Origin of the sequence: Polaromonas sp. CG_23.6 (genome assembly GCF_029892315.1) — a bacterium.
Lineage (GTDB): Bacteria > Pseudomonadota > Gammaproteobacteria > Burkholderiales > Burkholderiaceae_C > Polaromonas.
In genome coordinates, this window is record NZ_JARXUY010000003.1 from 1 (window position 1) to 56943 (window position 56943).

Sequence of the window (56943 nt, forward strand, 5' to 3'; positions counted from 1 at the left end):
TGACTTGCGCAACTTCACTTTCAACCCAGGCCAGAGCCGCGTTCACGATGACTGGAATCACTGTTCACGCCAGCGGAATCAGCGTTCACGCGCCCGGAATCGGTCCCCGCGAGCTACTCATTCCAGCGTTCACGTTCACTGGAATGGCTGTTCACGTTCGCCCGGAATACCCACCGCTGTAGTCGCCCCCTCCTGCTGTTCCCTGCCCCCACGCTGGCGGGCATGTGTTTTTAAAAGCCAGCACCTTGTCGAAACGAATGGGTTTGCCCCCGGGGGTGGACCTGCGCGTGCCCGTGTCAACCTTTCCAAAGAGGAGTTCAGTATGGGAATCATCGGTTTTTCAAATGCAGCGCCAGCACCCGCCCTGCCCTTCTGGATCACCCCTGTGCAGGCCTTGGTGCCGTGGCTCAGCCGAATCAAGGACTCGCTCGGGCACTTGGCGCATGAAGTAATGCAGGTAAGCGTCCGACGAATACCATTCTTGCGCGAGGTTGATGGGCCGGGCAGTATCCGGGGAGTTGCACGCCATCATGGTGTGCACTCAACCCGGACAAGTGCACACCGTCATGGAACCTCCCAAAGATCCCCTCAAGGCCACCAAGCGCAGACACAGCGCAGCCTTCAAACGCAAGCTCGTCAAGCTGACCGAGCAGGCCGGCGCCTCGGTCGCGGCCATCGCGCTGGCGCACGGCATCAATGCCAATTTGCTGTTCAAGTGGCGGCGCGCACAATCTGGCCGCCCGGCGCGGCTCAAGCCCGTCACGCAGGCCGTACTGCTGCCGGTCACGATGGATCCCTTGCCACCGGCAAGCGCGGTCATCGATTTGCCAGCGCCAACGGTGCGGGCACCGGCGGCCGGCGTCATCGAGATTGAAGTGGGCGGCGCGCGCGTGCGACTGCGCGGCAGCGTCGATCCGGCCAGTGTGCGCTGCGTGCTCCAGGCCCTGCGGGACGCGCCGTGATCGGCCTGCCGGCGGGCACGCGCGTGTGGCTGGCCGCTGGCCTGACGGACATGCGCCGAGGCTTTGACGGCCTGGCCGCCTTGGCGCAAGGCGCGCTGGCGCAAGATCCCTTCTCGGGCCATGTGTTTGTCTTTCGGGGCCGGCGCGGTGACATCGTCAAACTGCTGTGGTGGGACGGCCAGGGCATGTGCCTGTTTGCCAAGCGCCTGGAGAGGGGCCGCTTCGTCTGGCCGCAGGCCGACGCCGGGGCGGTCTCGCTGAGCCCGGCGCAGTTGTCCATGCTGCTCGAAGGCATCGACTGGCGCATGCCGGTGCGCACCTGGCAGCCCACGCTCGCTGCCTGAGTTCATGAACGGATGACCTGCTCTGCCGAAGGGGCGCGCACGGGGAGCCGGGTGGAGGTAACACCACATGCGGGGGCTACCCGCAACCGTGAAACCCCTTCTTTTGGCGTGCCGGTTTTGCTGGCAAAGTGGCGCCCATGAGTTCACACGCGCTGCTGCAACAAATCGATGCCTTGAAGCAAGGCGTCGCGCAGCGTGACGAGCAGATCGGCGCGCTGCGCCTGGCCATCGACAAACTCACGCTGGAGCTGTTCCATCTCAGGCGCATGCGCTACGGGCGCTCGAGCGAGAAGGTGGACAGCGCCCAGTCACAAGTGCAGGCGCCTGGCGTGGCACTCGTGCCAGCGGGTGACGCGGGGGAGGCCTTGCAAGGCGCCCCCGTCGCCGACCTTGAGGACGCCCGCAAAAAGCGCCAGGCCGCTTCCCGCCGCACCGCCCCCCGCCAACTGCCCGGGCATCTGCCGCGCCAGGAGATGATTCACCTCGCATCAAGCGACTGCACTTGCCCGGGGTGCGGCACCGAACTGCGCCAAATTGGCCAGGACACCTCCGAAGTGCTGGAGTACCAGCCTGGCAGCTTCCGGGTCGTGCGCCACGTGCGCCCCAGACTCGCCTGTGTCCGCTGTCACACGATCGTGCAGGCTTCCGCGCCGAGCCGTCCCATTGATCGTGGCCTGGCAGGCGCCGGACTCATCACGCAGGTGTTGGTGGGCAAGTTCTGCGACCACCTGCCGCTGTACCGCCAGAGCCAGATCTACGCCCGCCAGGGCGTGGTGCTTGAGCGCTCCACGCTGGCGGACTGGGTGGCCGGCGCGGCGCGGCTGCTCCAGCCTTTGGCCGATGCCGTGCGCCGCTACGTCCTGCGGGCGGGCAAGATCCACACCGATGACACGCCCGTGCCGGTGCTCAGCCCGGGCCGTGGCACGACCCGCACGGCCCGGCTGTGGGTGTACGCGCGCGATGACAGGCCAAGCGGCGATGCGTCGCCGCCAGCGGTGTGGTTTCAGTATTCCCCGGACCGCAAAGGCGAGCATCCCAGGGGCCACCTCGCGGGCTTTGCCGGCACCTTGCAGGCCGACGCGTTCGCGGGCTACGACGCCCTGTTTGCCGATGGCCAGGTCGTCGAAGCGGCTTGCTGGGCTCATGCCCGGAGAAAGTACTATGAAATCCACAAGGGACAGGACGAGATGCCCGGCACGCTGGCCCATCAGGCGCTGCTGCGCATCGGGGTGCTGTACGCCATCGAGAAAGACATTCGGGGCAAGCCCGCAGAGGAACGCCGGCGCCAGCGGCAAAGCCGCGCCAAACCCCTGGTCGAGGCGATGCACGGCTGGCTCCATGACGCCCTTGGCCAGCTCTCGGCCAAGTCGTCCATGGCGCAGGCCATTGGTTACTCGCTGAACCATTGGCAGGCGCTCACGCGTTTCGTGGACGACGGGCACATCGAGATGGACAACAACGCGGCCGAGCGGGCGCTGCGCGCAGTCGTCCTCGGGCGTAAGAATTACCTGCACTTTGGCTCAGACGCCGGCGGCGAGCGCGCCGCCGTGATTTACACCCTGATCGGCTCGTGCAAGCTCAATGGCATTGATCCCCAGGCCTACCTGCACCATGTGCTGGAGCGCATTGCCGACCATCCGATCAACCGGATTGACGAGTTGCTGCCCTGGCGGGTGGCCGAGCGGCTCCGGCCTGCGTGGCCAGCAGCCCAGCAAACGCAGGACATGGCGCGCGCAGCCTGATGCGGGCCACGGCCTGTCCACCGATTTCGCTACAGTAGCCAAACATGACTGCCAAGCTGCACCGACTGCCAGGAGGCGCGAAGAAACCCGGGGCCAAAACCGCAGCCAATGCAAATGGCGAACTGCGGGCGTACCAACTCCATGTCGAGCTTGAATGGGTGTACCCCAAGGTCTGGCGCCGCCTCTTGGTGCCCACCACGATCGACCTCTCGCGCCTGCATGTCGCGCTCCTGTGGGGCACGGGCTGGCAAGGCGGGCATCTGCATGAGTTCGTCTTTGCCGATGCTAATTACGGCCCGTTGGAGCCGGATTGGGACTTGCCTGAAGGCGTGATCGATGAGGCCAGCGTCACGCTTGAAGAGGCGCTGTGCGCGCGCAGGACGTTCCTCTACGTCTACGACTTCGGGGACAACTGGCGCCACAAGGTCAAGGTGGAAAAAACCGTCACGCTTGACGCGCCGCTGTCGCTGGCGTTGTGCCTGGCCGGAGAAAACGCCTGTCCGCCTGAGGATGTAGGCGGCGCGCCGGGCTACGAGGACTTCGTGCAGGCATTGGCCGATCCAGCCCACCCGGAGCACGACGAACTTAAAAAATGGATCGGCCGCCCGTTTGACCCTGCCGCATTCGACGTGGCCCAAATCAACCAGTGGCTCAACCACACAGAGTCTTGAGTTTCAATACGGGTACTGGGCGGACGCTTACGAATAACGCAGCTGTGCGAGGCGCTGTCGCTGCCTTGCGTGGCGCAGGGATACGGCGCAGCCGCACAGCATGCAGCCAAGACCGAGCTGGGCTACAGCGACTTTCTCGAAGGGCTGCTCAAGGAGGAAGCGGCCGGGCGAAGGGTCCGAAAGCAAACCATGATGACGCGCCTGGCGGGCTTTCCCGTCATCAAGACGCTGGACGACTTCAGCTATGACTTTGCCAAGGGGGTCAAGAAAAGCCAGATCGAGGAACTCGCTGGCCTGGGCTTTGTCGAGCGCCGGGAAAACGTCGTACTCGTCGGCCCCAGCGGGGTGGGCAAGACGCACCTGGCCATCGCGCTGGGCTACCGGGCCGCGCAGGCGGGCATCAAGACGCGGTTCATGACGGCGGCGGATCTATTGCTGGTGCTGACGACGGCGTACCTGCAGAACAATTTGAAAAGCGTCATGAACCGCACGATCAAGGCGTACCGGCTGCTCATCATCGATGAGATTGGCTATTTGCCGATGAACCGTGAGCAGGCCAATTTGTTCTTCCAGGTCATCGCTGCACTTTACGAAAAGGGCAGCCTGATCGTGACGAGCAATCTCCCCTTTGGGCAGTGGGACACGACGTTTGCGCAGGATGCGACATTGACGGCGGCGTTGCTCGACCGCCTGCTGCATCACGCGCACATCGTGCCCATTGCCGGCGAGAGCTACCGGCTCAAGCACCAACGCCAGGCAGGCAGGCATGGTGCATGCCGTAGAAAGGAGTGAGATCGGATGAAACGGCGCCCGGCGGGCCTCGCTGCGGTCGGGCTACGCCCTTCCTGCACGAGGCCCGCCGGACAGAAATGAAATACGTTGGGTGTATCCGTATTGAGTCGCTGCTTCTTCAAACCTGTATTCGTATTCAATTGCTGTTGATAACCTTGTCCCAAACTCCAAACCGGGTCCAACTGGCAAAGCGCTTGAAGACGCTATTCCAATGTCCGAATCTATCCGGTAGAAGTCGCCACTGTGCCCCTGCGCGCAAGATCCACAGCACCGCCTGGACAAAGCGGCGACAAGTCGCATCGCATCCCATGCGGATACCGGGAATTTTCTTCAGGGCCACTGCCAACTTGGCCCACTCTTCATCGCTGACCTTGCTTTTGTCCATACCGACCACAAAAGCGTCGGAATTCTACTTAGGGCTTACGTCAACAGAGCCTAGGCTTTGCGCGCCCGCTCGGTATTTATATATTTAACTTGCTGGGCAGCTGCTGTACGATGTGTGGCCATCCGTAGCTGCAACGTCTTGGCGGTCGAGGAGCGCTGCGCCGAAACGGCAGGCTTTACCGATCACTTCTTTCATGTGATGCCCCTGCTGGGCTTTCGTTTTTCGTCACGCATCCGAGATCTGGGCGACTTCATCGAAACCTAGAATTTGGTCCGTTGATTAAAGACCCTGAAGAGGCTAACGCCCTATGAGTACATCTGCAAATGTTGAACCTCATAATCCAATCGCTTCAACATTGATTCGATTCATCAAATGTCGGGACTGAACACTTAAAGCATCACATCGCCCCCATTGGGCGACAACGTCTGCCCCACATAGAACGACCCCGCCTTCGACGCCAGCAGCAGCGCGGTTGGTGCAATCTCCTCGACGTGCCCGAACCGTCCAATCGGCAACTGGCTTTGCTTGCGGTCGAGCCACTCACGACTGTGTGCTCGAAGCAGCTCTGTATCCACCGGCCCAGGCGCAATTGCATTGACAAGGACGTTGTACGGCGCGCCTTCGAACGACAAAGCACGGGTGAAGCCAACCACGCCCGCCTTGGCAGCGCAGTAGTGGGCCAAACCGGCCGCTCCCTTGTAGGCTAACTGTGACGCAATGTTGATGACGCGGCCGTACTTCCTCTCGCACATCTCTCCAAAGAAGGCGTGCGTCGCCAAGAAGGTGCCTTGCAAATTGATTCCGATGATCCGATCCCAATCATCCTGGGTGGTTTCAGCGAACGGCTTGTCACTTCCGCCAACACCGGCGCTATTTAACAGGATGTCGACGTGGCCCAGCTCCCTGCGTGCCCAAGCCGCCATGTCGTGTACCTGGCTTTGACTGGAAACATCGCACGAGATGTTACTAACCGAAAGACCCTCCGCAGACAGCCGTTGCACCAGCCGCTCGGCGTTCTCATCGTCGCCGTATTGGCACAAGGCCACTTGGGCGCCATGACGAGCGAAGGTTTCAACAATCGCCGCGCCGATGCCGCGGCTCCCGCCTGTCACCAGCGCCTTGCGCCCGGTGAGGTCAAAACTATTCTTCACAGTTGCTCCTTGTTCTTGAACCCGCTCAGCGGGTCGCAGTCTCTACATGGGGATGGGTGGCGATCCAGTGATTCGCGATATCGATGCGCTTCGCAATCCAGACGTCGGGATGTTTCATCACATGGTCCAGGAATCGTTCCAGTGCAACGGCTCTCGCGGGATGGCCGATCAGCCGCATGTGCAAGCCGACCGACATCATTTTTGGATGGGTTGCTCCCTCGCGATAAAGCATGTCGAACGCATCGCGTACAAAGGCGAACCATTGATCGGAGTTGGCAATGGAGCCGCCGTACTGACCATCGTTGTTGGTCAATGAATACGGTACGACGAGATGGGCGCGCCCCTGGACGATCTTCCAGCAGGGAAGTTCATCGCCGTAATAGTCTGAGTCATAAACGAAGCCGCCCTCCTCCACCAGCAGCCGCCGGGTGTTTTCACTAGGTGCGTACCTGCAGTACCAGCCTTGGGGACGCTGCCCGGTGGTGCGTGTTAACGATTCCACTGCCTTGCGAATATGTTCACGCTCTTCTTCCTCGCTGAGCAGATAGTGCTTGATCCAGCGCCAACCATGGCTGCATACATCGAAGTCCGATTCGCGGATAGCTAAGGCTGCTTCCGGATTGCGCTCCAAGGCGAGCGCACAGGCGAAGACGGTTGCAGGAAGCCTTCTTTCTCGGAACAAACGCATGATTCGCCAGAAGCCGACCCGGCTGCCGTATTCGAACAATCCCTCTGCAGCAAGATCCCTGCCTCGGATGCCGGTGTTCAGCCCGTTGGACTCGGTGAACCATGTTTCCGTGAAGCCTTCGCCGTCGTCCACGGACGGCTCAGAGCCCTCTTCGTAATTGAGAACGAAGTTAATGGCCAAACGCGCGCTTTGGGGCCATTTGGGATCGGGAGGGTTCGCTCCGTAGCCGACGAAGTCGCGTGTCGATGGGTTCATTTTATTGCCTTGGTGGAATTAGGACAGTGAAGTGCGCAACGCCTCGAAGCTCCTCGTCCGATGGGGTTTGATCGCGCCACATAATGATGGCATGCCGCGTCGGCTCGTCGAGCACGGTCAGCGCGTGGTGCCAGACACCCGACCGATAGGTGATACCTTGCCAGGCTTGAGCTACGAACGCCTTCGCGCGCGCGACGTCGGGGCCTCCGTTCAGCGCATCGGGGCAGACGAGGACCGACCAACGCCCACCTTCGAGGTGAAGGAACGATTGAGAAGAGTAACGGTGACGTTCCAACTGGGACACGTACATTCTGTCGCCTGCAAGCGGCGTGTTGCTTGCGAGCGAGATGCTCGGTCGGGCCGCCGGGCGGAGGCTGCTCAGTGCTTCGTCGAAGTACGTGCGGCCGACGCCTTGCGGTGCGGTCAAGACCTCGCCGAATGGCGCAAAGAGTGAGGCGGTGAGCGGGACTGCAACTATCTCCATGGCACTGCTCCGGCGGACGATGGCTGCGTGCCAGAACGCCCTCGCTTCGATTGGTCGTCCAGCCAATTTGCGTAATGGCGCAGGCCATCTTCCAGTTTAAGCATCGGGCTGTAGCCAAGATCCGTCCCAGCCGAGGAGATGTCAAACTCATGCTGGATTTCGTCAACCGGATCGGCGCCGGGTTGAAGCGCAATGTCGGCTGCTGGAAAGATTTTCCGAACGATCTCCGCGACATCTTCAAGCGTGACCCGCGTTCCGCCGGTCACGTTGTAGCTGCGTCTTGCAAGAGACTGCGTTTCATAGGCCAGCAGCAGCCCGGACACGGCGTCGTCGACGTGAATGTACTGGCGCGGGAAATCCTTGCCGAACGCCATGCGCGTGGGTCGGCCGGACTGCGCATCTTCGATCATGGTGCGAATGACGCAATCCGTGCTTCGTCGCGGCCCATAGACCCACGAAAGCCGGATGCTGACGCCATCCAGTCCGTATTGGTGGGCATAGGCATCGACAAGGTATTCGGAAGCCACCTTGCTGGCACCGTACAGGCTGGCCGGACGCAGCAAGGTTTCTTCTATGACCGGGCCCGCCTGCGTCTGGCCGTACACGCTGGTCGACGAGCAGTAGACAAACCGGCGCGCGCGATGAATGCGTGCGAGCTCAAGCATGTTCGCGGTTCCCACCACGTTGACCTGCACCATGGAATAGGGCTGGTCGCGCGCCACCATCGGGCCGGAGAATGCGCCGCAGTGGATGACCCCGTCGAGTTGTTCACCAGCGAGCTGGTGCAGCCTGTGGATGTCGCCTAAATCGCATGCAATGACCTGCACACCCTCAAGGTTCTCGGCGCCTACCCTGTCGACGGCGACGACTTCCGCACCCGCATTCAGCAGCCTGCGGGCCACCGAACTTCCCACCAGCCCGGCAGCACCGGTCACCATAACCCTTCGCTTGTCGGTCCTGTTCATATGGCTCTCGCAAGCAGCCTGGCGTTTCGCAGGCCGGTGGATTCTTCGATCGGCAGTTCGGCCTGCAACAAGGTCTTTGTGTAGTCCTGCACTGGGCGAGCAAAGATCTCTTCCGTTTCACCACGTTCTACGATTTTTCCGTATCTCATGACGGCGACGTAGTGAGCCAGCGATCTGACGGAGTTCAGATCATGCGTTATGAATAGTGCTGACAGCCCCATCTCCTGCTGAAGGTTGCGCACCAGATCAATGATCTGGCCGCGAACACGGATGTCCAGAGCAGTCGTGGGTTCGTCGAAGATGATGAAGTCCGGACGTGCGGCGAGAGCGCGAGCAATGCCAACGCGCTTCTGCTCGCCCGCGGTGAGTTCGTGCGGGTACGCGCTCGCTCGTTTCGCAGTGAGCTGCACCGACGCGAGCAACGCGATGACACGTTGCTCTCGATCGGCGCTCGACAAGCGAGGACCGAGCGACAGAGGCTCTGCAATCAGGTCGCGCACCTGCCATCTCGGATTGAGTGAGACGTAAGGCTCTTGGAAGACCATTTGGATTCTCTGCCGGACAAGCCTGAACTCGCTCTGACTTGTTTCGAGAATGCTCTTGCCGTCGAAGCGGATGGTTCCGGAGTCGGATGGGATCAGACGGACGAGACACTGCCCCAGGGTGGTCTTACCGGACCCGCTTTCGCCGACCAAGGCCAGGGTCTCGCCACGACCGATGGCAAGGGATACATCGTCGACGGCCCGGACGACAGTTTTCGAACCGTCAACGGCGAAGGTCTTGGTTAGGTTGACGATTTCGAGCAAGGGCGACGCTGCGGCGGATGCGGGCGTAGCACTGGACTCTTGCGACCCTCCCCTAGGCGTGGGTCGGATCTTCGCCGCGTCGAGCAGCGCCTTTCCGAGCGCAGTCCGCGGACCATCGCCGAAGAAGGTCTTGACAGGCTGCAGTTCGAGAAGTTTGCCTTCGTGCATGATCCCCACGCGATCACAATAATGGGCGACCATGCCTAAATCGTGCGTGATCAGCACGACGCCCATGCCGAGATCGCGTCCTTTCTGAACCATCAGGTCAAGCACTTGAAGCTGGATTGTCGCGTCGAGGCCCAATGTGGCATCATCGGCGAGCAAAACCTTCGGATGCGAGATCAATGCCATCGCAATCACGACGCGTTGAGCCATTCCCCCAGAAAGCTCGTGCGGATACGCATGTGCGCGCGCTTCGGGATTGACGATGCCTACCTGCTTGAAAACCTCGATCGCTTCCTTCCACGCTTTGGCCTTGCCGATCTTGCGGTGAGCCATGAGCACCCGGCTGATCTGCTTTCCGACGGGCTCGACTGGGTCGAGGAGCAACTTCGCATTAGTACCGATGAGCGCCACCTCCCCGCCGCGTAGTGCCCGCTTCTCGGCATCGGACATCGTGAGAACGGATTTCCCGTTCACGAGGATCTTGCCCCCGACGACTGTGCCGCCACTGGGCAGCATGTCGATCAAGGCCCTTGCCAGCACTGACTTGCCAGCACCTGTTTCACCCACAATGCCCAAGATCTCGTTGGCTTTAAGCGAGAAGCTGACCGAATCCAGTGCAAGCGCATCTGGCGAATCCTGGAATTTGACTGAAAGGTTTGAGACATCCAACAAAGTTTCATTCGCCTGCAGCTTGTTCATTGTCTTCCTCCGGAGTTTGGATCGGTGATCAATTTGGCTGCATCGCCGAGCAAACCAAACGTCAACACCGAGATGACGATCGCTAGCCCTGGAAACAATGCAACCCACCACACACCAAGGATCATCTGTTGAGCCCCGCTGCTCACCATCAGACCCCATTCGGGTGTGGGCATGCGTACCCCGGCTCCGACAAAGGACAAGCCTGCTGTGAGCAAAATCGCCATGCCGATGCTGATCGAAATCTGCACGATGGCGGGTGTTAACGCGTTGGGAAGGATGTGCCTGAACATGATGGTGAGATCGGTCGCGCCGCTGCACCGCGCCGCTGCAATGAAGGGGCGCTCACGCAGTGACAACACTTCCGCGCGGATCAGCCGCGCAAACATGGGAATGAAGAGCACCGCAAGGACGATGGCGACGTTCCATATCTCCTGGCCCATCACGGAGACCAATGCCATCCCCAGCACGAAGATGGGGAAGGATTGGATGAAGTCGAAGATGCGCATGACCAGTGAGCTCAACCATCCTTTGTAGAAGCCGATTCCCAAGCCGATGGGGACACCGATGACAAAGGCCAGCGTCACGGCCAGGACACTGATAAGAAGGTTGATGCGGGTCGCGAAGACGACACGCGAGAAGATGTCCATGCCCGATACATCGGTACCGAAGATATTTCTCCACGACGGCGCTAGCAGGGATCTGCCCGGATCTGCCTCGATCGGCGAATAAGGCGCGATCCATGGCGCGAAGGCAATGGCCACTATCTGCAGCGCGAGCAGTGCTAGGCCAAGATAGAGGCCCCAGCCGGCTCGGCGGCGCGCAACCTCGATGAGTCTGTTCATACTTCAATCCTTGGATCAGCAATTCCGTACAAGACATCGACCGCCGTATATACGATCAAGATGAACGCTGCTGCGACGAGTACGAAGCCTTGGAGCGCGGGATAGTCGCTGTTCGTCACGGCCGAAACTGCGTACTGTCCGAGGCCACCCCAGGCAAAGATCGTTTCGACCAGTACAGCAGCGCCTAACAGGAAACCGAAGAGGAAGCCGACCATGGTTATGATCGGAGGCAGGCTGTTCCTCAAGGTGCTGAGGATTAAAGTCCTTTCGGAGAGACCAGACGCTCTTCCGTGGCGGATGAACTCGCTGCGGTAGATGTCCGCGAAGACTGTTTGCGTCATCTTCATTAAGGCGCCCGCGTTGACGATTGCGAGTGTCAGCACGGGCAGGAATAGTCTTCCGACCGCTGATCGAAACGCGACCAGATCGCCGGCAATTAACGAATCCACAGTCAGGAAGCCTGTGATAGCTGGCGGCGCCGAGATCATCGCGTCTAGCCGCCCGAAAGGTGCCGGAGCGACGCCTGCGATATAAAAGAGAAAGTAGATCAACAGCAGCCCAACCCAGAAGTCGGGGATGGCTCCTGCAGCAAGTCCGTACACCCTTCCAATCCGGCTAGTCAGGCCTTGAGGTCGAACGACCGAGATGATCGCCAGGCCAACGCCGACCACTATCGTGAGGACCATGGCGTAGACGATGAGTTCGAGAGTGGCGGGCACCCGGTCCAAGAGATCCGAAACCACGGAGTTGTTGGTGAACATAGAGATGCCCAAGTCACCCCGGAGCACACTGCCGATGTACTTCACAAACTGTTCCCAGAGGCTTCCGTTAAGGCTCAACCGCTCCCTCAAGCTGGCGATCTGTTCGGGCGTTGCCATGTTACCCAACATCAAGAGCGCTGGATCCCCGGGGAGCATGCGAATGAGCAGGAAGGTCGCGAGCAGGACGCCGAACATCTGCGGCAGAAGGACGCCCAAGCGGGCTAAGATAATACGCGCAGGTCGTGGAAGCGAGCGCAAGGAGGTTCCAAATGACATCAACGTTTCCTAGAAGAAATTTTGAGAGTAAGCAGACGCCCGAGCATCTGCTCTTCGGCCACCCATCTACTTCTTGTAGAAATCGAACCAGGTGTTGCCGTTCGGCGTGTACCAGCTGTAGCCGGCAACGTTGCTGCGCATCGCAAGTTGGTAGCCCGGATTCATCAGGAAAACCCACGGTGCTTCATTCATAACAATTTCCTGAACGCGCGTCATACCGGCCTTGCGCTTCGCTTCGTCTATCGTGGCGAGACTTTCGTTAATCAGCTTGTCGACCTCTGCATTCTTGAACTTCGAATAGTTGATTAGAGACGCGCTGTTCAGCCAGAGGTTGGAGACATACGCCGCATCGGGAACGATGGCCATATCCCTGAAGAAGTACATTGGCAGCGCACCCGATGAGTAGCGCTCCACGAACGTCGAGGCGGGCAGTTTTGTCAACTCGACGTCCACGCCAGCGCGTGCAAATGAGGTTTTCAGGATCACCGCGATTTCTTCTTCGGTCTGATCGCCAGTGCGATAGGCAAGCTGGGTCTTAAAGCCTTTCTCCAGTCCAGCCTCTTTCAGCAGTTCCTTCGCCTTGGCCACGTCATTGGTGTACTTGAAGTATTGGTCCGTATAACCGGGATAGATTTCCGACACAGGACTTTTTGTGAACCTTGCCTTATTAAAGTACACGGCTTTGAGAATTTCGTCGCGAGGGACTAAATAATTCATCGCCTGGCGTACTTTCACGTTGTCGAAAGGTGGCTTCGCATTGTTCATTTCAACACGATGGATATAGTTGCCGAATACCTGCCATACCTTAACCTGCGGATTTTTCTCCAGTGTTGCAAGCTCGCGCGGTGCAAGCCACTCCGCCACGTCGACGGAGCCGGTCTGGATCGCCGCAAGCCGGTTCGCTGCCGTAGGCAGTTCCCGGAAGATCACTTTTTTAATTTTCGCAGCGCCGCGATAGTAGTTCGGATTGGCCTCGTACACGACTTCCTGGCCGGACCGGAACTTCGTGACTTGGTAGGCAGAAAACGAAGCCGAGTGCGTGGCGAGCCACTTCGAGGCCCACGGGTCTTCCTCAGTGACATGCTTCTTCATCTCCGTGGAATCCAAGATCCCAAGGTCATTATTAACCCAAATTCGCTCAATGAGAGGCGACGCCTTCGGTAACGTGACCTGCACGGTCATAACGTCAATTTTTTTAAACGAGGCATCGAAATTCTTCACGCCGAGGATCTGGCTCATGTACCAGCGGAAAGACGCGTCCTTGCTCCAGCCGCGATTGAATGACCACATGACATCGTCAGCGGTCATCTCGTTGCCAACGTAGCTCTTCACGCCCTTTCGCAGATGAAAAGTGATGGATGTCTTGTCCGCAGACAACTCCCAACGCTCAGCCAATGCGCCAATGATCTTGTCGAAGTTTTCGACCTGAACGCCGTCGGTCGTCTTTGGAGCATAGGCCAGCAGACGTTCGTACACATTGCGTCGCGCTTCGTGAGACGCCTCGGTCGGCGGGTATTCTTGGTCCAGCGACTCGGGAGTCCGAGGTCCGGCCACGACGAGCGTCGACTTCGCATCCTGAGCCCAAGTGTTCGACATGCCTGCTGCGCTGAAGATCATGGATGCGATGAGCGCCGCTGCCCGGCCGCCTGAAGGTAGTCTAATGTTCGCCTTGGTAGTCGAGGAAGTGATCGGTGGCAGGGCGTTCTCAGATAGGGGGTGGGTCATGACAATTCCTGTGAAAGTGACTCTGTTGAAAAAGGGCGCAAGAAAACCGGTGTGTTGACGGGGTGCGGCATTAGCGTCGGTGCACCACAAGAAAGCAATTGGCCCCTGCCGCGCGCCGGCAGGAAGGACTTGCCGTTCCAGATGACCTGGCCGCGCGAGATCGTGGTCGCCGGCCACGCGCGCAGCTGCATGCCTTCATAGGGCGTGTAGTCCACGGCGTGGTGCAGCATGGCGTTGTTGAGCACCAGATCCCGCTCGTCCCAGATCACCAGGTCGGCGTCGCTGCCGATGGCAATCGTCCCCTTGCGCGGATGCAATCCATAAGCTTTGGCAGGATTGGTCGCGGTTAGCTCCACAAACCTGTTCAAGCTGATCCGTCCACCTAGCACGCCCTCCGAGTAGAGAAGCGCCATACGTGTTTCCAGGCCGGGAATGCCATTGGGGATATGCCGGAATGGCATTTCCTCCCCGTTAGGTTTTTTCCCCTCGGGGGAATCGAAGTTGAACGGCGCGTGGTCTGAAGAAAACACGGTGAATAGGCCATCGCTCAGGCCATTCCAGATCATTTCCTGGTTTGCTTTGTCGCGCGGTGGCGGACTGCAGACGCAACGCGCGCCGTGATAACTGTCGTCGATGCCGAGGTCTTCCGCAGTGAGAAACAAATACTGCGGACAGGTTTCTGCGTACACCTTCAAGCCATGGCCGTGGGCCCAACGAATCTGCTCCACTGCCTCATGCCCCGATACATGAACGATCAAGATGGGCACGTCGACCAGTTCAGCCAGTGCGATAGCGCGATGGGTTGCTTCGCGCTCAACGAGCATCGGCCGTGAGTGTGCGTGGAAGCGTGGGGCCGTTTTGCCAGCGCGTTCCAATCTGCGCGTCAGCCACTCAATACATTCGGCGTTTTCTGCATGCAACATTGCCATGGCACCGTGCTCGCGTGCGACGTCGAGTAGGTCGAGAATCTGGCCGTCGTTCAACTTCAAGTCGTCGTAAGTCATGTAAGCCTTGAACGACGTGAACCCCTCCGCGATCAGCGCCGGAAGTTCCTCGTTCAATACGGTGGGCGTTGGGTCGCTAACGATCATGTGGAACGCGTAATCCACGTGCGCACGTCCCTCGGCACGCTGGCGATAGTCTTCCACTGCCGCGCGCAACGACTGTCCTTTGGCTTGCGCGGCGAACGGAATGACCGTGGTCGTTCCACCGCAGGCTGCTGAACGCGTGCCGGTGTCGAAGTCGTCAGCCATGCGGACCGGGGCCTGCATGGGCTGGTCGAGATGGCAATGGGCATCCACTCCACCTGGTGTCACGACCCGACCGCACGCGTCGATTTCTTCCCGCCCTTGATTCAAGCCCGCGCCGAGTTGAACGACTTTGCCGTCCTTAACGCCAATGTCGGAGCAGAAGACATCAGTCGCCGTCGCCACGCGTGCATTGCGGATGACGAGGTCAAAAACAGTTGAACTCAAGCTTTACTCCTTGTTGACAAACAAGTCTGCATAAACCATTGATACATCACTCGCTTTTGCGAGGTTTATCGTTTACACATCCATCTGTTGCCGTAGTTTTTTATAAGCAATGGACGCCATAGTACGGATTAGTTGGTACGCTTACATGAGTGTTTACACTTAGTTCAACACTCTTATAAACTCCATCGCCTTGGGTTACCTAAACCTTTAGGAGCAGAAAAGTAGACCTCCTAATTAATACACAGGAGATTTAACAAGCTTGTTAACAACAACAGTCCAACTTTAAATCCATCGCTGCTAGAATAGATTTTTGGAAAGAGCCGAACAATGCCAGTTGATTCCATACACAAGCGGGGCGAGCGCGAGCAGGCTGGGGACGAGATTTATGAAAAGATCTATCTGTCCATCTTGGAGCACCGCTTGCTGCCAGGCACGAAACTTGCCGAAGAGAGAATGGCTCAAATCTTTAAGGTCAGCAGGGCACGTATCCGCGAGGTCCTCGCACGCCTGGCCCATGAGCAGATTGTCGAAATCCTGCCGAAACGAGGTGCCTACGTTGCAAAGCCGACCGTCGAGGATGCACGCGGGATTTTCGAGGCCCGCCGGGTCATCGAGCCGGCTATCATGCTGCGTTTGGCCAAGGGTGCTGACGATCGTCAAATAACGCTATTGAAACGCCACATCGACTTTGAAGGGGACGCGCGCCAGCGTAATGACAAGCGCGCCATTATTCGGTTGTCGGGAGAGTTCCACAACCTTGCCGCCGAGCTTGCCGGGAACGCTGCGTTGACCCGCAGCCTGCGTGAACTTGCGACCCTCACCTGCTTGATTATTCTCTTATACGACGCGCCGCCAACCCTAAGTTGCAGAGTCGACGAACATGCTCGGATCGTAGACGCTATTGTCATGCGGGACGGTGAAACTGCCGCAAGTTTGATGCTCGAGCATCTGCAGCACATTGAAAACAGCGTCAATTTGCAAGGTGCGGTTGACGAAGCAGACTTGGAGTCAATCTTCGGTTGAACGCCAGCATGCACGCGCTCCAAGAAGCATGGAGCGGCAAGTTTAGAGAAGAAGGGCGTTACACCGTCCTGACCTCACTGAGCAAGTCGGGGTGACGAGCAAGCATTTTGAGCAACGTGACCAAAGCCATCGGGGGCTCGGTCTTGCCGTTCTCGTAACGCCACAAGACTGACGCCGCCGCGCAAGATTTCAGGCACCTAACGCTGGTCCAGGTCGAAATTCCTTTGTATCTGGGCGCTGTAGGCCGGATCGCGGTGAAGCGCTTTTACTTGCCGCTGAATCAGTCGCTTGTCTCGCTATCGCGGTCGCCATGTTCCCGATTCAACACCACCTCGCTGCAAGCCGGACAGAAGTCCTCTGTCACTGTTGGAATGCTGGTGGTCTCGCCCTTGTAGGTGTAGGGCATGTTGCATTTTTCCTGGAGTAGTTTAGCCGTTCCCCAACATGGGCATTTCATGGTCACAGCTCCTAGAAGAAAACGATCAAAATAGCATCGATCACGGTGAGTTTTAAATACACCTCGCAGCCGTCGTTCATTTTCATAAAACCGTACCCAGCCTGCGCACGCAAGGCGTTGATTTCCTTGAACTCCGGAAAATATGGGCTCAAAATCATGAAAAGATATTTTTCACGAAAACGTACCCCAAGTGGAATTTTTCATAAAAGCGTACCGGAGCTGAGCGAAATCATGGTGAGATGAAGGTCACCTGACAGGTGACAGCCCTCGTTATTTAGGCAGGCACTGATTTATGAAAAATCTAGGTACGGATTTATGAAAATGAACGGTGCCGCCAGCCGTGCCTGACACATACCCCTAAGATAATGTGAGTAATCTTAGGGCATAGCTCAGAAGTTTGGCTCGATAAGTGTTCATTCATCGTTCATTTGCCTAAAAGACTACTGTCGCGTCATGATGTAGTTGTCGGGTAAAGCCTTTTGAGCTTGGTGCGGGCATCCTTGGTCGTGAACTGCCAGTTGACTTTGGCCTGAAGGTTGTCGCGGCGGCTCTGCCAGGCGGCGACCTCGCTTCGCACCATCTCGATGCTGTCGATGCGCCGATCCAGACACTGCTTGACCATGACGTTGATCTCGATCTCGGCCATGTTCAGCCAGCTGCCATGCTTGGGCGTGTAGACAAACTCGAAGCGGTCCCACAGCGCCTTGGCCTGCTCGGGGGCAAACGCCTCGTACAGCGAGCCCGGGGTGTGCGTGTTCAGGTTGTCCATGACCAGCGTGATGCGTTCGGCATCGGGGTATCTCGCAGCGATGTCCTGCACGAACAAAGCCCAGTCTGCTTTCGTTCGGCGCTCGGTGACCTTGGTCAGGCGCCGCCCGGCCAGCGGCTCACTGGCCATGAAGACGTTGCACACGCCGCAGCGCTCGTATTCATAGTCATGGCGCTCGGGCCTGCCGGGCGCCGCTGCAATGGGCTCACGCGTCTCGCGAATGAGCTGGCGCGGCGTCTCATCCATGCACACCACCGGGTTCTTTGGGTCGTAGGGGCGGCTGTAGATGCCCGGCACTTTTTCCATCGCCGCGACGAATTGGGCGCTGGCCTGCGGGGCAATCACCCAGCCGATCTTCCTCCAGGGCTTGAGCTCGTTTTTTTCAGCGCCCGCCGCACCGTCTCGTGGGACACGCTGTCCACCAATTCGAGCTCGACCAGCCGATCGGCCAGCAGGCGCAGCGACCAGCGGGCTTGGCCTTCAGGGGGCGCCGAGCAACTCAGGGCCAGCAGCTGCGCCTCCAGCCGGCCATCGATCTTCAGCGCGTACTCGCATTTGGCGGGCTGGCGGTTCAACGTCAACTCCAGGCCTTCGAGAACAAACTTCTTTTTGACCCGGTCCACCTTGCGCTCGCTCACGCACAGCATGGCTGCGATGTCGCAGGTGCGGGGGCGTTCAGTGCGCTCCCCCGCTTGGTCGCAGTTGAGCAGTATCAAGGCATTGATGACTTTGGATGCTGCGTGCGTGCCTTTGCCTGCGATGCCCTGCAGCTCGGCTCTTTCCTGCTCTGACAAGGTGACTTTGTAATGTTCCATTCCCCATTGTCCGCGTCAAACTTCTCGTGACGCGACACTAGCATTGGAGGTCATCATCCTGACCAACTGCCGCACCAACGAAGCCCTCAAGTCGACATGGACGGAATTTGACTTCGATGCGGCGCTCTGGACCATCCCCGCAGGGCGCATGAAAGGCGAAAAGGAACACTTTATTCCCCTGAGTGATCCAGCGCTGGCCGCATTTAGACTGGCGCGAGCAAAGGCTGGCGAGAGTGCGTTTGTTTTTCCGGGCGCAAGGTCGAAAATCAAGCCGCTGTCGAATATGGCCTGTCTTGAACTGCTCAAGCAGATGGGGCACGGCGATGTGACGGTTCACGGTTTTCGCAGCAGCTTCAGGGATTGGGCTGGAGAGTTCACCTCACACCCGCGCGAGGTCATCGAACATGCCATGAGTCATCAATTGAAAGACAAAGCCGAGGCCGCCTATGCGCGCGGCACGATGCTGGAGCGGCGGCGAGTATTGATGGTCGACTGGGCAGCATACTGTGCACAGCCTGCCGTAACTGGAGGCGTGGTGTCGATTCGACCAATGGTCGCTTGATACATTTCACTACAGCCAGAATTGTTGATCCGGCCCTCAAACTTTTTTTATTGTCACAACATGCCTCCCTAGGAAACGAGCTGAGAGTGCTCAAACTTCCGAGGGGGTGGATCAATAGATTTACAAGGTCGGATAAGCCCAAGTAGACAGGCACCGGCTTAAGCGTGCGCGACGGGTGGGCATATCTTCCTGGTTGACTCTTCTTCGGCCGGACGCCACCCGGAAGCGCGCAGTTCCTCGATCATCAGTTGGGCGATCCAACTTCGTCGGTCATCGCCCATGCGAGCGCGAATTGCACCGACGCTGATGGCGGCGAAGGTGCCGGGCGTAACCTCGAAACCGACACCAATGCCGCTAACGCCGTCGGCCACCAAGTTGTCCGTCGTGGCATAACCGGCGCGCCGTGTCTGGGCAACGAAGCGGCGCAGCTGCGCGAGGGAAGCACGCTCTTGTGGTAGGTCCGCACGCTGGCGGCTGTGGAAGGCAACGATCTCATCATCGGTTAGCGTCGACAGCAGCGCACTGCCTGCCGATCCTACCCCTAGCAGACGAAGACCACCGACCTTCAACACCAGCGCCTTGATTGGGTACGCTCCTTCCTCATGATGGAGGCAATGAGCGTGGTCGCCGTTGCGCACGACCAAGTACACCGTATCTTCGCTGCGCCGGGCCAGCCGGATCATCATTGGACGACAGCGTTCCAGTATGGGCACACGATTCATGGTGGCCAGGCCAAGTTGCATCGCTTCCAGGCCCAGCCGGTACAACTTGCGGTTGTCGCGTTCAACCAGCCCGGTCTGCACTAAGGAGGACAACAAACGATACACAGTAGTGCGGTCCAGTGCCGTCATTTCCACCAGCCCGGTCAGGGACAAACCTTGCTCATGATTCAGTCCTATACGCTTGAACAGATCGATGGCACGTAGTACCGACTGCGCACCTTGAACACTTTTACCCATGATTACCCTTCCAATATGTGCGCATTGTGCACATCATGTTGGTCTACGGGCGCTGTCAAGGTAGTTGCCGCAAAAAGTTCGATGCTCAAGCGGCTAGTTTTTCTGGTTGATTCTGATCCTTTGGTGTTTGCGGGTTGAGGTGCACTTCGGTGATTGGCGACCAATTGCGAGTCCCCCCTGACCAGCGGTTGGGATTGGCGTTTCGGGCCGCAGCATAGACCTTGGCGCGTTCAGCCAGAATGGCCTCATCGAGTTTTAAGTGCCGCTGCGCTGGGGTTACAAACTGAATGGCGCTGTGCCGATGCTCGTGGTTGTACCAGTGCACCAGCTCTGTCACCCAGCGCCGCGCCTGCAGCAGGCCGTTGAACGGTTTGACGGGCAGTTGAGGGCGGTACTTCAGTGTTCTGAACAGAGCCTCGGAGTAAGGATTGTCGTTACTGACCGCCGGTCGGCTGCGAGAAGCCGCCACGCCCAGGCGCTGCATGGTGGCGAGCATCGTTTCCCCCTTCATCGGCGAGCCGTTGTCCGAGTGAACGGTAAGCTGATGGGGCGCGATGCCGCGCCGCTCGCAAATGGCCCGCAGCAACTGACTGGCCAGCTCGGCGCTCTCGCAATCGAACACCTGCCAGCCCACGATCCGGCGGCTGAACAGATCGACAAACAGGTAAAGGTAGAAGTAGATGCCGCGTACCTCAGTGGGCAAGTAGCTGATGTCCCAACAATAAATCTGATCGGGCCCGGTAGCCACCAGCGCGCGTGGCTTGCTGCGTTTTTGCGCCACCCGCTCCAGTCGGCGGTGCGTGCCTTGACCGACTTCACGCAGCAGCCGGTACAGGGTCGACTCACTGGCCACATACCGGCCCTGGTCAGCCAGGCGCGGCACGATCTGGCTCGGTGGCAGATCCTTGAATTGTTCGCTGTTGAGTAACGCCAGCGCAGCTTGCCTCTCAGCCTCGCTGAGCTTGTTGGGCGGCACGGTGATGCGGCGTTTGTCGCCGACCCTGAGGTCGCCCTCCTGGTTTTTCGGGTGTCTCCAGCGCTGAACAGTACGCGCGTCCAGCCCAATCAGCGCACAGGCCTTTTGCAGACGTGCGCCTCTGTCGCAGGACTGCCGAATCAGCGTCAGCAGGGTCTGACGCTGTTGGCAAGTGGTCATTTCTCCTCGTCCTCCCACAGGGCCTGGAACTTTTTTTGTAGCACCAGCAAGGCTGCGGCTTCGGCCAGCGCCTTCTCTTTTCGACGCAGTTCACGCTGCAGCCCATCGTGCTTGACTTGCAACTCGCGCAGCGCAGTCCTGGCTTCGCGCGATTGCGGCGCTGTGGCGTTGCAAAACGCCTCACCCCAAGCCTTCAACTGGTGCTCAAACAACCCCTTCTCCCGGCACCAAGCATGCAACTGTGTGGGCGACATGGCATGCGTCTGGTTCAGCGCAAGCAAGCGCTGGGCAGGGCCCCACGATTGGGCCGGCAAGTCCTCAGGCAGTTGCGCTGCGGGGCCACCGACTTCATGCTTTCGATTGGACTTGCTGATCCATTTTCTCAAAGTGCCGACCGCCATATTCAGTTCATTGGCAACGTCCTGCACGCTGCGTGTGCCTCGTTGCCTGGCTTTGCTCAGGGCCTGTTCCTGGAATTCAGTTGAATGTCGATTTGTTGTCATAAATAGCGCTCCAATGCGGATCATCCGCAATCTCGGGGGAGCGGCAACTAGTTTGACACGGGGGGTTGAATCGCCCCGGGTTTTGAGGAGGCTCAAATCTCTGAGAGGATTGAGCCATGAAGAAGTCAAACAAGTTTTCACCCGAGGTTCGCGAACGCGCAGTGCGTATGGTGCAGGAGCACCGAAGCGACTACCCTTCGCTGTGGGCGGCCATAGAATCCATCGCCCCCAAAATTGGCTGCGTGCCGCAGACGCTAAATGAATGGGTCAAGCGCGTAGAGGTCGATACCGGCGTACGCGACGGCCTTACTAGCGCAGAGGCGCAGCGTGTCAAGGAACTGGAGCGCGAGAACAAGGAACTGCGCCGGGCCAACGAGATTCTCAAGCTGGCGAGTGCTTTTTTTGCATCGGCGGAGCTCGACCGCCGATGCAAGTCCTGAGACAGTTTATTGACAAGCATCGCTATACCCACGGGGTCGAGCCGATTTGCAAGGTCTTGCAGATTGCCCCGTCAGGCTACCGGCGCCATGCGGCACACCAGCGCAACCCTGATTTGCGCTGTGCACGTGCCAAAACCGAGGCCATCCTCAAGCCAGAGATCGAGCGGGTCTGGCAAGCCAACATGCGGGTCTACGGCGTCGATAAAGTCTACAAGCAAATGCGGCGAGAGCGCATCACGGTGGCGCGCTGCACCGTCGAGCGGCTGATGAAACACTTGGGCTTGCAAGGTGCCAGGCGCGGCAAGGTGGTACGTACGACCATTAGCGATACGACCGCTGCCCGACCACTGGATCGTGTCAACCGGCAATTCAAGGCTGATCGTCCCAATCAGCTGTGGGTGTCGGACTTCACGTACGTGTCAACTTGGTAGGGCTGGCAATACGTAGCCTTTGTGATTGACGTCTACGCTCGCCGGATCGTGGGCTGGCGCCAGAGCAGTTCCATGCGAACAGACTTTGTTCTGGACGCATTGGAGCAGGCCTTGTATGACCGCCAACCGCAATCGGGCGATGCCCTGATCCATCACTCCGACCGTGGGTCGCAATATGTGTCTATCCGGTACAGCGAGCGCCTGGCCGAGGCGGGCATCGAGCCGTCAGTGGGCAGTCGAGGTGACAGCTATGACAACGCTCTGGCCGAGACAATCAACGGTTTATACAAAACAGAGTTGATTCACCGCCGGGCACCCTGGAAAACCAAGGAATCCTTGGAGTTGGCCACGCTCGAATGGGTGTCCTGGTTTAACCATCACCGACTGCTGGAGCCAATCGGATACATTCCCCCTGCCGAAGCTGAAGAGAATTACTATCGGCAATTAGCCAGTCAGGCTGCGGTGTCTGCCTGACTTAACCCAACGGGCCTCCACGAAACCCGGGGCGATTCAGGTCTATTAGACCTTTGAAATTACGGCTAAGTGCAATCTAGGGTTGGAAACCTGAATTTTCAGTCGAATTTTCCGTTATCCGCCAAATCGATCAAGGTTGGAATGTGGGGTCCGTATTCAATCGTCTCAGAGGCTGGCTTGGTTGGAACTTGCGTCTCGGTACCTGGCAGAAGGCGGACGCCGCTTCCAACTTTTCTGGCCTCTTTGGCGTACAGAGTCTTGGCTCGAATGATCTCGTAGCTGTAACCGCGTCCGATTCTATTGGCCATTTTGATTAGGCCATTGAGACATTCCGTATAGGCATTCGTGATCTGAGTAGGTGAATCCCAGTAGGCGAAGATGTCGTCATAGTGGTTATGAACCGTTTTTGCTAGAGAATGGAATCTCTCCATTTCCTTTTCTGGGAGCGAGTTCTCCCAGGCCTCGAAAGCCCGCATCGCTGATGCTTTGACCGGGTCGTCATAAATCCTGAAGAACATCTCTTTGAAATCGTATGCCAGGCCCAGTTCAGGAATCGTCTGACGCACAACCTCCAACGCGCCTTTTTCTGCAGGTGTCAGATTGCCAGGCCGCTTCAACGTCAACCACCGGATCGACTTCTTGATGTGGACACGGTCGTTTTTTGAAAGCGTGGCCTGGTACTTCTTGCGCTCATCGTCGAGGGCTTCCGACGCCATTTTGACAACGTGGAACTTATCGATGATCAGTTTGGCATTGGGAAGGTGCGGGCTAAATGAACGCTTGAACGGACGCCATATGTCTGTGCAAATCCACTCGACCTTCTCCCGGTCGCGCAGCTTCTCAAAGAACGGCATCATGTGATCCTGGGTGCGCAGTTCCAGCATTTCAAAGACATTGTTGGTGGCCAGGTTCGTAATCACGCACCGATAGGCCCCGGCCAGATTCACCTCATCGATACCCATGATGATCGGGGTTTCATAGCGAACCGTGCTTTCCAACTCCACGATCAAATCCTGAGCGATGTTCTTGATGGTGTTGACGGCCAGCCCTGTTTGCTCAGCTAAAGCGTGAAACGTCATACCAAGGCAGCGTTGGCGCACAGCATCTACCAGCCGCTTTGTTGCCCGTCTGCGCTCATCCAAGAACAGTAAATCTGGGGTCGATATCGTTCCGCAGGAACTGCAGCGATAGCGTGGCCGGGAGATTTCCAACCGTACAGGCTGCATCTGCATCGGGGTGTCAGCGAAGATATTGGTTCTTCGCCCATGGCGGTGCAGTGGCTTGCCGCATTCCTGACACGGTGGAACGGGGCCTTCCAAGGCTTCGGCAACGATAGTGATCACACGATTGCCAAAGTGCAAATCAACCGGGTTTATGCCCGGCAGGTTAAGCAGGTCAAACACCGCGCGCTCCTTAACCGAGGTCTTTCATGTCGCCAATGTTGATGTCTTTGCGGTCGCGGATCAACTCGTAGATCATGTCGGTTAAGGCCCCCATAGACTGGCGATCTGACTTCAGTACCAGCGTGGCAAGCTTCTGGTGCGAGGTAAGTGCTCTGACAACACCTTGTTGGACAGCGCCCGGCAAATTGCCCTGGAGCGCTTGTTCGCGGGTATTGTTCTCAACCTGGGCCATGACGACATCGTTTTCGCGGGCAATGGCCACAATATGATTTACAAACGTTGCCTGGTCGCGCAGTGGTGTTGCCTCACCGAAAAGACGATTAAGCCGGTCAATAATCTCCGTCAGGTAGTGCGGGTCCTCTCCCTTGCCCCCGCCGCCTCCAGGACCTATTGGGTGCAGAACGCTCGGATCGTCTTTTTCGCCGGATGCGTCCTCTTTGTGCTTGATGTCAAAGCCGGTCAGTACCAGTCCCTTGAGGTCCACGGATTCAGGTGGCTCGCCGTTCAGGCGCTTTTGAAGCAACTTTGCAAAGGCGGCAAAGTTCTCAAGTTCAGGATCACCAAAATCCACGAGCTGGGCAATATAGGAGTAGGTGCGAACAAAGCGGCCCAGTCCAGATTTGAACGTCATTAGGGTTTTGATCTGATCTCCATGCTCGCTGCGGTGATGGTCCGCGGACTTCATGCCAGCGCTGTCGCCGGTGCTTTTGGCCCGCTCAAATGCAGACTCCCACGTCCCGATTGCGTCGCGCAGCATTTTTAGCCGCTGATTGAATACGCGGGTTGGCCGCTCGGTAGCGGCGTAGAGCGCCTTGTGCTGGGGTTCTTGCGCCTGGGTGATGTCACGGATGGTCTTGAACCGCGCTTCCTTGAAATCCTCAAGGTCTTGATCTTCATAGAGGCCTTGTGAGTCCAGGGTTTCCCGAATCTCATAGACCACGTTGAAATCCTGTACGTCGTCGATCTGAGCGCCATCGTCATACATGGCGAAAGCCCTGCGCACGTTGGCCGGGTCATTCACGAAGTCAATGATGAAGACTTCATCCTTGCCCGGTGCCATGCGGTTGAGCCGGGAGAAGGTCTGCACAATCTCAACATCATTGGCGATTTTCTTATCCACGTACATCGCCACCAGCTTGGGTTGATCAAACCCGGTCTGGAATTTGTCCGCAACCAGCATGACGCGGTATTCGGGGCGCTCGAACGCGATCCGCAGATCCTGACCTGCTACATCCGGGTTCATGCTGACTTCGGTGAATTCCTCGCCTTCATCAATCATGAAGATTTCAGCCGCATCGCCAACGTCATCCCCATGCATGATCTGCTTGCCCGTCAGCTTTCCAGAGAAGGCGACCAGGGAACGGATGGCGGAATACTCGGGGTGCTTGGCAATATAGGCATCGAACCCTTTTTTGTAGCGGATCGCTGCAGCCCGCGAGCTGGTGACGACCATTGCTTTTGCCTTGCCGTCGAGTCGGTACGCCACGTTCTTGCTGAAGTGCTCAATGATGAATTGAACTTTTTGGGTCACATTGGTCGGGTGCAGCGACATCCACTGGGCCAAAGCGCGTTTGGCGTTCTTGCCACTGACCCGCTTGGTGTCCTCAATCTGTTTGGATAGATTGAAGGCTGTCTTGTAGGGGATGTAGCCCTGGAGCACATCCAGAATGAAGCCTTCCTCAATCGCCTGGCGCATGGGGTAGCGGTGAAAGGCCTGCGGGAGGTTGGTTTTCGATGCTTTCTTGGCCGGATCGGCCGGGCGACCAAAAAGCATGAGGGTGGAATGCTTGGGTGTGCCGGTAAAGGCAAAGTAGCTGATGTTGTCCGGCCGTGCCCGCGACTTCTGCAATTCCTCCAGTAATTCTTCCACCGTAAGAGACGCCATCTTTCCATTGCCGCTCATGGCAAGGGCGGCCTGCAACTTGGCCGCAGTCGATCCCGTTTGGGATGCGTGGGCCTCATCAATGATCACGCCAAAGTTTTTCCCTTTTAACGCCTTGTCGGTGACGATGGCCTCCATGGCGTAGGGGAAGGTCTGGATCGTGACGACGATGATCGGCGTGCCGGCAATCAAAGCCTCAGCAAGCTGCTTGCTTTTGGACTTCGAGGATTTCTGGCGGTCAATGGCCGCAATGACCCCGAACTGGTGGTCAATTTGCTTCACCGCATCCTGAATCTGACCATCCAATACCGTGCGGTCGGTGACGATGATGACGCTGCTGAAGATGGAATCGCCATTGTCTCTACGCAGCTTGACCAGATCATGGGCGGTCCATGAAATGGTACTGGTCTTGCCGGAGCCCGCACTGTGATCAGCCAGATAGGACATGCCAGCGCCATGTTTGCGTGCATCGGCAATCATGCCGTTCACGGCGGACCACTGGTGGTAGCGCGGGAAAATCAAAGTTTCGCGCTTGGACCAATTGCCCTTGATGTCCACAACATCCTTCTTTTCCACATAGACGAAGCTATGAAAGATGCGTAACCACGCATCGGGCTGGCAAACCTGCTCCCAGAAGTACGCAACCGGGTATTCCTTGTCCTGGCGCACGGGGTTGCCAGCATGCCCCTCATTGCCTTGGTTGAACGGCAGAAAGAAGGTGTTTTCGCCATCGAGCTTGGTCGCCATCTGTATATCGGAGTCCGACATCGCGAAATGGACTACAGCACCGCGCTTGAAGGTCAGTAGCGGCTCTTTGCGTTTGGTCTTGGCATCAAAAGGCAAGCGATCCGTCTTGTACTGGTCCATGGCCGCTTCAGCGGACTGGGTGAAGTCGGTTTTGAGCTCAACCGTAGCCACCGGCAGGCCGTTGATGAACAGCACCAGATCAATGGCGAGTTTTCGGCTGGGGTGGTACTGGAGCTGGGGGACAACGCGCAGGATGTTGGCGGCATAGCGTTTGAGCACGCCTTCGTTGCGTTTGTCTTCGGGTGCGGCTTCCGATAAATCGAGGTGACCACAACCGGCAATGGAGAACCCGTTGCGAAAGACATGCATGGTGCCGTGCTGCTCAAGCGCCTTGGCCAGCCGGTCCATCAGGATTTCACGCGATCGCTCGCCGTTGTCCTTGCAGAGCTTGGCCCACTTTTCTGGCTGAGTGGCCTCCAGCCAAGCAATTAGGTCATCTGGGTACAACGCCCGCTCGGTGTCGTACTGCAGGGTGTTGCCGACTTTCCAGCCTTGCGCCGCAAGCTTGGAGACGATGTAGGCCTCGAAATGCTTTTCCTGGTGCGCGGTATCAGTCATTTTTGTTCCCTTCGGTATGGGTCGCTGTCGGCTTCAGTCTCGGCGGCACTCCCCATTAACTCGGATTCGATCTGCTTTATGGTGGGCAGATACTTGGCCACGTCGTCTGGCAATTGCAGCTTGTATTCAGCAATACCGATGGGCTGGGTCATACCGCGCAGAGCGTACTCAGCCACCACACGATGTTGCTGCTTGCACAGCAGCAGGCCCAAAGTTGGCTTGTCCTCGTCACTCTTGATCTTTTCGTCCACCAGCGTGACGTAAAAGTTGAGTTGGCCCGCGTGCTCGGGCTTGAACTCCCCGGCTTTTAGCTCCACGACTAAAAATCGGTGCAGGCGGTAGTTGTAAAACAAAAGGTCAATGAAGAAGCCCTGGCCATCTACTTCCAAAGGTACTTGCCTGCCTACGAAAGCAAAGCCTTCACCCAGCTCCATCAGCATCTTGGTGACGTGACGGGTCATTGCGGTTTCAATTTCGCGCTCGTGTGCTTCGTTGGACACGCCCAGGAAATCGAACAGGTACGGATCTTTGAGGGTTTGCTGCGCCAGTTCAGAATCCGGCGATGGCAACCGCTTGTCAAAATTGGTTACTGCTTTCCCGGTACGTTGCTGCAACTGGGTAGAGATGTGGTGCCACATCACGTTGCGCGACCAGCCATGCTCGATGGCCTTGGCGGCATACCACTGGCGCTCTTCACGGGTTTTGAGCTTGGTCAGCAGCAGCAGGTTTTGGCCCCATGGCAATTGTCCAACAAGCTGTTGGACAATTGATTCTTCTGGCCATGCCTCGTGAAATGCCCGCATGTACATGAGGTTGCTGCGGGAGAATCCCTTCATGTCAGGGAAGGCTAAAGTGAGATCCTTGGCCAACTGGGTGACAACCTTCGCGCCCCAACCTTGCGCTTGCTGCCGATCCAAAATGTCACGTCCGATTTGCCAGTACAGCAATACAAGTTCACGGTTGACGGATAGGGCGGCTCGTTGCTGTGCTGACTGGATGCGGGTCTTTAGCGACGCAAGCCAATTTTTGTAGTCTGGGATTTCGAGTACGCTCATTTACGCAGCCCTTCGCAGATCGATTTGTCCCGTTATGGCGGCGGTGATGAAGGCGGAACGGCGTTCGCGCAGGAGGGCGATGCTGCGTTTGGATTTTTCGGATAGAAGGTCGATGCGTAGTGTCATTTTTGCCAACTTTGAAAGTATCAGGGCCTGTTCCTCTGCAGAAGGTATTGCGAGGCGGAATTCGCCAACGATTTCGCAATTCATGGCAGCTTGATTACTTCCACGGCCAGCCTCCCTAATCCATTCGTACGCAGCGCCAAAAAAATAGACCAAAAACATGGGCATTAGCCTTTGGCCAGTACAGATTGCCGCTAAATTCTGGTTGATGGTTGCTGCTATTTTCAGGATGGCCGCAAGCCCTCGTGTCTTACCCTGCCCAACCATTCCAACGAGAACTGTATCAACTGGCAACAAGCGAAGAGAGCAAGAGCGCAACGCAAGCTCAGTGATATTTTCGGTGGCTTCGTTGACAAAACCTTGATTAACTTCACCTGAGCCAACCCAAGGAATATTGCCAGCTTCCCAAAACGCAACATTACCTTTGCTTGGAGTGGTTCCATTTTCGACGGTTGCAAAATGGCCGAGACGTGACACAGCCCAATGCTCCGGCACCTCCCCAATCCACTCCACCCCAGAATCCTTCATCTTCACGCTGGGATCAAGGCCCTTCGTGACCGCGTGCGTGATTAGCGCCTGACGCTTTTCCTTCAGGAGTTCGATGAAGCGGGTTTTCTTGGTGATTAGGGAATCGATGCGGGTGGTTTCGCGGTCGATGCGATCGGCAATAAGACTGCGCTCACTCTCTGGTGGCAGGCAAACAGTCAGGTCCCCAATTGCGTCCTGTCCAAGACCATATCGTGTGATGCCTGGTGCTTCCAAAAAGAAGTGGGCCTTTGTCGGTGCAGACATCAGGACCCGGTGAACCAACCTGGACGTTGGCAAGTTGTCCGGACGAATGATTGTCAGGTGGTATCCGCAGACAACGCCAGGCATATCCTGTGCAACCAGCGATGGGATTCCAATGTCTGTCGGGTCTTCGGAATCTTTGGTGATCAGCACATCACCTTTTTGCAACGTGAATTGCTCGATTTCTGATAGGCTACCCGTAGCCTTCATGAAGGGCATGCCAGGTGTGATGAACTCGTTTTTATATACGTCGGTGTAGTTGCAGAGGCTCACCTCGTCCTGGCCCTCGTAACTCTTTTTGTCTACGTTGCTGTTTGAAAAAGAGGCAACATGCCGAAGGCGTTTGACTTCCCAATGCTCCGGCACCCGGCCAATCCACTCCACGCCTGAATCCTTGTATGCGGGATACGGTTTGTAATGGCTCATTTGGCAGCCGCTCGACCGGTCGCGAGCAGCAACTTTCCATGTCGCTCGTAGGTTTTTACATGAACGCCGCAGAGTCTATGCCCTTCGACGATCTGCTTGCCTTCGTTTTCGCATTGCACGCTGCAAATAGCGTCGTGACCCTTGTCCCACTCGCAACAAGTCGCCTGTGGTGTTGGCTTATGCCATCCTGAGTAAGGAACACCAGGGATGTGTTTTGTTGTCACCTGAATTTTTTGGCACACCAGCTTTTTAGCTTTGGCGTTTTCCTTCCACCAAGTTTCAAAATCGAATCCCGGTCGCCCATCTCTGTACTTCCAGGCGTACCCAAGAATTGCGTTCGCACGATCGTGCGATACAAATCTAATGTGCCCGCGACCCTCGATATGTATCACTGCCCATTGTTCGATGGTCACAGTATCGACACGGCTCATTGCGTCACCTCACCGAGCAACTCAGCAATCTCAGCCTCCACCTGCTTGAGGTCAGCATCAATATCAATCAGGTTTCGAGGCGGCTCGTACTTGTAGAAGAACCGGTTGAAGTTGACCTCGAAACCAACGCGCCCAATATTTTTATCGGTCTCGTCCCGGAATGTCTCGTCGATATAGGCATCGGGCACATGGGGCAACACCTCTCGTGCGAAGTAATCCCGGATGTCTTCCGTCAGCGGCACGTTCTCGTTATCGGACAAATCAGGATCGGGCACGACCTGGCCATCCGAATCCAATACAGCTTCTCCCGCAGCGTCACGCTCCCCCAAAGCATTAACCAGCGCTTTGACAAATGGCTTGCCAACTTTTCCGAAGGCAGGCGAGGACAGCATAGACTGAGCCACAAAAGACTCTGCCCATGAGAACGCCTGGCTCAAGCCGGTATACCGCTGTAATGCCTCAATCCATGCAGCCTGCTGCTCAGGAGTGAGCTTGGCCCAAGCCTTTTCCAGCTTGAGCTTTTCAATGGACTCCGCATTGATATGCAGGGCCATCCGAAGCGGGCGCAGCACCTTGATGCGGCGGTACCCAAAGGTTCTGTAGTCCACCATGCGGCTCAGCTCGTTACTTTCCGCAGCGGAATACAGGTCAACGATCTGACGGATCTGCTCCTCGCTGATGATGCGCCGCTTGTTACCTTCGTTCTTGATGGGAGTCCACAGCTCAGATGCGTTGAGCAACTGGACTTTATGGCGACGGTGCGCGGGTTTCTTGTTCGACAGAATCCAAAGATAAGTGGCAATTCCTGTGCGAAAGAAGATTTCCGTTGGCAAAGCAACAATCGCTTCCACCAGGTCGTTCTCCAGCAACCAGCGGCGAATTTCAGACTCCCCGGAGCCAGCGCCCCCATTGAACAGAGGCGACCCTGACAATACGATGGCGGCACGCCCACCGCCATTTCCAGGCAACTCCATTTTGCTGGCCAGGTTGAGCAGGAACAGCATGGAGCCATCATTGATACGCGGCAAGCCTGGGCCAAACCGGCCGTCGAACTTCTTTTCCTTGTACTCGTCCGATACCGCCTTCTGGTCCTTCTCCCATTTCTTGCCAAAAGGAGGGTTCGACACACCGTAATGGAACCGCTGGCCAGCGAACTGGTCATTAGAAAGCGTGCTGCCAAGCTTGATGTTCTTGGACAGGTCGCGGCTTGGATCTGACTCCAGCGTGCGCAGCAGCATGCCAGTTAGGCAAACAGCATGAGTTTCAGGCTCCAGCTCCTGTCCGTAAGGGATGATGACTGGCGGAACCTTGAATCGGTTGCCGTAATCAGCCACATGGTTCATGGCGTCCGAGATGAATCCCCCGGTACCGCATGTCTGGTCGTACAGGGTGCGGATGAGTCCGGGATTGGACTCGAACAAGGCATCATCAGGGTCAAGCAGTAGTGATGTCGCAAGGTGAACGACATCGCGTGGAGTCATGAAGTCCTCAGCACCTTCGTTGACTTCTGCGCCAAATCGGCGGATCAGGTGCTCATACAAGTTGCTCATCACCCGGTCTGGCACCACATCCGGGTGAAGATCGATACCGGCGAAGTTATTGCAAATCTTGAACAGGAGTCCAGCCTTGTCCAGCCGGATTACCGTATTGGAAAAGTCGAACTGCTCAAAGATGATGCGTGCGTTGTCCGAGAAATGGGAAACGTAGTCTTGAAGGTTTTGCCGGGTCTTGGTGCCCCCCAGAGTCCCCAGAGCATATTCAGATGTGTTGTAAAAGGAGAACCGGGTGGACTGCCTCAGGATCAGGTCAATGTCGATCCCGGAATCCTTGTGGAGTGCATTGGCATCCAGGACATCTTGCCGGGTGGTTTCGAGAACGCATTCCAGGCGACGCAGCAAAGTGAATGGCAGGATGACCTTGCCAAAGTCCGTGTGCTTGAAGTCGCCCCAAAGGTCTTCAGCATTCTTCCAAATGAAATCTGCGAGCGATGCGCCGCTACCTGACTGATCTGCCATTTTGAACTCCTACCTGATTTTGCACAAATGAGCATATCAGAATTTTGAAAAGTTCAACCAAGTTTTGCACAAATCAGATTAAATCAATAATTCAGACTCCAACCTCAGAATGCACATAGCCGAAATTACGTATCGAACGCATTAGGGTTCGTCAAACGTGCACATCATGCACATTTAGGAAGAACGTTGTTGAGTGCTTGGGAGGCTACGCCGATACTTCTCTCCAACTATTAAAAACCCAGGAGACATTACCAATGAAGCGAGTCTTTTCAATCGCGCTGGCCCTCACTGCAGCATTCATCCAGCATGCACCCGTGCAGGCGCAGGCCTATCCGACCAAACCCGTCCGGGTGGTAGTTGGCTACCCACCCGGCGGAGCCTCGGATATCGTGTCGCGCATCGTGGCGCAGGAGCTTTCCCGGATCAACAATCAACCCTTCATCGTGGAGAACAAGCCGGGCGTAGGTGGCATGTTAAGCATGAGTAATGTGGCCAAGAGCGCGCCCGATGGGTACACGCTTGGTCTCGGGGTCAGCGGCACTCTTACCACCGGCCCACACCTTCAGAAAACCAAACTCTACGATCCGCTAACGGACTTCGAGTCCATCGGCATGGTGGCCAAGGCGCCGATGGTGCTGCTCGCCGGTCCGGGCTTCAAGTACGACAACGTGAGCGCACTAATTCGCGAAGCCAAGGCCCGCCCAGGCGAAATCATGTTCGCTTCTGGTGCACAGGCGTTTGAACTGGCCCTTCAACTCTTCAAAGCCAAGGCAGACGTCAACCTCGTATCCGTCCCCTATCCTGGCGGTGCGCAAGCATCAATTGACGTTTTGGCCGGCCGCGTGCCCTTGATGGTCGACACCATAGGTGCCCAGCAGGAGAACATCAAGGCAGGCAAGCTCAGGGCACTGGCCATGCTGGACAGCAAACGATCCCCCTTGTTTCCCGATGTTCCCACCATGGCTGAATCTGGAGTGTCCGGCTATGAAGCCGTCGGCTGGACCAGCCTGGTTGCAGCCAAAGGCACGCCGCAACCCATCGTACAGAAACTGAATCTGCAGTTGCAGCAGATCATGGCTATGCCGGAGATCCGCCAGAAGTTACTTGTTATCGGGTTTGAGCCGTCCGGCGGCTCCCCGAATGACCTCGAGCGAACGATCCAATCTGAATATGTCAAATGGGGCCAGGTAATCAAGGCTGCCGGCATGACCGCGCAATAGCACTGCTGCGCGCCTTCACAACGTATCAATCCAAGTTTCGTTAACGGCTACGGCTGCCGTCTGGGCGGAGCCTCGCCCATAAATTCATGAATCTACTCCACTCCACCTCCCTCCCTCCCTCCCTCCCTCCACATCAACATCATGACAACACCTACGATTACCACCACCGACGCTTCATGGGAAAACGAACTACTGGAGTCACTACCCACAGGAAATATTCCCACGCTTCTGATGGTACTGCTACACCTTACGGGTGACACCCGCTGGCTCGACGCACAGTACCAGTGCACCCGCATTCACGGCTTGGACGACAACGACTCCGGTGGGCTGCCCGACGAAGTCCAGCAGGAAGTGCGCGATGCGGCCCGGGAAGCCATCTTGGCGTGGAAAGCTGGAAAGCCTGCTGCCCTACACGCACCGGAAACGGGGCAACTGGTAGAGATGATGCAGCGCAGCATCGGGGAAAGCATTCCCGAGTCCTACGGCCCAATGGTGGCCGCCTGGCTGGGGCTGGACCCGGAATTTTCCCTTGACCAGAAAGCGGCGTTCCAGGTTCCTGCAGGCTTTCACGCCGTGGTGATTGGCGCCGGCGTCGCCGGCATCTGCGCGGCCATTCGCCTGCAGGGCGCAGGCATTCCCTACACCGTGATTGAGAAAAACGATGAAGTCGGCGGTACTTGGTACGAGAACCACTATCCCGGCGCCGGCGTGGACACGCCCAACCACATTTACTCCTATTCCTTTGCCAAGGCTGACTGGTCGCGCTACTTCGCGTTGCGCGGTGAGATACAGGACTACTTCGCCGAGGTGGCCACGCAGTTCGACATCCGCAAGAACATCCGCTTTAACACCCGCGTCGAATCGGCCGTGTACGACGAGTCTCGCATGGACTGGGGCGTGCGCATCGTCGATGCCAACGGCAAGACTGAGAACCTGCGCGCCAACATTGTGATCAGTGCCGTGGGCTTACTCAACGTGCCCAAGATGCCTGACATTAAGGGGCTGGACACCTTCCGGGGATCCTGTTTCCACACCGCCCGCTGGCCCGATGGCCTGGACGTGAAGGGAAAACGTGTGGCCGTCATCGGCAATGGCGCCAGCGCCATGCAGGTGGTTCCTGCGATTGCACCCGAGGTTGCCAGCCTCACAGTCTTCCAGCGCTCCAAGCAGTGGGCGGCACCCTTTGAACGTTTTCAAAAAGAAGTGCCTCCCCCCACCCGCTTTCTGTTGCGGGAGGTACCGTACTACCAAGAGTGGTACCGCCAGCGCCTGGCCTGGGTGTTCAATGACCGAATCCATTCCTCCCTGCAGATCGACCCTGCTTGGTCGCATCCGGAGCGTGCTATCAACCGCCGCAACGACAAGCACCGTGAATTCTTCACTGCCTATGTCAAGACCGAACTGGGTGACAGGCAGGACCTGCTGCCCCAAGTGCTGCCCGACTACCCGGCCTTCGGCAAGCGCATGCTGATGGACAACGGCTGGTACCGCACCATGACGCGTGACAACGTACGGCTGGTGAACAACCCAATCCGGGAGATCGACGGCAACACCGTCGTGACAGCCAATGGCGAGCGCCACGAGGTCGACATCCTTGTCGTGGCCACAGGCTTCGATGCCATCAATCTGCTCTCCTCTTTCAACCTGGTCGGCCGCGGCGGCCGTTCGGTACGTGAGGCCTGGGACGCCAACGGCGCTGAAGCCTACATGGGCATGACCACACCCGGTTTTCCCAACTTCTTCATGCTCGCCGGCCCGAACACTGCGCTGGGCCATGGAGGCAGCGTGGTAGCGGCACTCGAGACGCAAATGCGCTACGTCATGGGCCTGCTCAAGCAAGCCATGAGTGCCAACGATTTTCCTTTTGAGATTGAGGTACGCAAGGATGTACATGATGACTACAACGTCCGTGTGCAGAAAGCACATGACCACATGATCTGGACGCACAAGGGTATGTCGAACTGGTACCGCAATAAAAAGGGACGCGTGGTTGCCCCCACACCCTTTCGCAATGACGACTACTGGCATATGACACGAAAAACCAACTTGGGCGACTTTATTGTCCGGTCAAAGCTGGCCGGACAGGACGTGAGGTCCGTAAGCCTTGTTGGGGAGTCCTCGTGACTAGCGCCGCACCCGGGCCTCACCTGCTCAGTGGGCTGCGCATCCTGGACCTAGGCACCATGGTGGCCGGACCCGTCGCCTGCACGCTGTTCGCCGACTTCGGCGCGGAGGTGATCAAGGTCGAGGTGCCCAAGCGCGGCGACACGGTGCGCGACCTGGGCCCGTTCGTGGATGGCAAATGCCTGTACTGGAGCGTGGAAGCGCGCAACAAGAAGTCCGTCACGCTGGACCTGCGTGTGCCCGAGGGCAAGGAATTGCTGCTGCAGCTGATTGAGCAGGCCGATGCGGTGGTGGAAAACTTCCGCCCCGGCACTCTGGAGAAATGGGGCCTGGGCTACGACGTGATGAAGGCACGCAACCCCAAGTTGGTATTGCTGCGCATCTCCGGCTTCGGCCAGACCGGCCCTTACCGCGAGCGCGCCGGCTACGACCGCATCGCGCTGGCCTTCGGCGGCCTGATGGGCATCACGGGTTACGCCGACCGGCCGCCGGTGCGCATCGGTACCTCGATCGCCGACTACCAGTCGGCCATTCTGGGCGCTTTTTCCCTCATGATGGCCATCTATCACCGCGACATGCACGGCGGCGAGGGCCAAGAGATTGACCTGGCGATGTACGAATCCATTATTCGCTTCACAGAGGTGCTGGTGCCGGCCTACGACCGCATGGGCACGGTGCGCGAGCGGCGCGGCAACAAACACTTCGCGGCGGCGCCGGGCGAGCACTTCAAGACCAGCGACGACCGCTATTTGATCCTCACGATTTCGGCCGACGCCGGTTTCCAGCGCTTGGCCACGGTGATGGGTCGCGACGACTGGCTGGCCGACCCACGCCTGACCACGCACGAAAAGCGCTGGGAACACGTGGACGAACTCAACGCCGACCTGGCCGCCTGGATCGAGGCCGAGCCGGTGGACGAGCTGTGCAGGAAGCTCGACGACGGCAAGCTCGCCTACTCATTCATCTACAGCATCGAGGACATCATGAAAGATCCGCACTACCAGGCGCGCGGCACCATTACCTCGGTGCCCGATGACAAGATTGGCCCGGTGCGCATGGCCGGCGTGATCCCCAAGTTCTCTACCACGCCTGAACAACCCATCGCGTGCGCGCCTGACCTGGGCCAGCATAACAACGAGGTATACGGCGGCTTGCTCGGCCTTCCACCGGAGCGCATCGCGGCGCTCAGCAAGGCGGGCGTGCTGTGAAGCGCGTTGCCGTCTTGGGCGGCGGCGGCGTGGCAGGCATCGCTTGGGAAACCGGCGTGGCCGCTGGACTGGCGCGCGGCGGGGTGGACTTCGCCGCGGCCGATGGCTTTATCGGCACCTCGGCTGGCGCCAGCCTGGGCGCGCAACTCGCTGCGGGCCTGAAACTCGAGGACCTGCTCGCTGCCCAGCTCGATCCACCGCCCGGCTCGAAGGAAGCGCTGCGGCCCTATTCCCAAGCCGCCGCCGATGCGGCCAACCGCAAACTCATGGACAAGGTCGGCGGCGACTTGGCCGAAGCACGCCGCCGCATTGGCGCCTTCGCGCTGCGCAGCAAAACGGCGCCGTTCGCAGAACGGCGCGCCATCGTCGCCGACCGCCTGCCGGGCGCGCACTGGCCGCAACGCTGGCTGGGCGTGGTTGCAGTGAACACGGAGAGCGGCGAGCACCGGCTGTTCGACGCGGACAGCGGCGCAGATTTCATCGATGCCATCGCCGCCAGCAGCGCCGTGCCCGGCGCCTGGCCCGCTGTAGCCATCGGCGGGTGCCTGTACATGGACGGCGGCATCCGCTCGCTGACCAATGCCGACCTGGCGGAGGGCGCGCGCCACGTCGTCGTGCTCGCCCCGCTTGGCTGGGGCGACGGCAACCCGGTCAGTGGCCACCTGCGCGACGAAGCCGCGCGGCTGCGCGCCTCGGGCTGCCGCGTCGACGTGATCGTCCCCGACGCCAGTTCGCTCGAAGCGCTGGGCGACAACGTGCTCGACCCGACCAGGCGTGCACCCAGCGCCGCTGCCGGCTTGACGCAGGGGCTGGCACTGGCGTGCACGCTGGCCGCCTGGAACACAGGCTCCCTTTTCACCACAACAGGAGACAAACCATGAACTTCACCCGCCGACAGATTGCCGCCGCCGGCTTCGCGCTGCCCTTCGCAGGGCTCGTGGCCGCCCAGGAATGGCCCGACCAGACCATCAAGGTGATGGTGCCCTTCCCGCCAGGCGGATCTACCGACATCATCGGTCGCATGGTGGCTGAGCACCTACAAAAGCAGCTGGGAAAGACCGTGATCGTCGAGAACCTGCCCGGCGCTACAGGCACCATCGGCACCGCGGCCGTTGCCCGTGCCAAACCCGATGGGTACACGCTGCTGATCGGATCGGTCGGCACCATCGTGACAAACCATTTCGCGTATGAAAAGCTGCCGTTCACAATGAATTCGATCGTGCCGGTAATCAACCTTGCGGAAACACCGAACGTACTCATGGTACGGCCCGATCTGGGCGTGAACTCGCCCGCAGAATTGGTGGCATTGATGAAATCCAAGCCCGGCCAACTGCAGCATGGCAGCTCTGGCATCGCCTCGAGTTCACACGTGTCGTGCGAACTGTTCAAGCTGCAATCTGGTGTCTCCGCGGTGCACATCCCTTACAAGGGCGGCACGCCCATGTTGACAGACCTAGTGGGCGGCACCATCGATTTCAGTATCGACCAGATCTCTTCAGCCCTCAAGCTGATTCAGGCTGGCCGAATCAAGGCGTTGGCAGTCACCTCGCGGCAACGCTCGGCGCAGCTGCCCGATGTGCCGACGCTCAACGAAACGATTCTTCCCGGCTTTGTCATGGCGCCTTGGTTCTCCGTGGGCGCACCCGCCGGCACGCCCAAACCGGTCATCGCCCGCATCAATGCGGTGCTCAACGCCATGCTAGCGGATAAGGCTGTACTGGCCAAGCTAGAAGGCTACGGCATCGTCCCCGTCGGCGGCACCCCTGATGACCTGGGGCAGGTGATGAAAAAAGAAGCAGCAATGCTCCGCGAGCTTGCTACCAAAGTTAACTTTCAGAGCACCTGAATACCAAGGAAAACCATGGTTATCGAACAATACAGCCCGGCCCGCATCGCCGACCGCTTCATGATCCAAGACCTGATGTACCGCTGGTGCCGCGCCGTCGACCGGCTGGACAAGCAGGGCATGCTGGACATCTTCCATCAAGGGGCCATCGACAGCCACGGCCCCTACATCGGCCCAGTCGAAGGGCTGATCGATTGGATCCTGGTACGACACAAGCCCATCGCCATATCCAGCCACTTCATCGGCAACTTGCTGGTGGAATTCGTCACCGAAGACTTGGCGCTGGTGGAATCGTATGTACGCACCATCCAGCAGTACCCGCCAGAGGGCAAGGCACAGCTTGCTCAGCTGACCGGCGGCGCCTCGGGCAATCCTGAGGCTGCGACGGACATGTTTACCTCGTCGCGCTACATGGACCACGTCGAACGCCGCAACGGCGAATGGCGCATCGCCCGGCGCGACCTGATTCAGGACTGGAAACAGCTGGCGGAGGTCCAGCACAAGGCCTTGCAGCCACATGAAGGCTGGATCATCGGCCGCCGCGACGGTCAGGATGCGCTGGACCTGGCCCGCCGCGAGCTTAAGCTTAGCCTGACCGACCGCTAAAAAATGGGACCATTACAGGGCCTAAAGGTCGTGGAAATCGCCGGCATGGGGCCGGCACCGTTTTGTGCCATGCTCTTGGCCGACATGGGTGCGGACGTAGTGCGGGTGGAACGCGCCAATGGGCCTGAACGCGGCATTCCGACGCCTACGCGCTTCGAGGTGCTGAACCGAGGGCGTCGCTCTATCTCGCTGGACCTGAAAACCCAGGTTGGTTTGCAGACTCTGCTGCAATTGGTGGGCAGAGCCGACATGCTGCTGGAAGGGTTCCGCCCCGGTGTGATGGAGCGCCTGGGCGCGGGTCCCGAGCCTTGCCACGCCGCGAACCCGCAGCTGATCTATGGCCGCATGACGGGATTTGGCCAAGACGGACCGCTGGCTGGCGCAGCAGGGCACGACCTCAACTACATTGCAATGACTGGTGCGCTCGCCGCCATCGGCCCGGCAGATGGGGAGCCGGTGGTGCCACTGAACCTGATTGGAGACTTTGGAGGTGGTGGCATGCTGCTGGCCGTCGGACTGCTGGCGGCCTATGTGGAGGCGCAGCGTTCTGGCCGGGGTCAGGTGGTAGATGCCGCCATGACCGACGGCGCGGCACTGTTGATGGCCAGCACCTTTGGCCTTAAGGCTGCAGGCCTTTGGCGCGCCGAGCGCGGCACCAACATCTTGGACGGTGGCGCACCTTGGTACGGTGTGTACAGGACGGCAGATGCTCGCCATGTATCGCTGGCGGCAATCGAACCGCGCTTTTACGAGGAACTGTTGCGATGCATAGGCTTGGATGCCGCTACGCTGCCGCCGCGGGAAAATCGGAACCAGTGGCCGGAGATACGCACGGTTTTATCAGAATGCATCGCTCGCCGGACCTTGGATCAATGGCAGGAACTTCTGGAAGGTACTGACGCCTGCTTCGCACCCGTGCTATCCATGGAGGAAGCACCCGTACATCCGCACATGGCAAGCCGCGGCACCTTTGTTAGTCCGGACGGAGTGCTGCAGCCTGCACCGGCACCACGCTTCAGCCGCACTGCATCCACCTTGGGCCGCCCACCCCCCACACCAGGAGAACACACGGACGAGGTTTTACGAGATTGGGGCGTAGCACTTTGAAACCAGGTTGCCCGCGAAAACACGCGCAAAGGGAAAACTCCGAAGATCGGCATTGAAGACAGATTCAAATCTGCTTAAGAGGTAAATCCTTCCACCTTTGGGCGCCTGTCACACTGACGCATCCTGACAAGGAGTTCGGGGAAAAAGCAGGAAAACTTTTCAAGGAGGCATTGTTGGCAAGAGAAAGCATCCAGTGGGACGGCAGCAATTCTGTAATAGCCCGGCGAATACCGTTCTTGCTGAAATTTGAAGTGGCGCCCAAGATCGCGGCAGTTGCACTCCATTGGCGGTGTGCACTCAAGCCCGTGAAGTGGACACCATGCAAGAGTCGAATTCATCACCCGTCATCGCCACAAAACGCAGGCACAGCGCGGCCTTCAAACGCAAGCTCCTGGAGCTGATTGAGCAACCCGGCGCTTCGGTAGCCGGCGTTGCGCTGGAGCACGGCGTCAATGCCAACTTGGTGTTCAAGTGGAGACGGGCCAAGCGCGAGCGCAAACGTCCCGCAGGGACTGTCCGTCAAACTGTGCTCCTGCCGGTAACCGTCGTTGAGCCCGAAGAATCGCTGTTGGCCAGCGCGCTTGGCGGGCACGCTGCGATTGACAAGGAGGGCGTCATCGAGATCGAGATGGGCGGTGCCCGCGTAGTGCTGCGAGGCCGCATTAATCCGGCCAGTGTGCGCAGCGTCCTGATGGCACTTCGGGAGACCGCGTGATCGGTTTGCCCTCGGGCACGCGGATATGGCTTGCCGCCGGGCTGACGGACATGCGCAGGGGATTCGATGGCCTGGCAGCCCTGGCGCAAAGCGCGCTGGCGCAGGAACCGTTTAGCGGCCACGTCTTTGTGTTTCGAGGCAGGCGCGGCGACATCATCAAGCTGCTGTGGTGGGATGGCCAAGGCATGTGCCTGTTTGCCAAACGGCTGGAGAAGGGCCGCTTCATCTGGCCGCAGGCCCAATCCGGTTCGGTCTCGTTGACCCCGGCGCAGCTGTCCATGCTGCTCGAAGGAATTGACTGGAGAATGCCGGTTCGCACCTGGCAACCCACGCTTGCGGCGTAGGCCCTTTACGCTGCAGGAATGGGGCATTCGGTTGACAGTGCAAGTCCTCTTTCCCATTGGTAAATGCGCTGGCAAAGTAGCGTTCTATGAGTTCCCAGGCGCTGCCAAAAACCGTCGAGATGCTGACAGCCGATGTCACGCAGCGCGACGCCACGATCAAGGCGCTGCGCCTGACCATCGAGAAGCTCAAGATCGAACTCACGCACCTCAAACGCATGCGCTACGGCCGCTCCAGCGAGAAGATGGACGCCGCCCAAACCCAACTCGAACTGCTGAGTGCGGCACTGGCGCCGCTGATGCCCCTGGACACACCTCTTGACGCGGCCGGTGATGCCAAAGGCAGCCATGTGTCTGACCTTGAAGGCGAACGCAAGAAGCGGTGCCACAAATCTGCGAATCCACAGCACGGCGGACTGCCTGAGCACCTCCCCCGCGAAGAGGTGGTTCACAGCACCTGCTCCGCCGACTGCAAATGCGGCGCCTGCGGCACGGGTCTGCAGCAAATTGGGCAGGACGTCTCCGAGGTACTGGACTACGAGCCGGGCAGCTTCAAGGTCATTCGCCACATCCGCCCGAAGTTTGCCTGCGCCCAATGCCATACGGTGACACAGGCGCTGGCGCCCAGGCGCCCGATGGATCGCTGCACGGCGGGTGCCGGCTTGATTGCCCACGTGATGGTGAGCAAATACGCAGACCACTGCCCCTTGTACCGGCAAAGCCAGATTTACGCGCGCGAAGACGTCGTCATCTCAGCCTGCACCATGGGCGGCTGGATGGGCAGCGCGGCCGCGCTGCTGACTCCCTTGGCCCAGGCGATTGGCCGCTATGCGCTGCAGGCACATAAGGTCCACAGCGATGACACGCCCACACGTGCGTTGGGCGCTGGCAAAGGCAAGGCCCACCTTGGCCGGATCTGGGCGTATGTGCGCGATGACCGCAGCTGGGGCGACGGCGCACACCCGGCGGTATGGTTCCAGTATTCTGAAGACCGCCGGGGCGAGCATCCCAGACAGCACTTGGGCAACTTCAGCGGTGTGCTCCAGGTCGATGCCTTCGCAGGCTATAACGCGATCTTCAATGACGCCAGCGTCCTGGAAGCTGCATGCTGGGCGCATGCGCGACGCAAATACTTCGAAATCCACAAGCAGCAGAACCTTTTACCTGGAACCCTGGCACATCAGGCCTTGCAAAGGATTGGCAGGATCTATGCGGTGGAATCCGAGGTCCGAGGGCACAGCGCAGAGTGGCGACGAAGTCAGCGGCAATTGCGAACGCGCCCAGTTCTGGAGGAAATGCACGTGTGGCTGCACGCCACGCTAGTGTCGCGTCACGAGAAGTTTGACGCGGACAATGGGGAATGGAACATTACAAAGTCACCTTGTCAGAGCAGGAAAGAGCCGAGCTGCAGGGCATCGCAGGCAAAGGCACGCACGCAGCATCCAAAGTCATCAATGCCTTGATACTGCTCAACTGCGACCAAGCGGGGGAGCGCACTGAACGCCCCCGCACCTGCGACATCGCAGCCATGCTGTGCGTGAGCGAGCGCAAGGTGGACCGGGTCAAAAAGAAGTTTGTTCTCGAAGGCCTGGAGTTGACGTTGAACCGCCAGCCCGCCAAATGCGAGTACGCGCTGAAGATCGATGGCCGGCTGGAGGCGCAACTGCTGGCCCTGAGTTGCTCGGCGCCCCCTGAAGGCCAGGCCCGCTGGTCGCTGCGCCTGCTGGCCGATCGGCTGGTCGAGCTCGAATTGGTGGACAGCGTGTCCCACGAGACGGTGCGGCGGGCGCTGAAAAAAACGAGCTCAAGCCCTGGAGGAAAGTTGGCTGGGTGATTGCCCCGCAGGCCAGCGCCCAATTCGTCGCGGCGATGGAAAAAGTGCCGGGCATCTACAGCCGCCCCTACGACCCAAAGAACCCGGTGGTGTGCATGGATGAGACGCCCCGCCAGCTCATTCGCGAGACGAGTGAGCCGATTGCAGCAGTGCCTGGCCGGCCCGAGCGCCATGACTACGAGTACGAGCGCTGCGGCCGGGCGCTGTCAAGGTAGTTGCCGCAAAAAGTTCGATGCTCAAGCGGCTAGTTTTTCTGGTTGATTCTGATCCTTTGGTGTTTGCGGGTTGAGGTGCACTTCGGTGATTGGCGACCAATTGCGAGTCCCCCCTGACCAGCGGTTGGGATTGGCGTTTCGGGCCGCAGCATAGACCTTGGCGCGTTCAGCCAGAATGGCCTCATCGAGTTTTAAGTGCCGCTGCGCTGGGGTTACAAACTGAATGGCGCTGTGCCGATGCTCGTGGTTGTACCAGTGCACCAGCTCTGTCACCCAGCGCCGCGCCTGCAGCAGGCCGTTGAACGGTTTGACGGGCAGTTGAGGGCGGTACTTCAGTGTTCTGAACAGAGCCTCGGAGTAAGGATTGTCGTTACTGACCGCCGGTCGGCTGCGAGAAGCCGCCACGCCCAGGCGCTGCATGGTGGCGAGCATCGTTTCCCCCTTCATCGGCGAGCCGTTGTCCGAGTGAACGGTAAGCTGATGGGGCGCGATGCCGCGCCGCTCGCAAATGGCCCGCAGCAACTGACTGGCCAGCTCGGCGCTCTCGCAATCGAACACCTGCCAGCCCACGATCCGGCGGCTGAACAGATCGACAAACAGGTAAAGGTAGAAGTAGATGCCGCGTACCTCAGTGGGCAAGTAGCTGATGTCCCAACAATAAATCTGATCGGGCCCGGTAGCCACCAGCGCGCGTGGCTTGCTGCGTTTTTGCGCCACCCGCTCCAGTCGGCGGTGCGTGCCTTGACCGACTTCACGCAGCAGCCGGTACAGGGTCGACTCACTGGCCACATACCGGCCCTGGTCAGCCAGGCGCGGCACGATCTGGCTCGGTGGCAGATCCTTGAATTGTTCGCTGTTGAGTAACGCCAGCGCAGCTTGCCTCTCAGCCTCGCTGAGCTTGTTGGGCGGCACGGTGATGCGGCGTTTGTCGCCGACCCTGAGGTCGCCCTCCTGGTTTTTCGGGTGTCTCCAGCGCTGAACAGTACGCGCGTCCAGCCCAATCAGCGCACAGGCCTTTTGCAGACGTGCGCCTCTGTCGCAGGACTGCCGAATCAGCGTCAGCAGGGTCTGACGCTGTTGGCAAGTGGTCATTTCTCCTCGTCCTCCCACAGGGCCTGGAACTTTTTTTGTAGCACCAGCAAGGCTGCGGCTTCGGCCAGCGCCTTCTCTTTTCGACGCAGTTCACGCTGCAGCCCATCGTGCTTGACTTGCAACTCGCGCAGCGCAGTCCTGGCTTCGCGCGATTGCGGCGCTGTGGCGTTGCAAAACGCCTCACCCCAAGCCTTCAACTGGTGCTCAAACAACCCCTTCTCCCGGCACCAAGCATGCAACTGTGTGGGCGACATGGCATGCGTCTGGTTCAGCGCAAGCAAGCGCTGGGCAGGGCCCCACGATTGGGCCGGCAAGTCCTCAGGCAGTTGCGCTGCGGGGCCACCGACTTCATGCTTTCGATTGGACTTGCTGATCCATTTTCTCAAAGTGCCGACCGCCATATTCAGTTCATTGGCAACGTCCTGCACGCTGCGTGTGCCTCGTTGCCTGGCTTTGCTCAGGGCCTGTTCCTGGAATTCAGTTGAATGTCGATTTGTTGTCATAAATAGCGCTCCAATGCGGATCATCCGCAATCTCGGGGGAGCGGCAACTAGTTTGACACGGGGGGCGGCGTGTGCAACGTCTTCATGGCCAGCGAGCCGCTGGCCGGGCGGCGCCTGACCCAGGTCACCGAGCGCCGTACCAAAGCAGACTGGGCCGTGTTCGTGCAGGACATCGCTGCGAACTACCCCGACGCCGAGCGCATCACGCTGGTGATGGACAACTTGAACACGCACACGCCGGGCTCGTTGTATGAGGCGTTTGCCCCCGAGGAGGCCAAGGCGCTGTGGGACCGCTTTGAATTCGTTTACACGCCCAAGCATGGCAGCTGGCTGAACATGGCCGAGATCGAAATCAACGTCATGGTGAGCCAGTGCCTGGATCGGCGCATCGACAGCATCGAGATGGTGCGAAGCGAGGTCGCCGCCTGGCAGAGCCGCCGCGACAATCTTCAGGCCAAAGTCAACTGGCAGTTCACGACCAAGGATGCCCGCACCAAGCTCAAAAGGCTTTACCCGACAACTACAGCATGACGCGACACTAGGTCGCCTCCTGTTGCCAGCGGCCTGGATCCCCCATCGCTCCAGGATGTGCAGCGGTTACTACGCCTGACAAGCTGGTTAGGGCGTGTCATCAATTGAAAACGGCATCAACGCTATTGAAGAGCACGATTTGCCCCTTATCTCGTAAACATGACCAGAAGATATGCACTGCGAGATGATCAATGGGAACGCATCAAGGACTCGCTGCCCGGACGCGAAGAAACTGTTGGCGTGAGCGCCCGGGACAATCGGCTGTTTGTCGAAGCCGTGCTGTATCGCTACCGCGCTGGCATCCCGTGGAGGGACTTGCCAGAGCGCTTTGGCGACTTTCGGGTGGTGCATCTGCGTCACTCGCGTTGGAGCAAGACCGGGGTATGGCGGCGCGTGTTTGAGGTCTTGGCGCAGGATGCAGACAACGAGTACGTCCTGATCGATTCGACCATCGTCAAAGCCCACCAGCACAGCGCGGGGGCTAAAAAAAAGGGTCCAAAGATAGCCAAGCCATCGGGCGCAGCCGTGGCGGCTTGAGCACCAAGATCCATGCCACGGTCGATGCGCTGGGGAACCCGACCGGTTTTCATTTGACGCCCGGGCAGACCCATGATCTGGACGGCGCAGACGTGTTGCTCAAGGACACGGCGGGCGCCACCGTCATCGCTGACAAGGCCTATGACGCACAAGAGCGGGTGGTTGAACCGCTGGAAAAAGCGGGCAAGGCGGTGGTAATTCCGTGTCTGAGCACCCGCGCGCATCAGCGCATCTATGACCGCCATTTGTACAAGGCGCGCCACCTGATCGAGAACTTTTTTGCCCGGCTCAAGCAGTACCGTGCCATAGCCACGCGCTACGACAAAACGGCGCGTAACTTCCTTGGCGCCATTCACTTGGCTGCAGCGGTAGTTTGGCTTAATTGATGACACGCCCTAAACTCAGGTCAACAATTTCCACGGAATCGCCTGCCAGCCGATGAGTCTGATATCAAGTATTCGAGTCGCTGGCACCACCCGCACAGTTTCCGCAGAAATTCACCCCTGCGAGTTCAAGAACGTTCAGCTCTGGCAAAGAGACATCCACACGCCCCATATCAAGCCGAAGGGTGGCATTGGCTCGGATTGGGACTGGCCCGCATACTTCATTGGCTGCAATGTGACTGAAGCGGCAGCAGGTCGGCAGGCACTCACGTTTCAAATCCGCGTCGAGGGGCGAGACGGAGATGCGGTCCCGGTAGCCCAAGCTATTTTAAGTTTGCCCTATGCCTTTCCGGGAACTCCGGCAGGGGTCAAGCTCTCAAAACGTTGCGTGTTCATTTGGTACATTGCGGCAGCCCCGCAAGCAGCCCTGCGGTATTTTGGAGTCAACGACAAGTTTGCAACGCTGGCTCCCTTGCTCGACACGGCGATCCAGGTCAGCTTGGCACACGACTTTGAAGGCAGAATTGGCCTGCATGCAGCGCTCGGCGCCGACGCTCAGGCCAGCGAGGAGTTAGCTAAAAAGTATGAGCAGCAGGGTCTCATGCGTCGAAGAAAGGGATCAGGATTCTTCAGGCCGCCGTTTCGACGCGAAGACGGTCGCCTTTTTTACTTTGACGCTGACGGCGCCCGCGCTTATGCCGCTGCACAAGACGACTTGCGTTGATTGCCGCTTGATGCTATAAAAACTGACAAATATTTTATGACTACTCTTTTTAATCGCAGCCAACGCTCATTGCAACCTCAAGCCGTCAAAGGGCTGGGAGATATTCTTTCCGAGGACAGTACTACCCGAGTCGTAGAGATCGCGTTCATGGAGCGCTATGCAAAGGCTGCCTTCAAGGTGTCTAAGAGGACGCTGCAACTTGCCCGGTTGCAGAGTGAGCAACCGGCTGCCAAGTCCGGTTCCCACATCCATGGAGTAGACAAACTCGAAGCTCAGGTGATGACGGATTTCACCCTAGTGCGTAGCCCAGCTTTCGCGAAAATTGCTCGCGAAATGGAGAAAAATCTTCCAGCTGACGCGACCTTTGGCAAATTCCGGGCCAACGGGGGCTGACCATAACGCGGCAATCAGTATGGGTTGGATAGAGAAGGAAAAAGTGGCGAAGGCGACTTTGGAGGCTTTTATCGTTTCCGGCGTTTGACCTAGTGTCGCGTCACGAGAAGTTTGACGCGGACAATGGGGAATGGAACATTACAAAGTCACCTTGTCAGAGCAGGAAAGAGCCGAGCTGCAGGGCATCGCAGGCAAAGGCACGCACGCAGCATCCAAAGTCATCAATGCCTTGATACTGCTCAACTGCGACCAAGCGGGGGAGCGCACTGAACGCCCCCGCACCTGCGACATCGCAGCCATGCTGTGCGTGAGCGAGCGCAAGGTGGACCGGGTCAAAAAGAAGTTTGTTCTCGAAGGCCTGGAGTTGACGTTGAACCGCCAGCCCGCCAAATGCGAGTACGCGCTGAAGATCGATGGCCGGCTGGAGGCGCAGCTGCTGGCCCTGAGTTGCTCGGCGCCCCCTGAAGGCCAGGCCCGCTGGTCGCTGCGCCTGCTGGCCGATCGGCTGGTCGAGCTCGAATTGGTGGACAGCGTGTCCCACGAGACGGTGCGGCGGGCGCTGAAAAAAACGAACTCAAGCCCTGGAGGAAGATCGGCTGGGTGATTGCCCCGCAGGCCAGCGCCGCCTTCGTGGCTGCCATGGAACAGGTGCTGGACATCTACAGCCGCCCCTACGACCCAAAGAACCCGGTGGTGTGCATGGATGAGACGCCGCGCCAGCTGATTCGCGAAACGCGTGAGCCCATTGCAGCGGCGCCCGGCAGGCCCGAGCGCCATGACTATGAATACGAGCGCTGCGGCGTGTGCAACGTCTTCATGGCCAGTGAGCCGCTGGCCGGGCGGCGCCTGACCAAGGTCACCGAGCGCCGAACGAAAGCAGACTGGGCTTTGTTCGTGCAGGACATCGCTGCGAGATACCCCGATGCCGAACGCATCACGCTGGTCATGGACAACCTGAACACGCACACCCCGGGCTCGCTGTACGAGGCGTTTGCCCCCGAGCAGGCCAAGGCGCTGTGGGACCGCTTCGAGTTTGTCTACACGCCCAAGCATGGCAGCTGGCTGAACATGGCCGAGATCGAGATCAACGTCATGGTCAAGCAGTGTCTGGATCGGCGCATCGACAGCATCGAGATGGTGCGAAGCGAGGTCGCCGCCTGGCAGAGCCGCCGCGACAACCTTCAGGCCAAAGTCAACTGGCAGTTCACGACCAAGGATGCCCGCACCAAGCTCAAAAGGCTTTACCCGACAACTACATCATGACGCGACACTAGTAGCCTATTAAGCCCCGGGTGTCAGAATTGTTGTCGCATCCAATTCTTTGATGGCTAACTGCCCGACAGCTTCATTTCATGACCAGAACACCGCATTCACATCACTCTCCCGAATTCAAAGAGCAGGCACTGCTCAAAGCCAGGCATCGCGGAACGCGTTCCGTTATCAGCGTTGCCGGCGAGCTCAACATGTCCGCCGGCACGCTCAGGAAGTGGCTGCAAAGCGCAAGCAAGAAAACTGGCACGACAGCCCACCCGGTGCCCGCTGCAACTGCTGTACTGGACGGCCCAGCGTCTGCCTGGTCGCCCGCACAGCGTTTGATGGCGTTGCAGCAGAGCTACGCACTGGACGACATGGCCCGGGCCGGCTGGTGCCGCGAGCATGGCGTGTTCGAGCATCAGCTGGTGCAGTGGCACCAGGAGTTTTGCACGCCTGCCGTGCCCGCTTCACGCGAGGCGAGCGGCGCCTTTCGCGAGTTGCAGCGCCAGCACGATCAGTTGCAGCGAGAGCTGCGGCGCAAGGAAAAGGCGCTGGCCGAGGTGGCTGCCTTGCTGGTGTTGCAAAAAAACTTCCAGGCGCTGTTGGAGGGCGCGGACACATGAGGTCCGTCCAGCAGCGCCAAACCTTGCTTGGTCTCATTGATCAGGCCTGCGCCGATGGCGCCCGCCGGGACGTGGCCTGTCGCCAAGTGGGCCTGTCATGCCGCAGCGTGCAGCGCTGGCAACGCTCTGGTGTGGCCGAGGGCGACCAGCGCCCATCGGGCAAGCGGCGCTACGTGCGCCCTGCCAACCGTTTGCGCGAGGACGAGCGCCAAGCCGTGATGGCCACGCTCAACAGCGAAGCGTTCAAGGACTTGCCGCCCAGCCAGATCGTGCCTCGCTTGGCCGACACAGGCGTGTATGTGGCGTCCGAGTCCACGATGTACCGAATACTTCGACAGCAGGGCCAGCTGGCCCACCGGCGATCAGAGCGTGCAGCGCAAAAGCGCAGCCGCCCGCGCGCCCTGGCCGCGACCGGGCCCGATCAGGTGTTCTGCTGGGATATTACGTATCTGCCGACCCAGGTGCGCGGCCAGCATTTTTATCTGTACCTGTTCGAGGATCTGTTCAGCCGCAAGATCGTCGGCTGGCAGGTGTTTGACTGCGAAAGCGCCGCTCTGGCCAGTCAGTTGCTGACCGACATCTGCCTGCGCCAGGGTATCGTCCCGGGCCAGCTGACGGTGCATTCGGACAATGGCGCGCCGATGAAGGGCGAAACCATGCTGGCCACCATGCAGCGCCTAGGGGTGGCACACACGCGAAGCCGGCCATCCGTGAGTAATGACAATCCGTACATCGAATCAGCGTTCAGAACCCTGAAGTACCGCCCCGAGCTGCCCGTCAAACCGTTTGAAAACCTGCTGGCCGCAAGGCGCTGGGTCACCGAGCTGGCGCACTGGTACAACCACGAGCATCGCCACAGCGCCATCGGCTTCGTGACGCCGGCGCAGCGCCATGCCGGCCTGGACCGGGCCCTGCTTGAGGAGCGCGCGCTCGTCTATGAACGGGCCCGCCAGGAAAATCCCCAGCGCTGGTCAGGACAGGCTCGCCAGTGGACGCATGTCGATGTCGTTCACCTCAACCCAGAAACCCCACAAATCAAGGAGCTTCGAAACACGCAAAAAGTAGCCTGACTCACTTCACTTCAGGCGACAACTTCCTTGACAGCCACCGTATTTCGGCATGTCACCCGCGGCCAGTTGACGTCGCACCGTGTTGACCGCGCAGCCCACCTCCCTGGCAATTTGCCTCAGGCTAAATCCATGCTTTTTAAGTAACTCGATTTCCACAAACACCTCTTTGGTTATCACAGCTACCCTAAAGGCAGCCATCTTCTCAAAATAGGTGTGTCCGTTTTAAACCGCTGCCTGTATCACTTTACTTCCGCTGGTGACACCAACCACGATGGCTACCAACAACTGCTCTGCTGGGCTCAGAAGTTTGGAGTGCTCCGTCGTGCTGGCGTCGAAGGCACAGGCTCCTATGGAGCAGCTCTGACGCAGGTCCTTCAGGCCAATGGCCTCACCGTCATCGAGATCAACCGACCCGACCGTTCTCGCCGTCGCGGCCGTGGCAAGAGTGACGCCACCGATGCCGAGAGCGCTGCAAGAGCAGTTCTTGCGGGCGATGCCACATCCATTCCTAAGGCCCGCAACGGGCTGGCAGAGGGGCTGCGTACGTTGAACCTGGTACGCCGCAGCGCAGTCAAGGCCAAGACCCAGACCATCAATCAAATACGTGCGCTGCTTGTGAGTGCACCGCAAGCGATCCGTGACCTTGCCTACAAACCCGATGCATCAAAATGCGTGGCAGCGTGTGCTGGCCTGTTACAAGACACAGTTTCGGCGGCGCTGGCAAGCCTGCAGACCGCCCTACGCCTTCTGGCAAAGCGGTGGATGGTCCTGAATGAAGAACTACGCGAACTCGATATGACACTGGCTCGCTTGACCAAAAAAGCAGCTCCGAGACTGCTCTCTCGGTTCGGCGTCGGCCCGCAAACGGCGGCCACGTTGCTAATAACGGCGGGTGACAACCCCACCCGTTTGCACAGCGAAGCCGCGCTGGCGGCACTTTGTGGAACCAGTCCTCTGCAGGCTTCGTCAGGCAAGGTTCAACGCCATAGGCTCAATCGGGGCGGAGATCGCCAGGCCAACAACGCGTTGTGGACCATTGCAATGGTTCGTATGCGAAGCGACGCGCGCACGCGGCAATATGTAGAGCGGCGTACCGGTGAAGGCCTGTCAAAAAAGGAGATTCACCGTTGCTTGAAACGCTACATTGTTCGGGAACTGTACCCTCTCATCTTGGCTGATTTAAAAGACGCTGCATCTATTGCTTGACATAGGAGCGTCAACGCGGTGATGGAGCGTTTATTCCTGAATTTGAAGATGGAGCGCGTTTGGCAGAACGACTATGCCAATCACGCAGAAGCCATCACGGACATTGCAGACTACATCGTCAACTTTTATAACGCTGTGCGTCTGCATTCAACTCTGGGCAACTTGTCACCCATTGCTTTCGAGCATCAATCGGCAACTATCAAACTTATCGAGCTGTCCGAAATAACTTGACCACCACAAACTGTCAAAATGCAATTTTGTTGCAGTGAGGCGTGGGTGATGATGAACCGCCCACCCTCGGTAGCCTGGCAAATGGGAATACAAAACACATAGGAGGCAGACTGATGAACAGTCACAGCACAGTCGTCGATCAATCGGCGAAAAGCCAGCCATCCAGCACCGATGTGATGGTTGAAGACGAGGCCCGCCGCTTAGACACAGCGCAAAGCGATCCCGAGTCCGTATATTACGCAGGAGGCGAAAGCCGCCCCGCCAGAAGGCGCTTCCTGATCAGCGGCTCGGTCGCTGCGGCCGGCATAGCGAGCATTGCGATGCATGGCGCTCGCGCCGCTGCGCCGCCCGGTGCTGAGGTGCATGACGTGCCAGCCGACGCGACCAAAGTGCAAGGCTACCCGTTGGCCGAAGAAAGCTATGGCTCACGCTCGCAGTTCGAGACAGAGGTGCGCACACGGTTCAAGACGGCGACACCGCAGTCTTCCTGGACCTTGACTCCGCTGGAAAAGAGTTGCGGCATCATCACCCCGTCGGGCCTTCACTTTGAAAGGAGTCATGGTGGTACGGCCGTCATCGATCCGTCCAGGCACACACTCTTCGTGCACGGCATGGTCAAGCAGGCCCGTAAATACTCGATGCATGACGTGCGGCGGTTTCCTTCCATTTCCAGGGTGTTGTTTATTGAATGCTCGGGCAATGGCCTGACCGAGTGGTCCAAGCCGACGATGAAGACCGTACAAGGCACCCATGGCTTGACGTCCTGCTCGGAGTGGACAGGGGTTCCACTATCTACCATCCTCAATGAAGTGGGGCTGCGTGCCAGCGCGAAGTGGCTGCTCGTTGAGGGCGGAGATGCTTCAGCCATGACGCGCAGTATCCCGATGGAAAAAGCCTTGAAGGACTGTTTTTTAGCCTATGGACAAAACGGCGAAGCCCTGCGTCCTGAGCAAGGCTATCCCTTGCGCCTCATCGTCCCGGGCTTTGAAGGAAACACGCACATCAAATGGGTCAGGCGCATCGAGGTTGCGGACAGTCCGTTCATGACGCGAGAAGAAACGTCCAAATATACCGACCTCATGCCCAATGGCAAGGCCGTACAGTTCTCGATGGAAATGGATGCCAAGTCGGTGATCACGGCTCCATCAGGCGAGATGCTGCTCGATGGCCCGGGATTCTACGAAATCACAGGGTTGGCATGGTCCGGCCGCGGCGCGATCAAGCGCGTAGACGTCTCGACTGATGGTGGGTTGACTTGGCGTGCGGCTGCGCTGCAAGGTCCAGTGCTGCCTATTTGCCACACCCGCTTCAGGCTGCCATGGATGTGGAACGGCAAACCGGCCATCCTTCAGAGCCGCTGCGTTGAAGACACCGGCTACGTGCAGCCGACGCTGGGACAACTCATCGCCAAGCGCGGACTGAACGGGCCGCTCGGCTCGATCTATCACTTAAACGCCATTCAGAGCTGGCAAGTTGCGAGCGACGGAAAGGTATCGAATGTCCATCACTACTAATCATTCTTTGCGGTTGGCTGCAGCTTTCGTCATGAGCTGCGTTTGTTGGGGCGCAACCGCCAGCGAGCCAGTCACGTTCGGGTTCGGCAGCGTCGCTACGCCTGAGGATCTCCAGAGCTTTGTTTCCCCGTTACCCGACGGCCGCGGTCTGCCGGATGGGCAGGGTACGGTTGAACAAGGAAAAGTCATTTATCAGGCGCAATGCGTGGCGTGCCATGGTGAAAAGCTGCAAGGAGGCCTTGGAGACCGGCTGATCGGCGGACGCCAGACCCTGGTCAACAGTGATCCGACAAAAGCGCCAGTCAAGACGGTTGAGAGTTACTGGCCTTATGCCACGACCCTGTTCGACTATGTGAAAAGGGCCATGCCGCTGTATTCGCCGGGAAGCCTGTCGAACGATGAAGTTTATGCTGTAACAGCTTATATCTTATCGGAGGCAAAAGTCGTTTCGCCGGACGCCATGCTCGGCAAGACTTCGCTGGCTCAGGTCAGAATGCCCAATCGCGACGGATTCGTTCCTGATCGCCGTCCTGACAAGTTCATGCGGGTAGCTCAAACGCCTCATTCGAAGTGAGTTGTTTCGACAAGTCCGGAATGTGCAAAAAAAGTGGGGTCAGGTGACTACCATTCCGGAAGAAGCTACCCGGTCTGGGCACGTTTTTTTCGCAATAGAAGGAACTGCCGGCTCCAACCGCGAAATAGCTGGTTGCTGGCAAAGTTGGAAACATTTTGCGGTTGTGATTGAGCTATATCAGGTAGGGGGTGCGGCCAAAAACTTGAATTACTAGGCGGTAGTTCATACATTCGTACTAAGACCCATTCAAACAGTTAGGCGCTACATAAACCTCGGGGAACACACGGGCGCGACCATTTTCCATTTGGGCTACCCAGCAAAGAACATGTTCAAGAGCTGGCATCGGCGCACACTGGTCGGTACGTGCCGTCTACTTGGTGAATTCGACAGCAGCTATGTGCACGGGATCACTTTGCGGACTTCTTTGCCAGTGCGTGTCGGCCGCTTCCTCAACCGCTTGCTTGTCGAAGCTGCCCTTGGACAGCTGCGCCCAGACCGCGACGTACGCCTGGCACCAGGCCCCCCGGTCTTCGTTCAACCGTTTTTCCTCAAACTCGGGATTCAATGGCGCAGGCATGATGCGAAGAAATTAGCAGGGTTGTCATATTCTGCCTTGGCGCACGAGACTTGGCTTAGGAAGTCTGTTGAAAAAACTTAAAATGTCAGCTTTGCTAGACAACATTACCGGTAGCGGGCCTTGGTGATGCCTCACATGACAGGGCTGGCAGGATCGACAGCGCCAAGCGCTTGCGCCACGGCCTCCCCATCCATTGGCCGAACCAGCCGGGCCACTTCCTTGCCATCGGTCAGGAAAATCAGGGTCGGCCACAGCTTGACCTTGAATGACCGACCCAGTGCCCGGCCACTGCCGTCCTCCACCTTGAGGTGCTTAACGGCGGGGCGGGTGGCCAGCGCCTTGGCGATGATTGGCCCGCTGGCAAGGCAAAAGCCGCACCAGTCGGTGCCGAACTCCAGCAGGGCAACCCCGGGCAAAGCATCGATTGCCTCGCGTGTGGGCGCGTCGTTGGCATAGCGAAGAGCAGGTGTCATGATTTCAGGTCCTTCAGTGAGGCGATCAAAACACGTTTGAGCGCCTGCTCACATTGCATCGATGCAGTGATGAATCCGGGCCACCAGTGCATCGAAATCCGGTTGGCCTTGGTAGTACAGCGCTTGTGTTTTGCGGTATTCCAGCGCGAAACGCGCACGTTGCGCAGCGTCGGCCAGGACAAAAGCGGGGTTTCGGGCGATCACCTGCTCGTCACCGCGGCGAAAGCGCTGCGCCTTGCGCTCTGGGTAGGCAGGCTTCCGCAGGAAGGCCTGCACCTCCTCCAAGCCGAGCAAGCAGTACACGTCATAGTAGTGGCGCAGGAAATTGCCGGGGAAGTCCTGCGCCTCGCCCAGCCGGCGGTACTTCGTGGAAATCGTCTGGAGTTTCTCGACGAAGGTGTGCGTCGGCGCGTAACACGGTACAGCCACCGCGCGGTTGTCGAACACTTCTACGCCGCGGTCAGAGGCGACGTCCAGGGCCCATGACGAGATGGTGACCGGTCGATTGGGCGCCGTGTCATCGAATCCCAGTTCCAGCAGAATGCCGTCCTTGATGCCTGCCAACGCCGCTGCACTCGGGGTATAAACTAGGCGAATGCCCGCGCTGCGCATCTTGTCGTCGTCAAACTGCGTGTCGCGCTCCACGCTGTCGATGCCTGGGATATGAATGCGTGCCGTCAGTTCGTCATAGTAAGCGCGTCGCGAGGCGACGTGGGCAGGTTTATCCTGGTTGCGACCCACCTTCACCTCCATGCCGTCTGGGGGCGCGATACGAATGTCGATGTCCTCGGAGAAGCGGTGAATGATGCCGAAGCCCTTGGACAGGGAAGTTCCGCCCTTCAGCTCGAACGCAAAGCCCTGGGCCTGCAGGCCCCACAGGCAATGCATGATCCAGTAGTCCTTCTCGACCAGCATGGGATCGATTCCGCGCTCGTCTGCGACGATCGCGAGCAGTTAGTGGAAGTCCCGCCGTGCGTGCAGGAACTCAAGCACCCACCCACTCCCGCAGGCGCTTGCGTGTGGCGACGCTGCCAAAGCGGTCGGCGGCACGCTGAAGGCAGGCCGGATCGAACGACGCCAGCTTGGTGCGCGCCTGGCGCAGCACGGCGCCCTGGTCCTCGGCCAGTTCCTCCAGGTTGTTCAGCAAGTCCACGTACAGGAACTCGGGCGTCAGCTTCTTGGGAAAGCGCGGCTTCATGCGGAAATCGAACTGCCGGTTGCCGAGACGGAAGACGCCGTGGCGCTTGTGGTTGTAGACCAGCGTGCGGTTGTAGAGCTGGGTGGTGCCCAGGCCAACGGCGTTGTAGGCCGATGGGGAAAATACCAGGAAATCCTTGTCCCGCAGGAACCCCCCCACCACCTGCGAATCGGCAGGCGGCAGCGGACCGAAAGTGGATTGCTGAGGTGCGTGGTACAGGCCCTGAGCGAGTTTCTTCAGCTTCCCGGTGGCCACCAGCGCACGCAGGTGTCTGTCCACAGCGGTGGACAGACGAGCGAGGTCCTCCCGCCGATAGACGCGGCCGGCTTGCAACTCGTCCGCAAGGTGAGCAGCAGCGCCTCGCAGAGGCTGGGCACGACTCGCAACACTGATAGACATGTCTGAATTCCCATTGAAGTTTCATGCATTTTACTGCTTTCCTAAAGACATCGTTCCCCACTTGAGACGCACCTCAGCTACTGACAGGTTCAAGCCAATTTGATGAAACAACCCATGTGCGTTCGACAAGGTTACGGCACATCGCCATGCGCCCGCTGTATTTACCTTTACAACCGGCG

Annotated in this window: 53 protein-coding genes, 6 pseudogenes and 1 other annotated feature; of the genes and pseudogenes, 30 read left to right on the forward strand and 29 right to left on the reverse strand. The window is 58.6% G+C overall.

All coding sequences use genetic code 11. The annotated features are described in order from the left end of the window. Positions 1-566 precede the first annotated feature (566 nt). The 5 genes from H4V98_RS20425 (at position 567) to istB (ending at position 4511) form a co-directional block, all read left to right on the forward strand. Complete coding sequence (locus H4V98_RS20425; RefSeq protein ID WP_280757188.1) at positions 567-962, forward strand: transposase; 396 nt, start codon at positions 567-569, stop codon at positions 960-962. Continuing rightward, positions 959-1306: an IS66 family insertion sequence element accessory protein TnpB gene (gene tnpB, locus H4V98_RS20430; RefSeq protein ID WP_280757187.1), complete on the forward strand. Its 348-nt coding sequence runs from the start codon at positions 959-961 to the stop codon at positions 1304-1306. Before H4V98_RS20425 ends, tnpB (H4V98_RS20430) begins: the two co-directional genes overlap by 4 nt. A 137-nt stretch (positions 1307-1443) precedes the next feature. Then, positions 1444-3048, forward strand: coding sequence for an IS66 family transposase (locus H4V98_RS20435; protein WP_280757186.1), 1605 nt, complete (start codon positions 1444-1446; stop codon positions 3046-3048). A gap of 44 nt (positions 3049-3092) precedes the next feature. Further along, positions 3093-3719: a plasmid pRiA4b ORF-3 family protein gene (locus H4V98_RS20440; RefSeq protein WP_280757185.1), complete on the forward strand. Its 627-nt coding sequence runs from the start codon at positions 3093-3095 to the stop codon at positions 3717-3719. A gap of 15 nt (positions 3720-3734) precedes the next feature. Beyond that, positions 3735-4511, forward strand: a complete 777-nt coding sequence (gene istB / locus H4V98_RS20445) for an IS21-like element helper ATPase IstB (protein WP_280758036.1) — start codon at positions 3735-3737, stop codon at positions 4509-4511. Between the two features lie 136 nt (positions 4512-4647). Here the strand turns inward: istB and H4V98_RS20450 are convergent, their stop codons facing one another. Further along, positions 4648-4896: a transposase gene (locus H4V98_RS20450; RefSeq protein ID WP_280757925.1), complete on the reverse strand. Its 249-nt coding sequence runs from the start codon at positions 4894-4896 to the stop codon at positions 4648-4650. Between the two features lie 114 nt (positions 4897-5010). On the opposite strand from H4V98_RS20450, the gene H4V98_RS20455 reads away from it, so the two are divergent. Continuing rightward, the gene (locus H4V98_RS20455; RefSeq protein WP_280757926.1) at positions 5011-5160 is read left to right on the forward strand and encodes a Tn3 family transposase; all 150 of its coding nucleotides are present in this window, start codon (positions 5011-5013) and stop codon (positions 5158-5160) included. Positions 5161-5285: 125 nt separating this feature from the next. On the opposite strand, the gene H4V98_RS20460 is transcribed toward H4V98_RS20455, so the two are convergent. From H4V98_RS20460 to hydA, 9 genes are all read right to left on the reverse strand, one after another. Beyond that, positions 5286-6047, reverse strand: coding sequence for a 3-oxoacyl-ACP reductase family protein (locus H4V98_RS20460; RefSeq protein ID WP_280757927.1), 762 nt, complete (start codon positions 6045-6047; stop codon positions 5286-5288). 25 nt (positions 6048-6072) lie between these two features. Continuing rightward, positions 6073-6990 carry an allantoinase PuuE gene (locus tag H4V98_RS20465; RefSeq protein WP_280757928.1) on the reverse strand — a complete coding sequence of 306 codons (918 nt, stop codon included), beginning with the start codon at positions 6988-6990 and terminating at the stop codon, positions 6073-6075. Between the two features lies 1 nt (position 6991). Beyond that, entirely contained in the window at positions 6992-7474 is a 483-nt protein-coding gene (locus tag H4V98_RS20470) for an ureidoglycolate lyase (protein WP_280757929.1), read from the reverse strand. Next, the gene (locus H4V98_RS20475; RefSeq protein ID WP_280757930.1) at positions 7465-8412 is read right to left on the reverse strand and encodes an NAD(P)-dependent oxidoreductase; all 948 of its coding nucleotides are present in this window, start codon (positions 8410-8412) and stop codon (positions 7465-7467) included. The genes H4V98_RS20470 and H4V98_RS20475 overlap by 10 nt, the downstream gene beginning before the upstream one ends. A gap of 23 nt (positions 8413-8435) precedes the next feature. Further along, a complete protein-coding gene (locus H4V98_RS20480; protein WP_280757931.1) occupies positions 8436-10109 on the reverse strand; it encodes an ABC transporter ATP-binding protein in 1674 nt (557 codons plus the stop codon). Further along, positions 10106-10951: an ABC transporter permease gene (locus tag H4V98_RS20485; RefSeq protein ID WP_280757932.1), complete on the reverse strand. Its 846-nt coding sequence runs from the start codon at positions 10949-10951 to the stop codon at positions 10106-10108. The genes H4V98_RS20480 and H4V98_RS20485 overlap by 4 nt, the downstream gene beginning before the upstream one ends. Next, a complete protein-coding gene (locus H4V98_RS20490) occupies positions 10948-11928 on the reverse strand; it encodes an ABC transporter permease (RefSeq protein ID WP_280757933.1) in 981 nt (326 codons plus the stop codon). Before H4V98_RS20490 ends, H4V98_RS20485 begins: the two co-directional genes overlap by 4 nt. Positions 11929-12054: 126 nt before the next feature. Then, on the reverse strand, positions 12055-13713 hold the full coding sequence (locus H4V98_RS20495; protein ID WP_280757934.1) for an ABC transporter substrate-binding protein: 1659 nt from the start codon (positions 13711-13713) through the stop codon (positions 12055-12057). Then, positions 13710-15188 carry a dihydropyrimidinase gene (gene hydA / locus H4V98_RS20500; protein ID WP_280757935.1) on the reverse strand — a complete coding sequence of 493 codons (1479 nt, stop codon included), beginning with the start codon at positions 15186-15188 and terminating at the stop codon, positions 13710-13712. The genes H4V98_RS20495 and hydA overlap by 4 nt, the downstream gene beginning before the upstream one ends. Before the next feature lie 327 nt (positions 15189-15515). On the opposite strand from hydA, the gene H4V98_RS20505 reads away from it, so the two are divergent. Continuing rightward, entirely contained in the window at positions 15516-16211 is a 696-nt protein-coding gene (locus H4V98_RS20505) for a GntR family transcriptional regulator (RefSeq protein ID WP_280757936.1), read from the forward strand. Between the two features lie 58 nt (positions 16212-16269). Here the strand turns inward: H4V98_RS20505 and H4V98_RS20510 are convergent. From H4V98_RS20510 to H4V98_RS20520, 3 genes and pseudogenes are all read right to left on the reverse strand, one after another. Next, positions 16270-16668, reverse strand: a pseudogene (locus H4V98_RS20510) (type II toxin-antitoxin system MqsA family antitoxin). 11 nt (positions 16669-16679) lie between these two features. Further along, positions 16680-16826: a hypothetical protein gene (locus H4V98_RS20515; RefSeq protein WP_280757937.1), complete on the reverse strand. Its 147-nt coding sequence runs from the start codon at positions 16824-16826 to the stop codon at positions 16680-16682. Between the two features lie 293 nt (positions 16827-17119). Next, positions 17120-18252, reverse strand: a protein-coding gene (locus tag H4V98_RS20520; protein ID WP_280757938.1) for an IS630 family transposase whose coding sequence is annotated in 2 segments (ribosomal slippage) — positions 17120-17820 and positions 17820-18252 — 1134 coding nt in all. Because the reading frame shifts where the segments join, the coding sequence is not laid out codon by codon here. Positions 18253-18295: 43 nt separating this feature from the next. On the opposite strand from H4V98_RS20520, the gene H4V98_RS20525 reads away from it, so the two are divergent. Next, positions 18296-18814, forward strand: a complete 519-nt coding sequence (locus H4V98_RS20525; protein ID WP_280757939.1) for a site-specific integrase — start codon at positions 18296-18298, stop codon at positions 18812-18814. A gap of 158 nt (positions 18815-18972) precedes the next feature. Here the strand turns inward: H4V98_RS20525 and H4V98_RS20530 are convergent, their stop codons facing one another. From H4V98_RS20530 to H4V98_RS20540, 3 genes are all read right to left on the reverse strand, one after another. Further along, positions 18973-19773, reverse strand: a complete 801-nt coding sequence (locus tag H4V98_RS20530) for an IclR family transcriptional regulator (RefSeq protein WP_280757940.1) — start codon at positions 19771-19773, stop codon at positions 18973-18975. 85 nt (positions 19774-19858) lie between these two features. Further along, a complete protein-coding gene (locus H4V98_RS20535; protein ID WP_280757941.1) occupies positions 19859-20929 on the reverse strand; it encodes an IS3 family transposase in 1071 nt (356 codons plus the stop codon). Then, positions 20926-21432 (reverse strand): transposase, encoded by a 507-nt coding sequence (locus tag H4V98_RS20540; RefSeq protein WP_280757942.1) that lies wholly within the window; start codon positions 21430-21432, stop codon positions 20926-20928. The genes H4V98_RS20535 and H4V98_RS20540 overlap by 4 nt, the downstream gene beginning before the upstream one ends. Positions 21433-21548: 116 nt before the next feature. Between H4V98_RS20540 and H4V98_RS20545 the strand changes: the two are divergent. Next, positions 21549-22777 (forward strand): annotated as a pseudogene (locus tag H4V98_RS20545) (IS3 family transposase). Continuing rightward, positions 21827-21943: a sequence feature (AL1L pseudoknot), on the forward strand. Its footprint overlaps the pseudogene before it by 117 nt. 98 nt (positions 22778-22875) lie before the next feature. On the opposite strand, the gene H4V98_RS20550 reads toward H4V98_RS20545, so the two are convergent. From H4V98_RS20550 to H4V98_RS20575, 6 genes are read right to left on the reverse strand one after another with little or no spacing between them, the layout of a single operon-like run. Next, a complete protein-coding gene (locus H4V98_RS20550; protein ID WP_280757943.1) occupies positions 22876-24180 on the reverse strand; it encodes an ISL3 family transposase in 1305 nt (434 codons plus the stop codon). A gap of 10 nt (positions 24181-24190) precedes the next feature. Continuing rightward, positions 24191-27427, reverse strand: a complete 3237-nt coding sequence (locus H4V98_RS20555) for a type I restriction endonuclease (protein ID WP_280757944.1) — start codon at positions 27425-27427, stop codon at positions 24191-24193. Then, complete coding sequence (locus tag H4V98_RS20560; protein ID WP_280757945.1) at positions 27424-28482, reverse strand: PDDEXK nuclease domain-containing protein; 1059 nt, start codon at positions 28480-28482, stop codon at positions 27424-27426. Before H4V98_RS20560 ends, H4V98_RS20555 begins: the two co-directional genes overlap by 4 nt. Then, complete coding sequence (locus H4V98_RS20565; RefSeq protein WP_280757946.1) at positions 28483-29820, reverse strand: restriction endonuclease subunit S; 1338 nt, start codon at positions 29818-29820, stop codon at positions 28483-28485. It abuts the gene before it with no gap. Further along, the gene (locus tag H4V98_RS20570; RefSeq protein WP_280757947.1) at positions 29817-30251 is read right to left on the reverse strand and encodes a hypothetical protein; all 435 of its coding nucleotides are present in this window, start codon (positions 30249-30251) and stop codon (positions 29817-29819) included. The genes H4V98_RS20565 and H4V98_RS20570 overlap by 4 nt, the downstream gene beginning before the upstream one ends. Next, complete coding sequence (locus tag H4V98_RS20575; protein WP_280757948.1) at positions 30248-32266, reverse strand: class I SAM-dependent DNA methyltransferase; 2019 nt, start codon at positions 32264-32266, stop codon at positions 30248-30250. Before H4V98_RS20575 ends, H4V98_RS20570 begins: the two co-directional genes overlap by 4 nt. Positions 32267-32520: 254 nt before the next feature. Here H4V98_RS20575 and H4V98_RS20580 point away from each other — a divergent pair, with 254 nt between their 5' ends. The 11 genes and pseudogenes from H4V98_RS20580 to H4V98_RS20630 form a co-directional block, all read left to right on the forward strand. Continuing rightward, the gene (locus H4V98_RS20580) at positions 32521-33486 is read left to right on the forward strand and encodes a tripartite tricarboxylate transporter substrate binding protein (RefSeq protein WP_280757949.1); all 966 of its coding nucleotides are present in this window, start codon (positions 32521-32523) and stop codon (positions 33484-33486) included. A 141-nt stretch (positions 33487-33627) separates the two neighbouring features. Further along, the gene (locus H4V98_RS20585; protein ID WP_280757950.1) at positions 33628-35610 is read left to right on the forward strand and encodes an NAD(P)/FAD-dependent oxidoreductase; all 1983 of its coding nucleotides are present in this window, start codon (positions 33628-33630) and stop codon (positions 35608-35610) included. After that, entirely contained in the window at positions 35607-36818 is a 1212-nt protein-coding gene (locus tag H4V98_RS20590) for a CoA transferase (protein WP_280757951.1), read from the forward strand. The genes H4V98_RS20585 and H4V98_RS20590 overlap by 4 nt, the downstream gene beginning before the upstream one ends. Further along, complete coding sequence (locus H4V98_RS20595) at positions 36815-37699, forward strand: patatin-like phospholipase family protein (RefSeq protein WP_280757952.1); 885 nt, start codon at positions 36815-36817, stop codon at positions 37697-37699. Before H4V98_RS20590 ends, H4V98_RS20595 begins: the two co-directional genes overlap by 4 nt. Then, the gene (locus H4V98_RS20600) at positions 37696-38664 is read left to right on the forward strand and encodes a tripartite tricarboxylate transporter substrate binding protein (RefSeq protein WP_280757953.1); all 969 of its coding nucleotides are present in this window, start codon (positions 37696-37698) and stop codon (positions 38662-38664) included. Before H4V98_RS20595 ends, H4V98_RS20600 begins: the two co-directional genes overlap by 4 nt. Positions 38665-38679: 15 nt before the next feature. Further along, positions 38680-39270 (forward strand): nuclear transport factor 2 family protein, encoded by a 591-nt coding sequence (locus H4V98_RS20605; RefSeq protein ID WP_280757954.1) that lies wholly within the window; start codon positions 38680-38682, stop codon positions 39268-39270. Positions 39271-39273: 3 nt separating this feature from the next. Then, positions 39274-40377 carry a CaiB/BaiF CoA-transferase family protein gene (locus tag H4V98_RS20610; protein ID WP_280757955.1) on the forward strand — a complete coding sequence of 368 codons (1104 nt, stop codon included), beginning with the start codon at positions 39274-39276 and terminating at the stop codon, positions 40375-40377. A 319-nt stretch (positions 40378-40696) separates the two neighbouring features. After that, the gene (locus H4V98_RS20615) at positions 40697-41092 is read left to right on the forward strand and encodes a transposase (protein WP_280757956.1); all 396 of its coding nucleotides are present in this window, start codon (positions 40697-40699) and stop codon (positions 41090-41092) included. After that, positions 41089-41436 carry an IS66 family insertion sequence element accessory protein TnpB gene (gene tnpB / locus H4V98_RS20620; protein ID WP_280757957.1) on the forward strand — a complete coding sequence of 116 codons (348 nt, stop codon included), beginning with the start codon at positions 41089-41091 and terminating at the stop codon, positions 41434-41436. Before H4V98_RS20615 ends, tnpB (H4V98_RS20620) begins: the two co-directional genes overlap by 4 nt. Before the next feature lie 86 nt (positions 41437-41522). Beyond that, entirely contained in the window at positions 41523-42896 is a 1374-nt protein-coding gene (locus H4V98_RS20625; RefSeq protein WP_280757958.1) for an IS66 family transposase, read from the forward strand. Further along, positions 42794-43464: pseudogene (locus H4V98_RS20630) on the forward strand (IS630 family transposase); the annotation flags it as partial. The gene H4V98_RS20625 and the pseudogene H4V98_RS20630, both read left to right, overlap by 103 nt. A gap of 39 nt (positions 43465-43503) precedes the next feature. On the opposite strand, the gene H4V98_RS20635 reads toward H4V98_RS20630, so the two are convergent. After that, positions 43504-44574 (reverse strand): IS3 family transposase, encoded by a 1071-nt coding sequence (locus H4V98_RS20635; protein WP_280757941.1) that lies wholly within the window; start codon positions 44572-44574, stop codon positions 43504-43506. Then, on the reverse strand, positions 44571-45077 hold the full coding sequence (locus tag H4V98_RS20640) for a transposase (RefSeq protein ID WP_280757942.1): 507 nt from the start codon (positions 45075-45077) through the stop codon (positions 44571-44573). The genes H4V98_RS20635 and H4V98_RS20640 overlap by 4 nt, the downstream gene beginning before the upstream one ends. A gap of 66 nt (positions 45078-45143) precedes the next feature. Here H4V98_RS20640 and H4V98_RS20645 point away from each other — a divergent pair. The 7 genes and pseudogenes from H4V98_RS20645 to H4V98_RS20675 all read left to right on the forward strand — a co-directional run. Beyond that, positions 45144-45608: pseudogene (locus tag H4V98_RS20645) on the forward strand (IS630 family transposase); the annotation flags it as partial. 159 nt (positions 45609-45767) lie between these two features. Beyond that, positions 45768-46531 (forward strand): IS5 family transposase gene (locus tag H4V98_RS20650; protein ID WP_280757959.1). Its coding sequence is split into 2 segments (ribosomal slippage): positions 45768-46109 and positions 46112-46531, totalling 762 coding nucleotides; the frame shifts between segments, so codons are not numbered across the junction. A 52-nt stretch (positions 46532-46583) separates the two neighbouring features. Continuing rightward, the gene (locus H4V98_RS20655; protein WP_280757960.1) at positions 46584-47252 is read left to right on the forward strand and encodes a hypothetical protein; all 669 of its coding nucleotides are present in this window, start codon (positions 46584-46586) and stop codon (positions 47250-47252) included. Between the two features lie 36 nt (positions 47253-47288). Then, positions 47289-47645: a hypothetical protein gene (locus H4V98_RS20660; RefSeq protein ID WP_280757961.1), complete on the forward strand. Its 357-nt coding sequence runs from the start codon at positions 47289-47291 to the stop codon at positions 47643-47645. 130 nt (positions 47646-47775) lie between these two features. Continuing rightward, a protein-coding gene (locus H4V98_RS20665) for an IS630 family transposase (protein WP_280757962.1) occupies positions 47776-48908 on the forward strand; the annotation gives its coding sequence in 2 pieces (ribosomal slippage) (positions 47776-48208 and positions 48208-48908; 1134 coding nt in all). A gap of 89 nt (positions 48909-48997) precedes the next feature. Continuing rightward, positions 48998-49522 carry a transposase gene (locus H4V98_RS20670; RefSeq protein WP_280757920.1) on the forward strand — a complete coding sequence of 175 codons (525 nt, stop codon included), beginning with the start codon at positions 48998-49000 and terminating at the stop codon, positions 49520-49522. Further along, positions 49519-50592: an IS3 family transposase gene (locus H4V98_RS20675; RefSeq protein ID WP_280757921.1), complete on the forward strand. Its 1074-nt coding sequence runs from the start codon at positions 49519-49521 to the stop codon at positions 50590-50592. The genes H4V98_RS20670 and H4V98_RS20675 overlap by 4 nt, the downstream gene beginning before the upstream one ends. 39 nt (positions 50593-50631) lie before the next feature. On the opposite strand, the pseudogene H4V98_RS20680 reads toward H4V98_RS20675, so the two are convergent. After that, positions 50632-50769 (reverse strand): annotated as a pseudogene (locus tag H4V98_RS20680) (helix-turn-helix domain-containing protein); the annotation flags it as partial. 36 nt (positions 50770-50805) lie between these two features. Between H4V98_RS20680 and H4V98_RS20685 the strand changes: the two are divergent. From H4V98_RS20685 to H4V98_RS20695, 3 genes and pseudogenes are all read left to right on the forward strand, one after another. After that, positions 50806-52029 (forward strand): annotated as a pseudogene (locus H4V98_RS20685) (IS110 family transposase). A 113-nt stretch (positions 52030-52142) separates the two neighbouring features. Beyond that, positions 52143-53543 (forward strand): sulfite dehydrogenase, encoded by a 1401-nt coding sequence (gene soxC, locus H4V98_RS20690; RefSeq protein WP_280757963.1) that lies wholly within the window; start codon positions 52143-52145, stop codon positions 53541-53543. Next, positions 53527-54117, forward strand: a complete 591-nt coding sequence (locus tag H4V98_RS20695) for a cytochrome c (protein ID WP_196870878.1) — start codon at positions 53527-53529, stop codon at positions 54115-54117. The genes soxC and H4V98_RS20695 overlap by 17 nt, the downstream gene beginning before the upstream one ends. A gap of 370 nt (positions 54118-54487) precedes the next feature. On the opposite strand, the gene H4V98_RS20700 is transcribed toward H4V98_RS20695, so the two are convergent. From H4V98_RS20700 to H4V98_RS20715, 4 genes are all read right to left on the reverse strand, one after another. Next, positions 54488-54694: a hypothetical protein gene (locus tag H4V98_RS20700; protein ID WP_196870877.1), complete on the reverse strand. Its 207-nt coding sequence runs from the start codon at positions 54692-54694 to the stop codon at positions 54488-54490. A 131-nt stretch (positions 54695-54825) separates the two neighbouring features. Beyond that, entirely contained in the window at positions 54826-55167 is a 342-nt protein-coding gene (locus tag H4V98_RS20705; protein WP_196870876.1) for a thioredoxin family protein, read from the reverse strand. Positions 55168-55215: 48 nt separating this feature from the next. Continuing rightward, positions 55216-56121, reverse strand: coding sequence for a nucleotidyl transferase AbiEii/AbiGii toxin family protein (locus H4V98_RS20710; RefSeq protein WP_348535242.1), 906 nt, complete (start codon positions 56119-56121; stop codon positions 55216-55218). A 31-nt stretch (positions 56122-56152) separates the two neighbouring features. Continuing rightward, positions 56153-56764: a hypothetical protein gene (locus H4V98_RS20715; RefSeq protein WP_196870874.1), complete on the reverse strand. Its 612-nt coding sequence runs from the start codon at positions 56762-56764 to the stop codon at positions 56153-56155. Between the last annotated feature and the right edge of the window lie 179 nt (positions 56765-56943).

What these genes read in the sequence shown, in the direction of transcription:
- H4V98_RS20425 (WP_280757188.1), top strand. Translation starts at nt 567, where the DNA reads ATGGAACCTCCCAAAGATCCCCTCAAGGCCACCAAGCGCAGACACAGC.
- H4V98_RS20435 (WP_280757186.1), top strand. Translation starts at nt 1,444, where the DNA reads ATGAGTTCACACGCGCTGCTGCAACAAATCGATGCCTTGAAGCAAGGC.
- H4V98_RS20440 (WP_280757185.1), top strand. Translation starts at nt 3,093, where the DNA reads ATGACTGCCAAGCTGCACCGACTGCCAGGAGGCGCGAAGAAACCCGGG.
- H4V98_RS20450 (WP_280757925.1), bottom strand. Translation starts at nt 4,896, where the DNA reads ATGGACAAAAGCAAGGTCAGCGATGAAGAGTGGGCCAAGTTGGCAGTG.
- H4V98_RS20465 (WP_280757928.1), bottom strand. Translation starts at nt 6,990, where the DNA reads ATGAACCCATCGACACGCGACTTCGTCGGCTACGGAGCGAACCCTCCC.
- H4V98_RS20470 (WP_280757929.1), bottom strand. Translation starts at nt 7,474, where the DNA reads ATGGAGATAGTTGCAGTCCCGCTCACCGCCTCACTCTTTGCGCCATTC.
- H4V98_RS20475 (WP_280757930.1), bottom strand. Translation starts at nt 8,412, where the DNA reads ATGGTGACCGGTGCTGCCGGGCTGGTGGGAAGTTCGGTGGCCCGCAGG.
- H4V98_RS20480 (WP_280757931.1), bottom strand. Translation starts at nt 10,109, where the DNA reads ATGAACAAGCTGCAGGCGAATGAAACTTTGTTGGATGTCTCAAACCTT.
- H4V98_RS20485 (WP_280757932.1), bottom strand. Translation starts at nt 10,951, where the DNA reads ATGAACAGACTCATCGAGGTTGCGCGCCGCCGAGCCGGCTGGGGCCTC.
- H4V98_RS20495 (WP_280757934.1), bottom strand. Translation starts at nt 13,713, where the DNA reads ATGACCCACCCCCTATCTGAGAACGCCCTGCCACCGATCACTTCCTCG.
- H4V98_RS20505 (WP_280757936.1), top strand. Translation starts at nt 15,516, where the DNA reads ATGCCAGTTGATTCCATACACAAGCGGGGCGAGCGCGAGCAGGCTGGG.
- H4V98_RS20515 (WP_280757937.1), bottom strand. Translation starts at nt 16,826, where the DNA reads ATGATTTTGAGCCCATATTTTCCGGAGTTCAAGGAAATCAACGCCTTG.
- H4V98_RS20530 (WP_280757940.1), bottom strand. Translation starts at nt 19,773, where the DNA reads ATGGGTAAAAGTGTTCAAGGTGCGCAGTCGGTACTACGTGCCATCGAT.
- H4V98_RS20535 (WP_280757941.1), bottom strand. Translation starts at nt 20,929, where the DNA reads ATGACCACTTGCCAACAGCGTCAGACCCTGCTGACGCTGATTCGGCAG.
- H4V98_RS20540 (WP_280757942.1), bottom strand. Translation starts at nt 21,432, where the DNA reads ATGACAACAAATCGACATTCAACTGAATTCCAGGAACAGGCCCTGAGC.
- H4V98_RS20555 (WP_280757944.1), bottom strand. Translation starts at nt 27,427, where the DNA reads ATGACTGATACCGCGCACCAGGAAAAGCATTTCGAGGCCTACATCGTC.
- H4V98_RS20560 (WP_280757945.1), bottom strand. Translation starts at nt 28,482, where the DNA reads ATGAGCGTACTCGAAATCCCAGACTACAAAAATTGGCTTGCGTCGCTA.
- H4V98_RS20565 (WP_280757946.1), bottom strand. Translation starts at nt 29,820, where the DNA reads ATGAGCCATTACAAACCGTATCCCGCATACAAGGATTCAGGCGTGGAG.
- H4V98_RS20570 (WP_280757947.1), bottom strand. Translation starts at nt 30,251, where the DNA reads ATGAGCCGTGTCGATACTGTGACCATCGAACAATGGGCAGTGATACAT.
- H4V98_RS20575 (WP_280757948.1), bottom strand. Translation starts at nt 32,266, where the DNA reads ATGGCAGATCAGTCAGGTAGCGGCGCATCGCTCGCAGATTTCATTTGG.
- H4V98_RS20580 (WP_280757949.1), top strand. Translation starts at nt 32,521, where the DNA reads ATGAAGCGAGTCTTTTCAATCGCGCTGGCCCTCACTGCAGCATTCATC.
- H4V98_RS20585 (WP_280757950.1), top strand. Translation starts at nt 33,628, where the DNA reads ATGACAACACCTACGATTACCACCACCGACGCTTCATGGGAAAACGAA.
- H4V98_RS20600 (WP_280757953.1), top strand. Translation starts at nt 37,696, where the DNA reads ATGAACTTCACCCGCCGACAGATTGCCGCCGCCGGCTTCGCGCTGCCC.
- H4V98_RS20605 (WP_280757954.1), top strand. Translation starts at nt 38,680, where the DNA reads ATGGTTATCGAACAATACAGCCCGGCCCGCATCGCCGACCGCTTCATG.
- H4V98_RS20610 (WP_280757955.1), top strand. Translation starts at nt 39,274, where the DNA reads ATGGGACCATTACAGGGCCTAAAGGTCGTGGAAATCGCCGGCATGGGG.
- H4V98_RS20615 (WP_280757956.1), top strand. Translation starts at nt 40,697, where the DNA reads ATGCAAGAGTCGAATTCATCACCCGTCATCGCCACAAAACGCAGGCAC.
- H4V98_RS20625 (WP_280757958.1), top strand. Translation starts at nt 41,523, where the DNA reads ATGAGTTCCCAGGCGCTGCCAAAAACCGTCGAGATGCTGACAGCCGAT.
- H4V98_RS20635 (WP_280757941.1), bottom strand. Translation starts at nt 44,574, where the DNA reads ATGACCACTTGCCAACAGCGTCAGACCCTGCTGACGCTGATTCGGCAG.
- H4V98_RS20640 (WP_280757942.1), bottom strand. Translation starts at nt 45,077, where the DNA reads ATGACAACAAATCGACATTCAACTGAATTCCAGGAACAGGCCCTGAGC.
- H4V98_RS20655 (WP_280757960.1), top strand. Translation starts at nt 46,584, where the DNA reads ATGAGTCTGATATCAAGTATTCGAGTCGCTGGCACCACCCGCACAGTT.
- H4V98_RS20660 (WP_280757961.1), top strand. Translation starts at nt 47,289, where the DNA reads ATGACTACTCTTTTTAATCGCAGCCAACGCTCATTGCAACCTCAAGCC.
- H4V98_RS20670 (WP_280757920.1), top strand. Translation starts at nt 48,998, where the DNA reads ATGACCAGAACACCGCATTCACATCACTCTCCCGAATTCAAAGAGCAG.
- H4V98_RS20675 (WP_280757921.1), top strand. Translation starts at nt 49,519, where the DNA reads ATGAGGTCCGTCCAGCAGCGCCAAACCTTGCTTGGTCTCATTGATCAG.
- soxC (WP_280757963.1), top strand. Translation starts at nt 52,143, where the DNA reads ATGAACAGTCACAGCACAGTCGTCGATCAATCGGCGAAAAGCCAGCCA.
- H4V98_RS20695 (WP_196870878.1), top strand. Translation starts at nt 53,527, where the DNA reads ATGTCCATCACTACTAATCATTCTTTGCGGTTGGCTGCAGCTTTCGTC.
- H4V98_RS20700 (WP_196870877.1), bottom strand. Translation starts at nt 54,694, where the DNA reads ATGCCTGCGCCATTGAATCCCGAGTTTGAGGAAAAACGGTTGAACGAA.
- H4V98_RS20705 (WP_196870876.1), bottom strand. Translation starts at nt 55,167, where the DNA reads ATGACACCTGCTCTTCGCTATGCCAACGACGCGCCCACACGCGAGGCA.
- H4V98_RS20715 (WP_196870874.1), bottom strand. Translation starts at nt 56,764, where the DNA reads ATGTCTATCAGTGTTGCGAGTCGTGCCCAGCCTCTGCGAGGCGCTGCT.